This window comes from Planktothrix tepida PCC 9214 (genome assembly GCF_900009145.1).
Classification (GTDB): Bacteria; Cyanobacteriota; Cyanobacteriia; order Cyanobacteriales; family Microcoleaceae; genus Planktothrix; species Planktothrix tepida.
Window position 1 is genome coordinate 649,154 of record NZ_LN889782.1, and the last position, 57,671, is coordinate 706,824.

At 38.7% G+C, this 57,671-nt stretch carries 47 protein-coding genes and 2 pseudogenes (1 of these 49 cut by a window edge); 23 read left to right on the top strand and 26 right to left on the bottom strand.

The annotated features are described in order from the left end of the window. Nucleotides 1-204: 204 nt before the first annotated feature. Nucleotides 205-249: pseudogene (locus PL9214_RS33015) on the top strand (hypothetical protein); the annotation flags it as partial. Next, complete coding sequence (locus PL9214_RS05805; protein ID WP_072717867.1) at nt 238-462, top strand: WD40 repeat domain-containing protein; 225 nt, start codon at nt 238-240, stop codon at nt 460-462. The pseudogene PL9214_RS33015 and the gene PL9214_RS05805, both read left to right, overlap by 12 nt. 84 nt (nt 463-546) lie before the next feature. Here the strand turns inward: PL9214_RS05805 and ureE are convergent, their stop codons facing one another. Beyond that, nucleotides 547-990, bottom strand: a complete 444-nt coding sequence (ureE, locus tag PL9214_RS05810) for an urease accessory protein UreE (RefSeq protein WP_072717868.1) — start codon at nt 988-990, stop codon at nt 547-549. Nucleotides 991-1,272: 282 nt separating this feature from the next. Between ureE and PL9214_RS05815 the strand changes: the two genes are divergently transcribed. The 6 genes from PL9214_RS05815 to PL9214_RS05840 all read left to right on the top strand — a co-directional run bounded on the left by PL9214_RS05815 (nt 1,273) and on the right by PL9214_RS05840 (nt 7,419). Further along, nucleotides 1,273-1,962 carry a response regulator transcription factor gene (locus PL9214_RS05815; RefSeq protein ID WP_369325777.1) on the top strand — a complete coding sequence of 230 codons (690 nt, stop codon included), beginning with the start codon at nt 1,273-1,275 and terminating at the stop codon, nt 1,960-1,962. Next, entirely contained in the window at nt 1,928-3,292 is a 1,365-nt protein-coding gene (locus PL9214_RS05820; RefSeq protein WP_139294972.1) for a sensor histidine kinase, read from the top strand. Before PL9214_RS05815 ends, PL9214_RS05820 begins: the two co-directional genes overlap by 35 nt. Nucleotides 3,293-3,529: 237 nt before the next feature. Next, nucleotides 3,530-3,973, top strand: a complete 444-nt coding sequence (locus tag PL9214_RS05825) for a hypothetical protein (RefSeq protein ID WP_072717870.1) — start codon at nt 3,530-3,532, stop codon at nt 3,971-3,973. 481 nt (nt 3,974-4,454) lie between these two features. Next, nucleotides 4,455-5,156: a hypothetical protein gene (locus tag PL9214_RS05830; RefSeq protein WP_072717871.1), complete on the top strand. Its 702-nt coding sequence runs from the start codon at nt 4,455-4,457 to the stop codon at nt 5,154-5,156. A 244-nt stretch (nt 5,157-5,400) separates the two neighbouring features. Next, a complete protein-coding gene (bioU, locus tag PL9214_RS05835) occupies nt 5,401-6,414 on the top strand; it encodes a (S)-8-amino-7-oxononanoate synthase BioU (RefSeq protein WP_072717872.1) in 1,014 nt (337 codons plus the stop codon). A 489-nt stretch (nt 6,415-6,903) separates the two neighbouring features. Further along, the gene (locus tag PL9214_RS05840; protein ID WP_083579898.1) at nt 6,904-7,419 is read left to right on the top strand and encodes a DUF3122 domain-containing protein; all 516 of its coding nucleotides are present in this window, start codon (nt 6,904-6,906) and stop codon (nt 7,417-7,419) included. Between the two features lie 10 nt (nt 7,420-7,429). On the opposite strand, the gene PL9214_RS05845 is transcribed toward PL9214_RS05840, so the two are convergent. The 6 genes from PL9214_RS05845 to PL9214_RS05870 all read right to left on the bottom strand — a co-directional run bounded on the left by PL9214_RS05845 (nt 7,430) and on the right by PL9214_RS05870 (nt 11,771). Then, nucleotides 7,430-7,762, bottom strand: coding sequence for a hypothetical protein (locus PL9214_RS05845; protein WP_072717873.1), 333 nt, complete (start codon nt 7,760-7,762; stop codon nt 7,430-7,432). Nucleotides 7,763-7,954: 192 nt separating this feature from the next. Then, complete coding sequence (locus PL9214_RS05850) at nt 7,955-9,031, bottom strand: coiled-coil domain-containing protein (protein ID WP_072717874.1); 1,077 nt, start codon at nt 9,029-9,031, stop codon at nt 7,955-7,957. Between the two features lie 79 nt (nt 9,032-9,110). Continuing rightward, entirely contained in the window at nt 9,111-10,112 is a 1,002-nt protein-coding gene (locus PL9214_RS05855; RefSeq protein ID WP_072717875.1) for a coiled-coil domain-containing protein, read from the bottom strand. A 66-nt stretch (nt 10,113-10,178) separates the two neighbouring features. Continuing rightward, nucleotides 10,179-10,544, bottom strand: a complete 366-nt coding sequence (locus PL9214_RS05860; protein ID WP_072717876.1) for a hypothetical protein — start codon at nt 10,542-10,544, stop codon at nt 10,179-10,181. A gap of 163 nt (nt 10,545-10,707) precedes the next feature. Then, nucleotides 10,708-11,403, bottom strand: a complete 696-nt coding sequence (locus PL9214_RS05865) for a hypothetical protein (RefSeq protein ID WP_072717877.1) — start codon at nt 11,401-11,403, stop codon at nt 10,708-10,710. Nucleotides 11,404-11,510: 107 nt separating this feature from the next. Then, a complete protein-coding gene (locus PL9214_RS05870; protein ID WP_072717878.1) occupies nt 11,511-11,771 on the bottom strand; it encodes a hypothetical protein in 261 nt (86 codons plus the stop codon). Nucleotides 11,772-12,090: 319 nt separating this feature from the next. On the opposite strand from PL9214_RS05870, the gene PL9214_RS05875 reads away from it, so the two are divergent. From PL9214_RS05875 to PL9214_RS05890, 4 genes are all read left to right on the top strand, one after another. Beyond that, nucleotides 12,091-12,429 (top strand): helix-turn-helix domain-containing protein, encoded by a 339-nt coding sequence (locus tag PL9214_RS05875; RefSeq protein ID WP_072717879.1) that lies wholly within the window; start codon nt 12,091-12,093, stop codon nt 12,427-12,429. Further along, nucleotides 12,430-13,065 (top strand): ImmA/IrrE family metallo-endopeptidase, encoded by a 636-nt coding sequence (locus PL9214_RS05880; RefSeq protein WP_072717880.1) that lies wholly within the window; start codon nt 12,430-12,432, stop codon nt 13,063-13,065. A gap of 134 nt (nt 13,066-13,199) precedes the next feature. Then, nucleotides 13,200-13,460, top strand: coding sequence for a hypothetical protein (locus tag PL9214_RS05885; protein ID WP_072717881.1), 261 nt, complete (start codon nt 13,200-13,202; stop codon nt 13,458-13,460). Between the two features lie 4 nt (nt 13,461-13,464). Beyond that, the gene (locus tag PL9214_RS05890) at nt 13,465-13,911 is read left to right on the top strand and encodes a type II toxin-antitoxin system VapC family toxin (RefSeq protein ID WP_072717882.1); all 447 of its coding nucleotides are present in this window, start codon (nt 13,465-13,467) and stop codon (nt 13,909-13,911) included. Nucleotides 13,912-13,993: 82 nt separating this feature from the next. On the opposite strand, the gene PL9214_RS05895 is transcribed toward PL9214_RS05890, so the two are convergent. Together PL9214_RS05895 and PL9214_RS05900 are read right to left on the bottom strand one after the other, a co-directional pair. After that, nucleotides 13,994-14,419, bottom strand: a complete 426-nt coding sequence (locus tag PL9214_RS05895) for a DUF29 family protein (protein ID WP_072717883.1) — start codon at nt 14,417-14,419, stop codon at nt 13,994-13,996. 20 nt (nt 14,420-14,439) lie between these two features. Beyond that, nucleotides 14,440-14,979 carry a peptidoglycan-binding protein gene (locus PL9214_RS05900; protein WP_072717884.1) on the bottom strand — a complete coding sequence of 180 codons (540 nt, stop codon included), beginning with the start codon at nt 14,977-14,979 and terminating at the stop codon, nt 14,440-14,442. A 151-nt stretch (nt 14,980-15,130) separates the two neighbouring features. Here PL9214_RS05900 and PL9214_RS05905 point away from each other — a divergent pair, with 151 nt between their 5' ends. Both PL9214_RS05905 and PL9214_RS05910 read left to right on the top strand, forming a co-directional pair. After that, nucleotides 15,131-16,354 (top strand): DUF1501 domain-containing protein, encoded by a 1,224-nt coding sequence (locus PL9214_RS05905; RefSeq protein ID WP_072717885.1) that lies wholly within the window; start codon nt 15,131-15,133, stop codon nt 16,352-16,354. A 111-nt stretch (nt 16,355-16,465) separates the two neighbouring features. Further along, nucleotides 16,466-17,671: a glycoside hydrolase family 10-like protein gene (locus PL9214_RS05910; RefSeq protein ID WP_072717886.1), complete on the top strand. Its 1,206-nt coding sequence runs from the start codon at nt 16,466-16,468 to the stop codon at nt 17,669-17,671. Nucleotides 17,672-17,863: 192 nt separating this feature from the next. Here the strand turns inward: PL9214_RS05910 and PL9214_RS05915 are convergent, their stop codons facing one another. Together PL9214_RS05915 and PL9214_RS05920 are read right to left on the bottom strand one after the other, a co-directional pair. Further along, nucleotides 17,864-18,991, bottom strand: coding sequence for an adenylate/guanylate cyclase domain-containing protein (locus tag PL9214_RS05915; protein WP_072717887.1), 1,128 nt, complete (start codon nt 18,989-18,991; stop codon nt 17,864-17,866). A 305-nt stretch (nt 18,992-19,296) separates the two neighbouring features. Further along, nucleotides 19,297-19,815, bottom strand: a complete 519-nt coding sequence (locus PL9214_RS05920) for a DUF4330 domain-containing protein (protein ID WP_072718680.1) — start codon at nt 19,813-19,815, stop codon at nt 19,297-19,299. A 494-nt stretch (nt 19,816-20,309) separates the two neighbouring features. On the opposite strand from PL9214_RS05920, the gene PL9214_RS05925 reads away from it, so the two are divergent. Then, the gene (locus PL9214_RS05925) at nt 20,310-25,517 is read left to right on the top strand and encodes a response regulator (protein WP_072717888.1); all 5,208 of its coding nucleotides are present in this window, start codon (nt 20,310-20,312) and stop codon (nt 25,515-25,517) included. A gap of 188 nt (nt 25,518-25,705) precedes the next feature. After that, complete coding sequence (locus tag PL9214_RS05930; protein WP_072717889.1) at nt 25,706-26,755, top strand: mannose-1-phosphate guanylyltransferase; 1,050 nt, start codon at nt 25,706-25,708, stop codon at nt 26,753-26,755. 283 nt (nt 26,756-27,038) lie between these two features. On the opposite strand, the gene PL9214_RS05935 is transcribed toward PL9214_RS05930, so the two are convergent. From PL9214_RS05935 to PL9214_RS05965, 7 genes and pseudogenes are all read right to left on the bottom strand, one after another. After that, nucleotides 27,039-27,560 carry a hypothetical protein gene (locus PL9214_RS05935; protein ID WP_072717890.1) on the bottom strand — a complete coding sequence of 174 codons (522 nt, stop codon included), beginning with the start codon at nt 27,558-27,560 and terminating at the stop codon, nt 27,039-27,041. A gap of 223 nt (nt 27,561-27,783) precedes the next feature. Beyond that, nucleotides 27,784-29,588 (bottom strand): annotated as a pseudogene (ltrA, locus tag PL9214_RS05940) (group II intron reverse transcriptase/maturase). A 594-nt stretch (nt 29,589-30,182) separates the two neighbouring features. Beyond that, the gene (locus PL9214_RS05945) at nt 30,183-30,482 is read right to left on the bottom strand and encodes a hypothetical protein (RefSeq protein ID WP_072717892.1); all 300 of its coding nucleotides are present in this window, start codon (nt 30,480-30,482) and stop codon (nt 30,183-30,185) included. A gap of 69 nt (nt 30,483-30,551) precedes the next feature. Further along, nucleotides 30,552-31,313, bottom strand: coding sequence for a leucine-rich repeat domain-containing protein (locus PL9214_RS05950; RefSeq protein ID WP_072717893.1), 762 nt, complete (start codon nt 31,311-31,313; stop codon nt 30,552-30,554). Nucleotides 31,314-31,490: 177 nt separating this feature from the next. Next, on the bottom strand, nt 31,491-32,609 hold the full coding sequence (locus PL9214_RS05955; protein WP_072717894.1) for a patatin-like phospholipase family protein: 1,119 nt from the start codon (nt 32,607-32,609) through the stop codon (nt 31,491-31,493). Between the two features lie 123 nt (nt 32,610-32,732). Then, on the bottom strand, nt 32,733-33,260 hold the full coding sequence (locus tag PL9214_RS05960; RefSeq protein ID WP_072717895.1) for a hypothetical protein: 528 nt from the start codon (nt 33,258-33,260) through the stop codon (nt 32,733-32,735). A gap of 118 nt (nt 33,261-33,378) precedes the next feature. Beyond that, entirely contained in the window at nt 33,379-33,951 is a 573-nt protein-coding gene (locus tag PL9214_RS05965; RefSeq protein WP_072717896.1) for a hypothetical protein, read from the bottom strand. A 171-nt stretch (nt 33,952-34,122) separates the two neighbouring features. On the opposite strand from PL9214_RS05965, the gene PL9214_RS05970 reads away from it, so the two are divergent. Continuing rightward, nucleotides 34,123-35,925, top strand: coding sequence for a helix-turn-helix domain-containing protein (locus PL9214_RS05970; RefSeq protein WP_072717897.1), 1,803 nt, complete (start codon nt 34,123-34,125; stop codon nt 35,923-35,925). Between the two features lie 46 nt (nt 35,926-35,971). Here PL9214_RS05970 and PL9214_RS05975 read toward each other — a convergent pair whose 3' ends face one another. The 3 genes from PL9214_RS05975 to PL9214_RS05985 all read right to left on the bottom strand — a co-directional run bounded on the left by PL9214_RS05975 (nt 35,972) and on the right by PL9214_RS05985 (nt 41,928). Beyond that, nucleotides 35,972-38,206: a CHASE2 domain-containing protein gene (locus tag PL9214_RS05975; protein ID WP_072717898.1), complete on the bottom strand. Its 2,235-nt coding sequence runs from the start codon at nt 38,204-38,206 to the stop codon at nt 35,972-35,974. A gap of 31 nt (nt 38,207-38,237) precedes the next feature. Continuing rightward, nucleotides 38,238-39,020, bottom strand: a complete 783-nt coding sequence (locus tag PL9214_RS05980; protein WP_072717899.1) for a DUF928 domain-containing protein — start codon at nt 39,018-39,020, stop codon at nt 38,238-38,240. A gap of 172 nt (nt 39,021-39,192) precedes the next feature. After that, nucleotides 39,193-41,928 carry a CHAT domain-containing tetratricopeptide repeat protein gene (locus tag PL9214_RS05985; protein WP_083579900.1) on the bottom strand — a complete coding sequence of 912 codons (2,736 nt, stop codon included), beginning with the start codon at nt 41,926-41,928 and terminating at the stop codon, nt 39,193-39,195. A gap of 114 nt (nt 41,929-42,042) precedes the next feature. On the opposite strand from PL9214_RS05985, the gene PL9214_RS05990 reads away from it, so the two are divergent. Beyond that, entirely contained in the window at nt 42,043-42,816 is a 774-nt protein-coding gene (locus PL9214_RS05990; RefSeq protein WP_139294973.1) for a FecR family protein, read from the top strand. Between the two features lie 63 nt (nt 42,817-42,879). Here the strand turns inward: PL9214_RS05990 and PL9214_RS05995 are convergent, their stop codons facing one another. Further along, a complete protein-coding gene (locus tag PL9214_RS05995; protein WP_139294974.1) occupies nt 42,880-44,976 on the bottom strand; it encodes a M3 family metallopeptidase in 2,097 nt (698 codons plus the stop codon). Between the two features lie 127 nt (nt 44,977-45,103). Further along, entirely contained in the window at nt 45,104-46,771 is a 1,668-nt protein-coding gene (locus PL9214_RS06000; protein ID WP_072717901.1) for a serine/threonine-protein kinase, read from the bottom strand. A 415-nt stretch (nt 46,772-47,186) separates the two neighbouring features. Here PL9214_RS06000 and pheT point away from each other — a divergent pair, with 415 nt between their 5' ends. After that, nucleotides 47,187-49,640, top strand: coding sequence for a phenylalanine--tRNA ligase subunit beta (gene pheT / locus PL9214_RS06005; protein ID WP_072717902.1), 2,454 nt, complete (start codon nt 47,187-47,189; stop codon nt 49,638-49,640). Nucleotides 49,641-49,731: 91 nt separating this feature from the next. Beyond that, nucleotides 49,732-50,001, top strand: coding sequence for a YciI family protein (locus tag PL9214_RS06010; protein WP_072717903.1), 270 nt, complete (start codon nt 49,732-49,734; stop codon nt 49,999-50,001). Between the two features lie 147 nt (nt 50,002-50,148). Here the strand turns inward: PL9214_RS06010 and PL9214_RS06015 are convergent, their stop codons facing one another. Next, nucleotides 50,149-50,910, bottom strand: a complete 762-nt coding sequence (locus PL9214_RS06015) for an exosortase-dependent surface protein XDP2 (RefSeq protein ID WP_072717904.1) — start codon at nt 50,908-50,910, stop codon at nt 50,149-50,151. A gap of 501 nt (nt 50,911-51,411) precedes the next feature. Here PL9214_RS06015 and PL9214_RS06020 point away from each other — a divergent pair. Then, the gene (locus tag PL9214_RS06020) at nt 51,412-52,059 is read left to right on the top strand and encodes an HAD hydrolase-like protein (RefSeq protein WP_072717905.1); all 648 of its coding nucleotides are present in this window, start codon (nt 51,412-51,414) and stop codon (nt 52,057-52,059) included. Nucleotides 52,060-52,115: 56 nt separating this feature from the next. On the opposite strand, the gene PL9214_RS06025 is transcribed toward PL9214_RS06020, so the two are convergent. After that, nucleotides 52,116-53,051, bottom strand: coding sequence for a ribonuclease Z (locus PL9214_RS06025; protein WP_072717906.1), 936 nt, complete (start codon nt 53,049-53,051; stop codon nt 52,116-52,118). Between the two features lie 95 nt (nt 53,052-53,146). Here PL9214_RS06025 and PL9214_RS06030 point away from each other — a divergent pair, with 95 nt between their 5' ends. Together PL9214_RS06030 and PL9214_RS06035 are read left to right on the top strand one after the other, a co-directional pair. Next, nucleotides 53,147-54,307 (top strand): SpoIID/LytB domain-containing protein, encoded by a 1,161-nt coding sequence (locus tag PL9214_RS06030; RefSeq protein WP_072717907.1) that lies wholly within the window; start codon nt 53,147-53,149, stop codon nt 54,305-54,307. Between the two features lie 145 nt (nt 54,308-54,452). After that, entirely contained in the window at nt 54,453-55,013 is a 561-nt protein-coding gene (locus PL9214_RS06035) for a DUF697 domain-containing protein (RefSeq protein ID WP_072717908.1), read from the top strand. A 13-nt stretch (nt 55,014-55,026) separates the two neighbouring features. Here the strand turns inward: PL9214_RS06035 and PL9214_RS06040 are convergent, their stop codons facing one another. Further along, nucleotides 55,027-57,671: the 3' portion of a GAF domain-containing hybrid sensor histidine kinase/response regulator gene (locus tag PL9214_RS06040; RefSeq protein WP_072717909.1), read on the bottom strand. 1,246 nt of this gene lie beyond the right edge of the window; only the last 2,645 of its 3,891 coding nucleotides appear in the window; the start codon falls outside the window, past its right edge — the gene reads right to left on this strand; the stop codon is at nt 55,027-55,029.

Below are 57,671 nucleotides of genomic sequence, written 5' to 3' on the forward strand. Positions count from 1 at the left end.
AGCCGAGGTTTAGGTAAGCAGGAACAAAAAAAGTAGATAACATCATCCTACGGGCGAAAGTTTTGCTCAAGGAAAGTGTAATTTGAAACCCATTCTTAGAAGAGATCGCTTAAATATTATCTTGACCTAACAGCTTAAATTCAATTCCCATAGTTGTTTCAGAACAATTCGTTTTTGTCAAGTGCTTAAAGTTAACTTCTTTTCAGGTTCCTGGCATCGGGAAGTGTAGATAATACGGTGAAGTTATGGACGTTGGAAGGAAAGGAACTCACAACTTTGCGAGGATATAGTGGGGCTATTCGGGGATTAACTTATAGTCCCGATGGTCGTTTTGTGGCATCAGTTGGAGAGGATGATAACTTGATTCTCTGGAATGTGGAAAGCGTTTTAAATGTAGATTTATTGAGTTATGGCTGTAATTTTGTTCGAGATTATTTAACTGATCACCGACTTAAGATGTAAGAGATGATGCTTATCGATTTAACTCAATTGATGAGTGCTTTCCGGGAGCTAATCGTTCTTGAATTTTTCTAGGAAGGCAGGATATCAAGATGAATGATGATGTCCATAAGCACCTCGTTCAGGATAAAAAGCAGCAGTTTCTTCTTGAAGGGTTAATCCCATTTGCACTAACATTGAAGATAATACAGGATCGGGTGAAAATCGTAAATAGTTTGAGGTAATTTCTAAAGGAACATGACGATTTCCCAAATGATACGCCGCTTTTAATAAATCAAGGGAACAGTTCGCCGTCACGGTGATAATGGGTTCTGGTTTAGCAATGACTTTAGCCCAATAATCTTGAGTATCCGAGGTTAATAAATCCCCTTCCTTTAAAACTATTCCTCTAGGTAGACGAATATAATAGGTTTTACCCTCTAAAGTTTCAATATACTGACGAGCTTTGGTTCGTTGTTCAGCCGTTAAAGGTAGATAAACGTTAACGCATTGATTGTCATGGGCTAGATGGGATTGGGTAAAAACAATCATAATAAAATTTAATAGGAGCTTGTTCTCAATTCAGAATCAATGTCATTATAAAGGATAGATGAGGATGCTAGAGAAATAATTTTTTTATTGCTTTCCATTTTGAGTATTATTTACCGGGTCGCTCTATTCAATCCTTGATTCTATTTTATCGAGGGTTTGAGTTATAATGGAAGTGAAACTTCCTAAATCTTTTGCAAATTCAACAATACCAACCCTTAGCTTTATATTATCAAGTCCAATTGTTTTATTAAAATTGTAAAATTAAAGTATACCCTTTGGATTATGAGTCAATCCATGAAGTTATTGCTGGTTGAGGATGATGAGCGAGTCACGGAAGCACTGGTTGAATATTTGACGGATCAACATTACTTAATTGATATTGCACACGATGGAGAAATCGGTTTACAAATGGCAGAGAGTTCTAATTATAATCTAATTATACTGGATGTCATGTTACCGAAACTCGACGGAATTACAATTTGTAAACGTTTACGAGAAAAAGGTTATAATACGCCGCTCTTAATTTTAACAGCGAAAGATACAAGAACGGATAAAATTCTAGGCTTAGATGCAGGGGCGGATGATTATGTGGTTAAACCTTTTGATTTAGAGGTTCTCTCAGCAAGAATTCGAGCATTACTTCGTCGATGGGGAGAAAGTTTACCTCCAGTTCTACGATGGGAACATTTACAACTTGATCCGACTTCTTGTGAAGTGACTTATCAAGGTAAACTTCTCTCTTTAACCCCGAAAGAATATCGATTACTTGAACTTTTTCTTAGAAATGGTCGTCGTGTATTTAGTCGCAGTGCAATTTTAGATTTACTTTGGTCATGGGAAGAAATTCCGACAGAAGCAACGGTTAAAACTCATATTAAAAGTTTACGATCTAAACTCAAAGCGGTTGGTGCTCCGGGTAATTTAATTGAAACAGTCTATGGTTTGGGATACCGGCTTAAAGAAAACTCGTGATTTTAATTTTAGATATTTAAGATGGCATTTATTATTGTCTTATTTGACGGTAATGGCAGCCATTTTATTCTTGTTTGTTATCGGTGTTTATCTATTTTTTAGTTATAGTTTTTATCAGCAATTAGATGAAAAACTTCGAGCTTTAGCCCAATCTGCTGCCCCTTCCTTGAGTGAAGTAGAAAAACGAGGGAATGAATATTTAGATCAAATGTCTGTTTTTCCTTGGCGAGATTTATTTAACCGTGATCAACAAAGTTTAGAATGGTTTAATGCCAAGGGAGAATTATTAGCTAAAAGAGGAGAATTAGTCTTGTATTTTCCTCCTAAACCCGGTGTTTCTAAGATTCGCTTATCCAATCATCCCTTTGCCATTCATACCTATACCATTTCTGTCTTTACAAATTCATCCAATAAAAAAACCATTTTAAAAGGGTTTATTCGCGCTAGTCAATCAACTGAATCTATTAAAGTTTCTCAAAAACAATTATTATTATGGTTAGGAATTGGGGGATCTCTAGCGTTAGGATTAGCAGGAATTGGCGGGTTATGGTTAACCCAAAAAGCCTTAAAACCCATTGAACAAAGTTATAAACAACTCAAACAATTTACTGCCGATGCTTCCCATGAATTACGCAGTCCTTTAACCGCCATTAAAACCTCTGTGGATGTGATGTTAACTCATTTAGAACGCATTCATCCCAAAGATCTCAAAAAACTCTCCGCCATTAGTAGTGCTACCGTTCAAATGAATCATCTCGTCGATGATTTATTGTTTTTAGCCAGAACAGATGTTTCAGCCTCTAAACTTTCTCATGAATGGCTACCCATTAAACTCCATGAACTTTTGCAAGATGTGATTGATTTAATTGCACCTTCTGCTCAAGCAAAACAAATTCGCTTCATTTCCCATGTTTCTATCCCTTTAATGATTCACGGAGACCGCAATTGCCTCTGCCGTTTACTTTCTAATTTATTAGAAAATGCCATCCAATATACCTCAACCGGGGGTAAAATTACCGTATTTTTAAAGAAGCAAAATCGCTTTGCTGTTATTACCATTAAAGATACAGGAATTGGAATTGCAGAGGAACATCTACCCTTCATTTTTGACCGTTTTTGGCGGGCAGATAAAGCGCGTTCTCATCGGGAAGGCGGCACCGGGCTAGGGTTGTCCATTGCTCAAGCGGTGGCCCTCCAACATGGAGGTAAAATTACTGTTGCCTCTAAATTAGGGGTCGGGAGTTGCTTTTTTGTCCATTTACCCCGTATTTCTTCAACCATAACAGGGGCAAATTTCCCGAAGAACTCTGACTTCAACTCTTTAACTTAAGTCATCTTTCCCAGATCTTCACTTTTTAGGTTTAAGTTAAAACTAAGTATCAACAATCGATGAATCATTGTTAAAAAAGTTTATGAAAATTAAATTTTTTTTACATCACCTCTGAAGTTTGGGTAAGCGCCCCTACTGGGACTTACCCCCCACTCTCCTCTTTTCTACGGAGAAAAGTTTGCAAGTTGCCTTTCCTGTATCGGTTATCCGTCCCCCTATCTGGCTTTTAGTTATCCTATGAATACTGTCGTTTCCGTCAATTGTAACTGTCAATTTCATCAAGAAATTTATGTTTTAATCAGCCAAATCGAACACAAAATTAATACTATCAACTCTGGGAATGAATTACCGATTTCTTGGCGAAATCAACAGGATAGAATCACCACAGAATTAGCAAAAGTTGGACGATTATTGGATTTATACAAACTTCAATGCGTCGATAAAAATTCCAAAACCAATGAACAGTTTATTCAAGGCTACCAAATGGGAAAACAATGTAATCAAGTTTTGTATGATGCCTCTCAAATTCCCATTCAAGAAGTCAAAATGGCATTAGCTTTAGATCTCAATCAAAATCCGATTCCGCCTTATCTAATGGGAATTCAAGTGGGGTGGAGATTGGGAGTTGTCGAACAAAGTTTAACTCGATTTTTACCAGATGAGAAAACGAATATTGCTTGACTTCGCTTATCATCAACCGAAGGAACGGGTGTGAAGACTTGATTTCAATTAGAGTGTTATGGGATATCTAATCATGAGCTTGATTTTTGCCAAAAGCCTTGATATATTTAGGGTTTCAACGATTTTAAAGTTTATTTTTAATTTAAGAAAAGATTTCTGGATTTTATTAAAAATTAAACCCTTTCTAAAGATAGATAGGATCTTATTTCTCCCGACAGATTAATTGTTAAAAGTATTTTGGATATCTTTAAAAAGATCGGGATCAGGGTTTATAACCTTTAGGCTTCAAAAACAGGGTCAGCAAAGGAAATCAATACTTATTATTGTTTTCTTTGGCTTTTAGTATCCTTATTTTTTTGCATTTTAAGAGCAGTGTTTATTCCTTTAACCTTTAGAGCAAACCCAAGCAATAACCCATCTATTCCCGATCAGTTCATCTAAATCATTCATTTTCTATTAAAATGAACCTGGGGAGAAATGTATGAATAATCAAACTCGAAATAATTCCTATTCTAATCGGAATACTCCTTCTCAACACGGATATACTCCTGACTCAGTACGGGATGAATATATTCGTCAAACCGAAAGAACAAAAGCCAACAATGAAGCGGCGTGGGGTACTTTAATTGGAATTGGAATTGCTACCTTATTAGCATTAGGAATTGGTTCTCTGGTTTGGCCGAGTTTATTTAAACCCAATGGCCCTCAAGCTCCCACCGTTGGGCCAGAACAAACCGAATCCAATACCCCTAAGACTGAACCGAGAACCCAAGAACCTCAGCGCGATACGGTGATTATTGAGAGAAATAGGACTCAAGTGGTTCCGGTTCCCGTGGAAACCCCCCAACCTCCGAGCCCCGCGCCGACACCGAATGTTAACGTTACGGTTCCCCCAGCCCCTCAACCTGCGCCTAATGTTGATGTGACCGTTCCCCCAACTGCACCGAATACCGCACCGAATACCGACGGAACGTTATTGGATACCAATCCTAGACCCACTTCTGACCCATCGGTTCAACCGCCCAGAGCTTCGAGCACCGAGGGGTCTGGGGAAACGGAAACGACTACCCCCACTGAACAACCCCAAAGTCGTCTCGACTCCACGACCCCTGATGAGTTAGTGAGTACAACCCAAACTCAAACCGGAAATTCACCAGCATTATTCCAGGGTCGCCGTGATTAACCGTTGTTTTCTCCTGCGGGTAGAATAACCTAACCCCCCAGCCACCTTTGCGACAAGGACATGGGGGGTAATTTATTGTTATTTTCCATTCCCTATGGAAAGGGGTTATAGTGCTAGGCATGACAGTTAGGACACTTTTTAATCTAGCAAACCCTTTCACTGCCTACTGTTCCCTGTTCCCTGTTCCCTGTTCCCTGAGTGCGTAGCACTATAATAAAAGATTGTCTAAATTTAATCAGATGTCATGAGTCCAGTAATGGTTAATTCAGGTTTGTCTCCGATTCGGGTTGGAATTTTGGGGTTTGGCGGTTTAGGACAGGCAGCAACACGGGTTTTAGCCGGAAAACAGCAAATGCAGTGGGTGGCTGTAGCCGATCAAAAAGGATATGCTTATGATGCCCAGGGGCTGAACCCGAATCGCTGTATCGAGGTTTACCAATCTCAAGGGTCGGTGGGGTATTTAGAGCCAAATGGTGTTCTCAGTCATCAAAGTATTGAAGAGTTAGTAAAAACAGCCCCAGACGTTGATGGCTATTTTCTAGCTTTGCCAAATTTACCGAATGATTTTATGGCGAGTGTGGCTAAAACCTTTATCCGCTTGGGGTGGAAAGGGGTGTTAGTCGATGCGATTAAACGTACCAGTGCTGTTGAATTATTATTAGATTTAAAAGAAGAGTTACAAGCGGCTGGAATTACTTACATGAGCGGTTGTGGTGCGACACCAGGGTTATTAACCGCCGCCGCCGCTTTAGCCGCCCAAAGTTATACGGAAATTCACAGCGTTAAAATTACCTTTGGAGTCGGAATTGCTAATTGGGAAGCTTATCGCGCCACCATTCGAGAAGATATTGGTCATTTACCCGGTTATACCCTTGAACAAGCGAGAGCCATGAGTGATGCGGAAGTGGAAGCTTTATTAGATGAAACCAATGGGTTATTAACGTTAGAAAATATGGAACACGCCGATGATATTATGTTAGAATTGGCGGGGATTTGTTCACGCGATCGCGTTACAGTGGGGGGTATTGTTGATACTCGCAACCCGAAAAAACCTCTAAGTACAAATGTTCAAGTTACAGGTCGGACGTTTGAAGGAAAAATTTCTACCCATACTTTTACGTTAGGGGATGAAACCAGCATGGCGGCTAACGTTTGTGGGCCGGCTTTTGGATATTTGAAAGCCGGAATTCAACTGCATCATCGCGGAATTCACGGTTTATTTACGGCGGCTGAAATTATGCCTCAATTTGTTCGTTAAAACTGAATTATTGTCCCAGAAACCGGGTTTTTGAAGTGATCTTAATATATGATAATTAACCTCAAAGAGAAACCCGGTTTCTAAGATTCTACCATCCCTTCTTTAACCTTCATGCTAACGCTCAACTATGCCTCTATATGAACGAGTTTTATTACTGATTATTTATACTTGTTTGACATCTTTAATTGTGGTGTTTTCTCTCTGTTTAGGTTACGCTATGATACATTTTACCTTGTTTGGTTCCTTTCGCTGAAGAATTTTAGGGTTGTGGGCGATCGCAATGTTTTTAGGATACTAAAGCGCGTATGAATCTTTAAGTTTATCGGCGGTATAAAAACAATGTTGCAAATATATTAGCAAGCAAAACTAAAGTGATGAATTACTTGCAGATTCATTTGATGTCAACCCAACTTGACAAATATAACTCAAAAGATATATAATTTATAAACATACAATAATTGCCTAATTTTCTTAACTAAAAATAATAAAATGATGTTTAGATTATTAACCCGAACTCTAGTGATTGGGATAACTTTATTTTTTTTAATATTAGGAAGTAATTTTTTCATCCCAGAACCTGCCAATGCTGCTATTCTAAAACAACAAGAATCCCCCGGACAAATGTTGTATCAATCCCGTCATAGCTTCCGCGATGAAACTGGAAAATCTTGGCAAGTTGTTCTATTTAAACGAGTGAAGAATGAGCAGGTTAACACTATAGATTTACGCCTAGTAGGATTTCCTGATCAAGCTGTATTTATTCATCCTAAAGGATTAGAAATTATCACGGCTCAAGGCAGACTTTTTCAAGCTGAAGATCAATTTGCTAACAATGCACCTGCTCCTAATGTGGGTGAATATAACCTCAAGAAAATTTTACCCCAACTCTCCTCAACGGAACAGGTTAAATTAAATTTACCGTTAAAAGATAAACAACACAGTTTAACTCTTCCTGCTCCTATCATTTTAGAGTGGAAAGAATTGATCAACGAGGAGAACTCATAAAAATTAATCTTCAAATGTTAGGGGGGTTTAAAAAATGTAAATCCAAAACTTTTTTAATCGAATCACTTAACAGTTGAACTTGATTTTCGCCCAAGGTTTCACTTGAATTTAATTCTGGTTCTGACACCATTTCTGTTAGTTGAGAATGAATTTCAGGATTAACATCACAAAACTCGATAATCGCTTCTGTAACCGATTCAATCCGTTCGGGTTCGGGTTCTGTTTCTGAATCATCCAAAACCGTTTCTAATCGAGTTAAATCTTTTAAAATTTCTCCTTGAAATAGTTCGGGTTTATGAGTAATAATATCGGAAAAAAAGGTAATAACCTGTTCGGATTTCATGGGAGTGAGTATCCTTACTAAAATTTACAAACATTTATTGATACTAGATTAGCAAGATTTAGCTATAAATGGCAATAAAAAATGATTTTGTTTCAAAAATCCATATCCTCGGTAGAGACGCGCCCTGTAGAGACGTGCCTGAGCGTAGCGATGCCCAAGACTATTGGCACGCCTCTATAGGTGAATTAAATCTTATTTCCCTTTATTAGGGTTTTTAGCTTGTTCTAAGGCAATTTCTTTAACGGCTTGGAAGGAACTGACGTTAGAAGCACCTTCAATGGCTTTGACTGCTAAATCTTGAACCTGTTTCAGTGCAGAATCTAATTGTTTCGATAAAGTTTGTAGACGAGTATCTTGACTTTGAATGGTTTCCATTAAGGACTTAACGCGCAATTCATAATATTGTTTCTGACCCTCCACTTCTTTTGCAAATAAATCGGCTTTAATTTTAGCTTGATAATTCCCAATATTGCGTCCTTGATCTTTTCCGCTTTTAATACTATCTTCTAATTTTTGAGGAAATTCTTCTACTTTAGCTTTAACCTCTGCATAAATTTTTTCTCGTTCAGCAATTATTTTTTCCCGTTCTGTCCATTGTTTTTCCTGTTCTTCTTGCAAATCTTCAAGCTGTTTATATAGGTTTTTCTTTGTTTGTGAATAGGTATCGTTATCGACATCTCGTTGCACTTGCAAATTATAATCATAGGTTTCTTGATCTCGAAATCGAGATTTTTTATAGGTTTCATTCCGCTCTTTAACAATGCGTTGATGTTCTTCCTGTTCTTTTTGCCATGCTTTTTGTTGTTCTTGAATTTCCTGTTCCAAGGTTTCTCGTCTTAAACTTAATTCCTCATCAAAGGTTTTAGCACTTTCTTCATAACGTTGAACTAAATCATCTAATGTATCATCGTCAACGTTTTCTAAATCATGTAATTCTTCTAATTGTTGCAATTCATGATTAACAGTTTGTCGCAATTCTCCTAATTTCACGGCTTCTGAAGTTAACGCTTCTGATAATTCACTCACCGCACTTCCAAACCCGGTTTGTAATAACAATAAATTCTCAATAGTTTGCTGCATTTTTGGCTTTTTCACAGCAGATGTAGTGGTCATCGGTTTAATTTCTTCCTTACGGGTTTGTTGAACTTGATTTTGAGTAGAACTCAGCTTTTTAATCTGCGCTTCTAACGCATTTTTTTCTTCATTTAATTCTTTATAAGCTTCCAAAATTTCCGCTTTTGTATTGCGGTCATTCATTTTTTTTGTCATAGTTTATGCTTCCTTTTTTTGTTTATATTTGTAGAAAAATCGTGCTTTTGCAAAATACCAGAATATTGATTTTCAATCTCTATTTATTGCCAGTATTAGCAGTAGTTGAACTAGAAAAAGCTCGCATAGCTAGATCTTGAGCTTGTTTTAATGTTTCTTGTAACTGAGTTGAAATTTGGGTAATTTGTTCATTTTGTCGTTGAATAGTTTGTTCTAAAGATAGAACTTGTAACTCATAACCTTGTTTTGTAGATTCCCATTCTTTTGTCAATAAATCAGCTTTAACCTTGGCTTCTCGTGTTGCTTCTTGAATCGCTTCTTCTTTAGCCGTATTAAAGGCTTGTTTCAGTTCTTCTTCATATCCTGCCACTTGCTGTTGATGTGCTTCAAATTCTGCTTGATTTGCCCTTAGAACTCGTTCCCGTTCTGTCCAATTTTTCTCTTTATCTTGATTTAATTCTTGTAACTCTCGTTCTAACTTCCGTTTCATGTCTTCATATTCATCAGTTTCAATGCGTCGAGTTCGTTCCAATTCATAGTTATAATCTGCTTCTGCTTGTTCACGACTGCGCGTTAAACGTTCTGTTTCCTCTTCAAGTAATATGTCAAATTCCTGTTGTTCTTTTTCCCAAATTTTGTGCTTTGTTGTTATATCTTTCTGCAAACTTTCTTGCTGAAGCGTGACATTATGTTGTAATAAACTTAACTTTTCCTGATGTTCTTGCGTTAAAATATGAAGCGAATCAGCAACAATGCGAATTTTATGAATTTCTTTTAACTGTTGAGTCTCAATTTCAATTCCTCGTTTTAACTCCTCTAACTTTGTAGATTCCGTTCGTAATTTTTCGGTTAATTCTGTTATAATAGAACCAAAATCAAGTTGTAAGTCCGCTAACCCTTTAACAATACTATCAACAGTATAGGTTGCTGCGGTTTCTAAGATTTGCTTGCCTTTTTCTTGTTCTGCTTCCTGTTCCTTCGTGGCAACTTTCGATTCAATTCGTTTTTGTTCTGCTAAAATTTGTTGAAAGGCAGCTAACAGTTGTGTTTTGTTGCTAGGGACAAAAGAGGAATGGGTCATAAAAATTTTCTCCGATTACGAAATAACTAATTAGATTAATTACAATTCGGGCTATCCAGTGGGGAGTTAATTGCGTTTTCGCAGTTGAGTAACAATATCTTGATATTTTTCAGTGGATTCTGAATCAAGATTTGTCGGGTTTTTAGCAAGGGCTTGCAAAATTTTCTGACAATTTTGACAACGATTTCCTTGCCAACAATAGCAATCTTTAACCAAGTTTAGCAATAAATTTTGCAATTGTTGATTTTGATCTAACAACGCTTGATAATTCCGTTGAACCGATTGAATGACTAAGAATAAATGCTTAAAGTCTTCCCCGATGTTTTCCAAATCCTGCATCGTATCTTGACGCACTTGATTCGTTAATTCACAGGTTTTCATTAATTGATGCTCAATGGAATTAGGAGGGTTTAATTTGATCGTTTTTTTCATGTTTTCCTAGAACGAAAAAATCGCAGTGATGATACCCAGCTTTTAAACATCGGTAAAGTTCTATAACACCTGTTATAAAAACCGATATTGTAAGGACGGGAAAAATACCTAGATTGATAGAACCCGTCCTCACCTAATGTTGGGGTAAATTCCCCTACAATACTTACGCAGAAACTTGAGTTAAAGCCGGAGGTAATGCGGTATCTTGTCCTGAATTTAACATCAATTCAGAATGTTCTTCTCCTTTGGCATAAGCCACCATTAAACAGGCAATTTCATGGGGAGGTAAGTTATCTAAACACACCATTTTTCGGGTTCCTTCCAAGTCAATCATCCGCGATAAATTACTGGGATCTGATAAAACTGCCGCCGCTTGTTCCACCACAGACCAATCAGTCCGTTCCTGCCAAGACCATTTTAAACTATAATAATTAATGGGTTTTACGACTCCATTCTCATCGGGTTTTTGACCGGAATGCTTGGTAAATTCAGGAACAAAAATTCCCGTTGCAGGTTCAACACCTCGCGCTTGAACAGAAGCCACTAAACGGTTAAAATCACTTAATCCCCGTGATTTTAAATACGTCACCATCACAACCCCTTTTGGCAGTTCTCCTGATTCCGCGACAAACCAAATTTGACCCCATAAAGTATGTTCTGTTTGTCCTAAACTGCCAAAAAATTTGCTAAACTTAAGAATGGTCATGGAACATTTAGAACCATAATCTGTATCCCCGATTGTCCACTGTCCCGCCTGACAATTATTGCGAACTGAAATGGGGATTTCAGGAACTAATAAAGCTTCTTTGGGTTTGGCTCCAAAAACGGTAAAAGTTGCTTTTTCTAATGTTTTTGTCATTTTATTTCCCTTTATTTTCTGAAATTTAGACGCAATTTTTCTGGATTAGGGCGAGTAATTTGAGTTTAAATTTCCTCGCCCTAATTTTGTTTTAATTCGGTAATATTCTATCGAATTAAATGGGATTGTTTTTCCGGTTCAGGATAGGAATACAATGCCTCTTGTTGAGCTTTAAGAATGCGTAAAGCTGCTAACAAATGCTCTAATAAATGGGTATGAGCGGTGGTAAAATGAATACTAAATCCTTCCCCATCCCGTGCATAACCCGGACATATTAACGATGCTGAACCTTGTTCTTCATGGGTAGTAATATAAAGCCAATCATCGTCTTCTAATTTGTAGTGTGTATCTGTCCAAGTTCTGAGCATGGCAGTTTTCCTCCTGTATGGATTTTGGGTTTTTGATCAAAACCTCAATCCCAAATTGATGGGGTTAGTACACTACCTGATCAAGGTTGAATGATCTCGATGGCTGCAACAAACGCTATGGGAGACGTTTGGGTATTGAACTTTTGTTCAACTAACCCTATCTTAGTCAATGTTGACTCAATCGTCAAGTCTGAGATCAAAATTTTTTACCTTGATTTCCCAATCTCTACCTTCTTCCGGCGTGTAAGCAGTAGACTGGTTGTAGCGGGTTGAAATTTTCTTCAAACCAGCGTATTATGGGAGTCAGGAGGAATGTATTGTGGAACAAACCTTTGGAAAGCTAATTCGTCAGGCTCGTAAAGACAAAGCCTACTCACAGCGTCAGTTAGCGGCGTTGTTGCAAGTGGATTTCACCTATTTATCGAAGCTAGAGAATGATCGCGCGGACTACCCGCCTAAAGAAGATGTGATTCGGGGGTTGGCGCGGAATCTGGGTTTAGATGAGGAGGAGTTAATCTTCTTGGCGGGGCGAATCCCTCAGCATTATGAGACATTTCTCAAAGAAAATAATAAGAGCATGACGGCATTATTCCGCCGAATGCAGGAAAATCCCAACTTTGCCCAACAAATTTTTGAGGCTGTCCGGGAGGTTGAATAAGTGAGTATCCTAAAGCCGTACCGCTTTTATCGTCGAGAGTCGATTGAGCGTCGGGCAAATGAGATTTTGCGACGGATGCAAACCACGCCAAATTTTGCCCCAGAGTGGCCGTTTGAGGCTTCTTTCGTGGCAGATTTCCTCGATTTAGGAGTGGTGTGGGATTGCATTCCCCCCGATGAACAGGGGGCGATCGCGGCTCGAATCTTGCCAACGGAACGACTCATCGAAATTAATGAGGAAATTCAAGAAAAACCCAAGGGCTTTATTGAGTCTACTATTGCCCATGAAATCGGTCATTGGGTATTACATATTAATCATGATCAATTAGAGTTGGGAGTATCAGAATCTTCGGACAATCAATCGGATGAACCCTTTGTTTGTCGAGGTGCTACGGTGGAATCTCATCTCGCTTCGATTGAATGGCAAGCACAATATTTTGCCAGTTGTTTATTAATGCCTCGCCATGTCTTAGATGAAAAACGCCAAGGTCGAGATTTAACGCAATGGCGACACCTTTATAAAATTAAAGATGAGTTGGGGGTGAGTATTTCTAATTTAACGAATCGTTTACAAGAATTGGGTTGGATTTCTATTCCCAAAGGGGAACGCACAATCTACCCCGGAAAAGCCGCTTAACCCCTCGTTCCAAGGCTCCCGCCTTGGAATGTTATTAAGGAGGCTCCGCCTCTTTTTCGTGGGTGGTAAAGTTATTAATAGTTATGTATAGGCGATCGTACAAATTTAAGATAATATAATTGAAATCCCGAACTATGAATACAGTTCAATTACGCCAAAAAATCGAAAGCCAACTCAATCAACTTTCACCCGAAAGACTTACTCTAGTGAGTGAGTTTCTCGATTCTATTCAGTTAGCAGAAACTATTGAGTCCTCTTCATTGCGTAAACTATCCCCTATTAAAAGAGGTAAAACAGCTAAAGATTTACTAAAATTTGCCCAAACTTGGCAGGGTGATGATCTGGAAGACTGCCTAAATTTTGTACAGGAGACTCGCTCAGAAACGCAATTTTAAGCCCATGCCTTATCTACTGGATACAAACCACTGTAGCTATATTATTAATGGAAACTCTCAAGTAATTAATGCCTTAAATGATCATGTAAATGACGTTATTGGTATTAGTATTATTACTTATGCTGAACTGCTTTACATGACTAATAAATCGCTGAAAGCTGTGCAGAATCGGATCGCCGTTGAAGCCTTTTTAACTAATGTTGACCTGTATTTTATAGATGAAGAAACTGCTATCATTTATAGTGGTATTAAAGCATCAGTATTTAATCAATTTGCTCCAAAAGATAAAAATAAACGTCGCCACACCAGCATGAGTCACTTGGGATTTACCGACCATGACCTTTGGATTGTCGCCACAGCGATTCAACACGAACTAACCTTAGTTTCCACCGACAGTGACTTTAAACGAATTAACCAAGTTCAGCCGTTTTCTTGGGAATCATGGATGTAATATTCCAAAAACTGAGTTTCTAGGATAACTTTTGCATCCTCACTAAGATTTTGTTCAGGAACCCAGTTTTATTCCCCCTATTTTAACCCTTTAATATTAACCCTAACGCTCGATTAATAATCTCTTGTTTATTAACAATTTTTTCTAATTCTTCCGGTTGATAACGTCCTTCTTCAACTTCTAAAGAAGCTTGATCAATCGCATCAGGATAAGCTGCTTCTAACGCTTCGGCTAAATCTTCAGAATTCAGGTAATAGCCTCCTGCTTTCCGACGTTTATTTTTTCGTTGAATTTGTCGAATAGAATTGCGGATAGAGATATCCCAAGAGCGAGTTGTTCTATTTTCCGCTTGTTGTTTAATTAAATGCAACAATAAAATAATACTATAACTAATAATATTATTAATCTTGTCATCTCGGCTCATTTCTTCCAATTCTTCAACAACAGCTAATGATCCAGCAATATCCCCCTTGAGGAGAAGATCTTTTAAGGTTAACAGTTCTTCCATAATTCTCAATTTAATCTGAATTAAACAACAGGTTCAATAAATCGTTGATTAGCTCGAATAAAAAACGCTCCCCCTTGATAAGAAACGACTAACCAAGGTTTACCGACTGAATCAAATTTAATCGGATAACGATATTCAGGATGGAGCATTAACATCGTACCTGAGGGAAAAGTCATATCGATAGAATAATTAAATCCGGGGCCACTCCGAGCATTTAAGGTTTTAGAACAAGTGACGCGCCATTGTTCCCAATTACCCTGAATAAAATCTCCTAATTCATTAGGGACGGGAGGAAGTTTATTTTCAGCAGAATAGCCAGAATTTTGATTAACATCCGTAGAATTTTCAATTGCAGCTACGGCTTCTTGAAGTTTGAGACGAGTTGCCTCTCCAATCATCCCATCAATGGCTAATTCCATTTCCTCTTGAAAGGCTTTAATCGTAGCTTCTAATTGTTCATCAAAGGGCATTCCAAACCGCCCAATATTATAACCTAACCGTTCTAACTGATATTGAATTTCTCGAACCTTAGCCCCTAATGCACCGCGCTTTAAAATCATGCTTAAATTCTCCTCTCTATGTTCCGGTTTTGTGTTAGGCTATGGGAATACTAAACAACAGTTAACACTATCTTCTCTATCTTAAATCATTAGTTTAACCGAGTTAATAAAAATTATCTTAATTTCTGCGATGATCAATGAGGTTAACAGAATGGAAAGACGACAATTTTTAAAATTTGTAGGTCTTGTTGGAACATCAGCGATCGCAACCTTGGGAACTCAAGGATGGGTTGCAAAAAGCTTTGCGACTTCCCCCTCCCCAAAACGGTTAATTGTGATTTTTCTTCGGGGTGGAATTGATGGGTTAAACGTGGTGGTTCCCTATGCTGAACCGGAATATTATGCCGCCCGTCCTGTGATTGCCATTCCCAAACCTGGAACCGAAAAAGGGGTCTTGGATTTAGATGGTTTTTTTGGGATTCATCCGGCTTTATCCCCCCTGATGCCTCTCTGGAAACAAGGCAATTTAGCTTTTATTCATGCGGTAGGTTCTCCGATTTCTAATCGTTCTCACTTTGAAGCCCAGGATCAGTTAGAAACGGGAACCCCCAACAGTCAAAAAACCCCCGATGGATGGATGAATCGTTTATTAGGGGTGTTACCCGGACACACTCCTGTTGAAGCCGTCAGTGTGGGAACTGTGATTCCGCGAATCTTATCGGGTTCTCAATCCGTTGCCAATATTACCCTCAATTCTAATAGTACCCGCGAACTCCCCATTGACGGAGAGCAAGTGAAGGCTGCCTTTGATCAACTTTACGCGAGTAACGATGCTCTGAGTCTAGCTTATCGAGAAGGCAGAAGCGCCCGTGAACAACTGCTTAAGGAATTAGACGCGGAAATGGAAGCCGCTAACCAAGGAGCCCCCTTACCCAAGGGATTTGCGGGGGAAGCCCGACAACTGGCGAGTTTGTTAGTTCGAGATCCCAGTATTCAACTGGCGTTTATGGCTTTGGGAGGATGGGACACCCACATTAATCAGGGGGCAGCTACCGGAGTCTTAGCGAATCGTTTAAATCCTTTAGCTGAAGGGTTAGCGGTGTTAGTGGAACGGTTGGGAGAGGTTTATCGGGATACAACCGTAGTGGTCATGTCAGAATTTGGGCGCACGGTTCACGAAAATGGCAATGGGGGGACGGATCATGGCTATGGGAACGTGATGTGGCTGTTAGGAGGGGCAGTTCAAGGGGGAAAAGTTTATGGTAAATGGCCCGGCTTAGCGAAATCTGAGTTATTTGAACAACGGGATTTAAAGGTAACAACCGACTTTAGAGAGGTAATTGCTCAGATTTTATTGAGTAATTTTAAACTGAATTCCGAGCAACTGCTTCGAGTGTTTCCGAACTTTACCCCGTCTCAAACTCTAAAATCCTAATTCCATGTTAGAAGATCAGCAAAATTTGGTAAATTATTAAAATATTCTAAAAAACACAGGGTTCTCTGCTGAATTGCTGATTCCTTCTATACACTTATACAATTGGGTTTCATGGCGAAAAGTTCGTGGCGATATCATTTTTCTAAACACACAGTACGAATCCTGAAATCAATTTATTTAATGGTTTTGGGCATAGGGTTAACAATTTTATTATCCGCCTATCCAGGTATTGCGATTCCCCCTCAACTGTCCCCAGAAATTCGGGGTGTTTGGATGACAACAAATGATAGTGATATTGTGCGAGATCATGCGAAATTACAGGAAGCGGTGAATCAATTAGCCCGGTTAAATTTTAATACAATTTATCCCGTAGTTTGGAATTCAGGTTATGTGTTTTATCCGAGTGGAATAGCTCAAGCAAAGGGGTTTCAACCCTTTATTCGTCGAGGGTTACAGGGACAGGATGTTTTAGCGGATTTAATTACCCAAAGTCATCAAAAAGGGTTATTAGTAATACCTTGGTTTGAATTTGGATTTATGGCACCCCCCTCATCCGAATTAGCTTTAAATCATCCCCAGTGGTTAACCAGTCGCCAAGATGGAAGTTTAACTTGGGAAGGTGTGGCGGGGGAAGTGGTTTGGTTAAATCCATTTCATCCCCAGGTACAACAATTAATCATCGATTTAGTTGTGGAAGTGATGACTTTATATCCAGTGGATGGAATTCAATTTGATGATCACTTGAGTTTACCCATTGAATTTGGTTATGATCCCTATACGATTAAGTTGTATCAACAAGAAATGAAAGCATCCCCTCCCAGCAACCCGAAAGATGAAGCTTGGGTGCGTTGGCGGGCGAATAAAATTACAGAATTTGTTGAAAAATTGCGTAAAGCGGTAAAAGCTAAAAATCCTAAAGCAATTTTTTCTATTGCTCCCAATCCCTATCATACTGCTTATAATAGTCATCTCCAAGATTGGGTGGGTTGGGTGAAAAAAAATCTAGTTGATGAGTTAATTGTTCAGATTTATCGTCCAGATTTACCGAGTTTTGTTAGAGAAATAACGAAAGCAGAAATTAAAGAAGCCCAGAGTAAAATTCCAACGGGAGTAGGGATTTTAACCGGGTTAAGAAATCGACCCATTGGGATGAATCAAATTCAAGCGAAGGTACAAGCCGCCCGTCAAAATGGCTTAGGATTTTCGTTCTTTTTCTATGAAAGTTTATGGGATGAAGCCCCGGAACCCATACAGGAACGACAATCAAAATTTCAAACCCTATTCTATTATCCGGCTTCAAGGGCTTTTTTGAGATAAAAATTAATCGTCAGTATCTCTTGTTTAATTTGTAGCAAACATTTCAGGATTTTATATTATCCCTCTTTTATCACTTTGAGGAAAAAGCCGGATTTGACTTAGGTTGAAAGGGCGTAACTTCGTTCAAATTCCCCTTGGTCATAAAAGAGGGATTATTTTAATCAAAATTTTCGGGTTTGAATTGAACTAAAATTACTTTTCTGTTAAATTTTCTACCCCATCCCAGTTAGCAGGTAAGGGGGTTTTTAACCAATGTTGACAGCGTTGAATATGTAGGGTTGCGGCTGAATCTTCGGGAGTCAGAGATAATACGGCTGCAAACTTGCCTAATGCAGTGGTAAAATCTCGATTCAAATAGGCTTTGCGTCCTGCTTCATAAAGGGCGATCGCTTCCAATCTTTGATCAGAAATAACAGCCGATTTTTCCCCAACTAATTCATAGAGAGAAACAGGTTGGGTTTTGCCTTTAACCCGAACAATATCTAACTCTCGAACGATTAATTGCTCTGCACAAAGCTGATAGGTATTCCCACTAATAATAATATCACAATTATAGCGTTTGGTTGTTCCTTCTAACCGCGACCCTAAATTAACATCATCCCCAATCACTGTAAATTCCATCCGTCGAGAATGACCAATATTTCCACTAATAGCATTTCCTGAATGAATCCCAATTCCAATGCGAATAGGAGGTTGTTTTTGAGCCAGTCTTTGCTGATTAAATTGGATTAAAGCTGACCGCATATCTAAAGCTGTTTGTACCGCTTTCCAGGCATGATCTTCTAAGGGAATCGGTGAACCAAAAACCCCCATAATGGCATCCCCCATATATTTATCTAGGGTTCCTTTATGATTAAAAATCGGTTCAACCATCACATTAAAATATTCATTCAGCATCCCAACAACGGCTTCTGCGTATTCATAAAAATCAAAGGGAATATTAACCTTTTCCTTAGAACGGGCAACTTGACCAGCAATGCCTTGATTCAGAGGAATTCTAATTTCTAAAGAGCCTTTTCCTTCATCTTTAGCAATTAATGACCAGAGTTCATTTTGGTCTTCATCCAGCAAGAAAACCGTTGTCCGATCTGCGCCTAAAAGTTCTCCAATTTTTAGGGTAATTGCATTTAGCATTTCATTGAGAAAGGCTTCAAAACTATGATTGCTCACCCGCAACATTGCTAAAGTTTGGTACACCGTTTTAAGCTGTTGCTCAACGGACTTCATTTCCGTGCGAAAATTGCTGGGTGTCAGAGGTGCAATAAACTCTGAAATCCTCAAGGTTTGTGGAGATAAAGCAACTTGAGTGGAAAGGTTCATCGTTTTGCCCTGATTAATAAAAAATAAAGAGGTAAATGGGAACTATAGCTCATCTCTCTAAATCTAGTATATTGACATTTTCCAAAAATAAAAGCCTAATCCTTCATCAAAAAAAATCATAAAATTCAAGATTTTTATTACCAGAACCCCCTGATTATTCATAAAGTTCATAAAATTCATAAAATTCATGGTATTTTAAAAGGGCATGGGGCGTGGGGAGAGAGAAGGGAGATGATTAACGTCAACAAAAACGCACCCGAGTGAATCTAACCCCTGATAACTGATAACTGATAACTGATTACTGATTACTGAACGCGAACTTCGATGACTGTCCCGTTGAAGTTGTATTCTTTGCCGTCGAGTTCAACAGTGGTGCCGACTTTGATTTTGATATTCCCTAAAACCGGGCCATTTTCGGTGATTTGACCTTTTCCTTCTAAGGTTAAAAGCAGATTATTGTTAAACAGAACATCAGCAGTGGGGTCAGGAAGGGGCTTCAATGTTCCATTGGGTTGGGTAACGGGGATAATTCTAGGTAAAAATTCTATATTTTTCAGCGTTACTTGACCATAGGGTTGATTCCGAATAATTAAGTTAGTTTTTTCTCCTGTTTTAAATAATTCTTTGGCGTTACGGCTTTTAAGTCCAACAACCAGAACATCTACTTCCACAGGACGGGTGGTGACACCAACTTGAGCGACAGAGCCCGATGTACCCGGGTAAAAGAAAATACCAAAAATTACCAGTAAAATAACGAAAGCAGCACCAAAATCGAGAATGCTAATTTTACCGAAAAGACGGCCTTGAGAATCTAAAATTTTCATAGGATAATTATTGTGATTTTTAGGTAATTGCCCGGAAAAACTCAAGGGAGCAGTAACCCGGAACATGACTTTGGGTGAAAATGACCCTCAAAAATTTTAAATCTAAAGGCGATAAGAAGCCAAAATGGAAGTAAAGATTCTGTTTCAATCCCCCCAGATATCTTTTGACTGTTGAGGGTAAAATCCTCTGCTCCCTGCCCCCTACTCTCCCTGCTGAGACTTGCTATATGTGGTTACACTCTCCTAACAGGCCTTGCTGGTTTCCGAGCAAAACTTTTACACTTTTCACCAAGGGCCTTAATTCCGGTCTGACTCAGAGGTCGTTGCAAAATTGGGTAAGACATCCAGTGAAAATGCCAATATGCTGGTAGTAAGAGAGGGTATTACCCCCCAGGTATCTTAACCCTTATCTTGCCCTAGATGATTTGCGGAGCCTCCACAAGACCCCAGCGCCCAACCTGATTCCAGCTAGCCCTAACCCAAATAAGCCCTCTATGTTTATTCCCTCAGTTCGTCAAGCTATCAACCGCCATCCCTTAACCACGACACCGGAAACCCCTGTGGAAGAGGTTATTTTGTTGATGAGCCGTACCGGTTCCCCCTCGGTTTTGATCATTGAACCAGCCGATACTCCCCAGCAGAAACCGACGATTGTAGGGATTTTTACAGAACGAGATATTATTCAGTTAAATTCTATTGGAGATTCTCTCAAGGGATTTCCCATTTCTCGAATTATGATTCGGTCATTTCTAACCGTTCGAGAATCGGAAATCAACGATATTTTTACAATGATGGGGTTATTAGAAAAACATCAAGTTCAACAAATTCCTATTGTGGATGATCAAGGAGGATTAGTCGGGATCATCAGTCCCCAAAATTGTTTACAACTTTCTTTCCGAGAACGAAGCAAAACACCACGACGTTTACCCGATATTCCTGTAGGAGTTTCTTCCCACCTTCTCGACCATCTTTTTCTGCCCGATCATTTAATTAAATTAAATCAACTGGCTCCCCTACGAACCTCTAAAATTGTTCAGGTGCCTGGAACAGCAACAGTACGGCAATTAACCGAATTAATGTTGCAATATGGTGTGGATGAAGTGGTGATTACTGAACCCATTTCTTCTAATTCTCCATTAAAACCCGATCAGACTTCTAAACCCAAATCTGAATCTAAATCGGTGGGAATTGTCACCCGTCATGACATCATTTCTATTCAAGCTTTAGGACTGAATCTCAAAACCCTTAAAGCTAGTAGTATTTGTAATACCCCGCCTCTAGTTTTGCGATCGCACGTTTCCCTAAAAACGGCATTAATCTTAATGCGGAAATATTATTATCAGCTTCCTATTATTTTAGTAGATGATAAAAATAATCCGACTACTGTAATTTCTCCTCAAACCATTTTGCTGCAAGTGCTTCAACCGAAGTCTATGCACAATATGCTTTTAAGTTGGCAGCATCAAATTCAGGAGACTTCAAAAGTAACTCCTTCTGACTCTGGGTCTGTATGTTGTGAAAACTCATCCTTAAGTAATGAAGCCATTGAAGCTTTAAAATCTCATCAAGAAGGGATTTATAATTGGAATTTAAAAACTAATGAAGTTTTCTATTCTTCTCAATGGAAAGCAATGTTAGGATATCAAGAACATGAAGTTAAAAATATTTTAGAGGAATGGTTAAGTCGGATTCATCCTGAAGATTTGAATCGAGTTAAAGTTGCTTTAAAGGATTATTTTTCTCAAAAAAATCATGAATATCTGACAGAATATCGCATCCGGTGTAAAGACGGTGAATATAAATCGGTACTCAATCGAGGTCAAGGATTTTGGAGTGAACAAGGAGAACCCCTGCGCTTAATTGGAACTCAAATTGATTTAACCTCTTCCCTGTTAGAAAAGACTTCATCTCCTCCACCCCCACCCAATCGAACTCTTGATGATAATACCATTGATCGCTTAAAATCCGTAGTTTTTAAAACGGATATTCACGGAAATTGGACGTTTTTAAATTCCGCTTGGACACCGTTAACGGGTTTAACCGTAGAAAATAGTTTAGGGACATCATTTTTAAACTATATTTATTCTCAAGATCGGACAAAAGCGAGTCAATGGTTTGAATCTTTAATGTTAGGTCGCTCCCAATCGAGTCAACAGGAAGTCCGGCTTTTAGCATTTAATATTAAAGAACAACAACGTACCGGACAGCGTTCTCAACCGACCACGCGACGGATTTTAATTTCAGCGCAATTGCTCCTAGATACACAGCAACAGATTACAGGACTTATCGGAACGTTACATGATATTACAGAACAGTTTCAAGAATTAGATCAATTAAGAGAACGAGAAGTTTTAATTCGTCAATTTTATGAAATCACCCTGGGAAGTAATCGTGATTTTGAAACCCGAATTAATGCCATTTTAAGCATGGGTTGTCATCGATTTGGGATGGATATTGGGTTACTAGGACGAGTTTTTGCAGATCGGTATGAAGTCATTTCTTCCTATTTGAGTGATGATTTTCCCTTTGGATTTGCCAAGGGAGATACCTTAGCCATTGAACAAACCTTTGAATGGGAAGCGTTAAAAACCGAAGAAGTGGTTTGTTTAGAATCCATTAAACAATCAACCTGGAAAGATCATCCTGCTTATCAAACGCGACGGTTAGAAGCTTATATTGGCATCCGAGTGATGTTGGGAGGACGAATTTATGGAACGTTGAGTTTTATGAGTCGTCACTCACGAGCACCGTTTCAAAGCTTAGATTTAGAGATTATTAAATTAATGGCAAATTATATTGGAAATGAGATTGGACGAGAAAAATCTCAAGAAATTCTTCAACAACAAAATCAACATTTATTATTACTGAAACAAATCACCCATAAAGTTCGTTCTAAATTAGAAACTCAAGAAATTTTTCAAACCACAGCGACTCAAATTGGTCGGGTTTTCGGAGTCAATCGGTGTTCCATTTATACTTATCGATCTGATCCCTATTCTCACTTATCTTGTGTCGCAGAATATCTGGAATCTGGCTATGATTCAACCTTGAATTTTGAAATTTCTGTCACCTATAATCCGTACATTGAAAAACTCTTAGCGGAAGATGCTGCGATCGCTTCTGTCGATGTTTTTACCGAACCTTTATTAGAATCTTCTGCTCCCATGTGTCGGCGCATGGGATTAAAATCCATGTTAGCAGTTCGTACCTCCTATCAAGGAGATGCCAATGGCATTATTATGCTGCATCAATGCGATAAAATGCGCCAATGGATACCCGAAGAAATTGAATTTTTAGAAGATGTTGCGAATCAAGTGGGATTAACCTTAGCCCAAGCTAAACTGTTAGAAGTAGAAGTCCAAAATCGTCAACAATTAGCGGAACAAAATAAAGCCTTAGAAGAAGCGAGATTAGCGGCGGAAGTCGCCAGTCGGGCTAAAAGTGACTTTCTAGCCACCATGAGTCATGAAATTCGCACGCCGATGAATGCGGTGATTGGGATGACGGGCTTATTATTGGATATGAATTTAACGCCTGAACAACAAGATTTTGTGGAAACCATTCGTACCAGTGGGGATGCGTTACTCACGATTATTAATGATATTTTAGATTTTTCTAAGATTGAATCGGGTAAATTAGATTTAGAAAAAAATCCCTTTAAACTTCGAGATTGTTTGGAAGAATCTCTAGAATTACTTTCAGCAAAAGCTGCCGAAAAAGGAATTGAAATTGCCTATTTAATTGACCCTTCTACGCCGCAGATGATTTTAGGAGATGTCACAAGACTACGCCAAGTTTTAGTCAATTTACTCAGTAATGCAGTTAAATTTACCGCCGAAGGAGAGGTTGTCGTGATGGTGAAAGCTACGGAAGTGAAAAATATTCCGATTAACCTCACGTCTACCCCAACAATTGCTCACAAAATTTATGATATTCAGTTTGCGGTTAAGGATACGGGTATTGGAATTCCGGCTGATCGTATGGATCGTTTATTTAAAGCTTTTTCGCAAGTGGATGCGTCCACTACTCGTCAGTATGGAGGTACGGGTTTAGGATTAGCAATTAGTCAACGGTTATGTGAATTAATGGGCGGACAAATGTGGGTGGTCAGCCGATCTTTATCCAATTCTAACACTGAAACTCAACCCTTAATGTCTACAATCAGTGGGAATCCTCCAGAGGATTTTGTTGAGGCGTTAGAGTTAGATTCGGGTTCAACATTTTACTTTACCATTCGGGCTGAAGCTATCCCCAATGTTGAAACAGATGAACTCTCTAATTTCCTGGCTGGAAAGCGTTTATTAATTGTTGAAAATCATGGCATTAATCAAACGGTTTTAATTCGACAAGCGAAATCTTGGGGAATGATTCCTGTTTCTGTTAAAACCGGACAGGAAGCCCTGAATGTATTAAAAAAGAATCCTGATTTTAATTTAGTCATTTTAGGGATGAATTTACCGGATGTTGATGGAATTACCCTAGCTAAAAAAATTCGAGATTGGGAACGGGACAATGCCGAAATTTTCCAAGAACAAAAACCTCTGAATATTACGTTCTTTAATTATGTTGTGAATACCGATCTCGTTAAACAAGTCGAAAATACTCAAATTAATTGTGCTGGCTTTATTAATAAACCTCTGAAACAATCGCAATTTTATAATACATTAATTCAAATTTTCAGCCAACCCCTTGAAAGCGTTCTTAAATCTTCTGCTAAATCCTTTGGGGTGGGATCATCCAATTTATTATCGGTTCCAGCGTCCAATAATTTACGAATTCTCCTGGCTGAAGATCATGTCGTTAACCAAAAAGTTGCTATTCAAATGTTACAACGATTAGGTTATCGCGCTGATATTGCTGGGAACGGATTAGAGGTTTTAGAAGCTTTAAATCGTCAATATTATGATGTCATTTTGATGGATGTTCAAATGCCCTTAATGGATGGATTAGAAACGGCTCGTCGGATTTGTCAAGACTATGTACAAAGTCCCGAAAATCGCCCCCCTAAACCTTGGATTATTGCCATGACAGCCAATGCAATGCAAGGCGATCGAGAAATGTGTTTAGCAGCAGGAATGAATGATTATATTACTAAACCCGTGCGGCGGGAAGAACTGGCAAAAGCTTTATCTCAATGTCAACCCTTCTCTCCTGAAAATAGTCATGAATCTCCCATCAATTCATCAGACTTTTCTCTCAATGGATCTTCTAATTCTTCAAAAGAAAAAGAAAGTTACACGAATGGAAATCAACCCTTAGAAAAATCTCTTATCCCTCCAGAGTTTGTCGCTTTGGACTCTTCCGCCATCGATCAACAAGTGTTGAAAAATCTCCGAGAATATGATGATGAAGATGATCCCTTTGTTAATACATTAATTCAGGATTATTTAGCGGATGCGCCTGAAAAAATTGCCCAAATTCAAACCGCGATCAGAACTCAAGATATACAAGGATTAAAAGAAGCTGCTCATACCTTAAAATCCAGTAGTGCTCAATTAGGTGCCATCACATTTTCTGAGTTATGCAAAGAGTTAGAATATATGGGACGGGTTGGTATGGCCGCAGAAAATGGCTCTAGGACTGAATGTTTTACATCAGGAAGTGCGGCGGCTGGCTTCTTAAAGATGGAAACAGAATGGTTACGAGTCAAAGCGGCTTTAGAACAAGAATTAGCCAGGGAAGCCATCGGAATCCAAAATTAAGAAGGATTGATTGGGGTAAAATAACTATTGACGGTTTTCCCTTCATTCTTTAGGATTAAATGATGAGGAAAAAATGAGCTTGACCGTTGGCAAGAGGTTTAGCTGTCGTGATACCATTAGGGAAAAAAATATCGAAAAATTTCCTCAATCTTTGATCATTTAATTGGATTACCTATTTAATTCTAAGTATGATTCCTGTGATTCTGGCTGGTGGAAAAGGTGAACGGTTTTGGCCCCTGAGTCGGAAACATCGACCCAAACAATTTTTGAGTTTAGATGGGAGTGGCGTTAGTTTATTACAAGCAACCGCAGAACGGTTATTACCCTTAACCGATAGTTGGGATGGGTTATGGGTTGTTACCTCGGCTTTATTAGAGGCGGGGGTTCAAACTCAATTACCTCAATTACCTCACGCGAATATTTTAGCAGAACCCGAAGGACGAGACACCGCCCCCGCCTTGGTTTGGACAACTTTAGAAGTGGCAAAACGCTATGGAGAAGAGGCTGTTGTGGGGTTCTTTCCGGCGGATCATTGGATCGCGGAACCGGAAAAATTTCGCCAAACTTTAAAAGCCGCAGAAGAATTAGCAAAAACCCAAGATGCGATCGTGACATTAGGGGTAAAACCCACCTATCCTTCAACGGGATATGGTTATATTGAACAGGGAGAAAATATTGGAAATTTTGCTGGATTTCCGGCTTATAAAGTAGCCCGATTTACAGAAAAACCGAATCGAGAAACCGCAGAAGAATTTTTAGAAACGGGACGATTTAGTTGGAATGGAGGGATTTTTGTTTTCCGTGTGGGTGTCGTTTTAAAAGAACTCAAAACTTATGTTCCTGAATTAGTGAGTGCGTTAGAAGCAAAAGGGAAAGAGGCTTATCCCGAATTGAAAAAAATTAGTATTGATTACGCCTTAATGGAAAAAACACAAAAAGCTTGTGTTTTACCCGTTGAATTTGGATGGGATGATTTAGGAGATTGGAATGGATTAGAACGGTTATTGGGAGGAGATAAACCCAATGTAGAAATTGTTAAACACGTTGGGTTAGATACGAAAGGGGCAATTTTATTTAGCTCTAGTGATGAAGATGTGGTGGTAACGTTAGGGATCGAGGATTTAGTGATTGTTCGGGATGGAAATGTTACCCTAATTGCGAAAAAAGACCGGACTCAAGATATTAAACAGGTGTTAAAAATCTTAGGGGATGAATCAGAATATCAGAATTTGCTGTAATGATTCCAAAGCCATGAAGTAAGCACTGACGGGGTTATTACCCCGTTAAGGCAATGGATGTCTATAATCATTCTCATCCCTTATTTCTGTTTAAGTAATATGAAATCCACTTATGAACGCTACATCAGTAGTACCGTTAACGAGGCTCAAATCCTTAAAGGACATTGGGGGATTTAGAATCAATACCATTGGGTAAAAGGGGAACTGTTTCCCCTAAAATCTTGAAAATCATCGGGTTTTAGAGCGGTAGAAATCTAATAATGTGAAAGAAAAAGTTAATAGACTAATCGCCACTAGAACAACTATCCCCAGAATCCCCAGAATCCCCCCAGGAACAACTATCCCCAGAATCCCCAGAATCACTATCACCGTAGTAACTATCGCCATAATAGTCACTACTATAATAACTACTCCTTCTTCTTCTAGGTCGTGGAATACATTTTTTCGTTAATTCTTTCAATATCTGATCAGCAGCTTGTTCTTGACCAAGAGGAACAAAAATAGAGCGAGTAATCTCCCCAGTGGGTTCATCTGCAAATAAACGAGTTGTCAAAACAAAATCTTGATCGGGTTCGGAGTTCGGTAATTGATAAAATAATTCCAACTTTAAGACTCGTTTTAATAAATTGATGCCATATAAATGATAGGGTGTTCCTTCCCAGCACCAATATTCACCATCTGCATAAAACCCATTTTCACCAATATAAACATCACAAATATTTTTGCTTCGTTTGGCTGATTGAAAAATTCCGGCTATAAAAAAGGCTAATCCGGTTCCGAAGCCAATACAGATCTCTACTCCCAATAAGTTAATCAGATCTTGAAACCCATTTCCCGTCGGATGATAATGAAATTTTCTCCCGTTTAAAATTTCAATGATTAGAATAAAAATTATTATAAACGGAGACCATAATAATAATATCCCCAGTCCTTCTAAAAAGATATGAGATGCAATCCATTTTCTATCTCGTTCAGTGTATTCCCAGCGATACCAATAGTTGTTAGAGTCGATAGGAGCGTTACCACTCCTACCTCTCCTTCAGAACCGTGCGTGAGATTTTCACCTCACACGGCTCCTTGATAATTTCACCTTTGTTATAGGTACGATTCAAAACGGTTGGTGGTCATAATTCTCAACTGTTGTTTTAGTTAAAGAACCATCACTAGCCGTTTTTGTGTCGTGACAATGTTTGTGTAAAAGTTGAAGGTTATCATAGGTATCTTTTCCACCTAATGATATTGGTTGAATATGATCAACTTCTACCATGTCTGTACTTGTGAAATACAGACCACAGTGAGGACAAATACCCTTTTGTTTCTTGATTAGTTTGGAAACTCTGTTAGGGGTTTCAGGATATTCGCCTCGGCGTTTGCTCCAATAAGTCCAGTCTCCATTAAATGGACTAGCCTCGCCTTTAACCTTTGTATGCCTTACGATTGGCGTACTGCTATGGGTGAGTAATTCTAATCCATCTTCTGTACTGAAACACCAGTTTCTGTCTCCTACTGTTCTCCAGTATTTGTCTTTATTGATGTTCCCTTTTCCCCTCGTTTTTGCCCATGCTCTCAACTTGTTGTATGTTAGAGAGTCAACCTTCTTAAAGATTTCTTTACTAACAACTGTTGAGTAATAGTTTGACCAGCCTTTAATGATCGGATTTAGCTTACTAATTAGAGCAGCTTGTAGGGCGGTTTTATGATTGTCTATTACTTCAGTTATTTTGACAAGATGAGTTTTGATTTTGGCTTTTGAGGGTGTGATTAGTGTTGTAAAACCTAGCGGTATTCCATTTCTACTGCTTGCACTTCGATAGTTTCCTACTTTGTGTTGTTGTATATGGAATCCTAAAAACTCAAATCCAACATTTCCATCAATTTCATTGAGGGTATGAGTTATTTTTGTTTTGCTTGGTTTTAATTCCAATCCCAAATCACTTAACCAGTTAGCAATTATCTCTTGACAATTTTTGACAATGTTCAAGTCCTCATGGATTATCACAAAGTCATCCGCGTAACGGATTAGGCTAAGGGCGCAACGGTTATCCCGTTTACTCCCTTTCAGAGTTTCTGCATATTGCTTAACTCTTTCTTCCATACCATGTAGGGCAATGTTCGCAAGTAAGGGTGAAATTACTCCCCCTTGTGGTGTACCATCATGGGTAGGAAAGAGTTCTTTTCCGTCCATATACCCTGCTTTGAGCCATGCTTTAATTAAACGGCTTAGAGTGGGGTATGTGTGTATTTTGGAGAGTAACGCTTTATGGTTGATGCGGTCGAAGCATTTTGAGATATCAGCATCGAATACGAATTTGGGTTTGCTTCTAATGCTGAGGAATATTGCTCCGATTGCATCATGACAGGAACGTCCTGGTCTAAAACCGTAACTGTTTGGCTCGAAGAGTGCCTCCCATTCTGGTTCTAACGCTAGTTTGACTAACGCTTGTAATGCACGGTCGTCTATTGTGGGTATTCCTAATGGACGGGTTTCAGTTGTTCCGGGTTTGGGAATCATTACTCTACGAGTAGGTTTTACCTTACCTGTTAACTTTAATCGTCCTACAAGTCTCCTCCGTTGTTTTGGGGTTAGAGATTTAATTCCATCCACCCCTGCGGTATTTTTACCTTGATTATCTTGTGTTACCCGACGAACCGCAATACATTTTGCTGACCAAGACCTAATCAGGGTCTTCTGAAGTTTACGAACTGCTTTAACATCGCCTCGTTCACTCGCTCGAAATATTCTCTTTTGCAACTTAAAAGTCACCCGTTCTAGCTTGCGCCAGTTGATGTCTTTCCATTCCACCGTCTGATTTTTATTCAGCGTTTTAGACATTTACATTGCTACTTGTTCTATTTCTTTGGAATTACCGAGTATCTGTCTGCATATCCTTGTCATTACAACAAGGCATTCGCTTTTGATACCATCCCTCCCCTAGCTATCATTCGTTAGCTACTTACTGGTTATCTATCTTTTACCAGAGATAATTAGGGGTTACTTCGTTCCGATTACACATTTGTTTGAAGTCTTTAGCGTGATGCTATCCACCGGGTTTATTGGGCGGTGCTAATGAGTCGGCTAGAAAACCGCTTATGCCCTATCCTTGCCTTTTGGCTTGGTGTTAATCAGGTTTTTACTCTGATTTAGCCATTGCACCATTTAGAATTACGATGGTTTGGACACATCTTTGCTTTCGCTACACATGGACTTCTTGCTCGATAGTTACCAGATTTGGCTACCAGTAGTTCTACCTTTTAACCCCGCTTTAATCTGTTGGTTGCTACCCAAGCAAATTAGGGGTTATGCTTTCACCTCAGCACTTAAGGGGTAGGACTTGACGTACAGCGTCTCACCTACAAATGTAATCAGTTATCACCAGTTTCATCAACTGAGTTAGCTGTCCCATAAGCTTTTCAGCCTATTTTTTAGCTAAACGAATCGCACTTCAGGGTTACTAATAAAATCTCCGGCTAGTTGGCGATTAATCTGATCAGTGATCTGAGTTTTTCTGAGATTAAGAATAGCCGCCCAAGCGATATAAATGATCATCATTATAATTGAAACCGCAAGAAGATCAAAGATGCCTATCACTAATAGTAAGTCCTTTGTTATTAAGGGATAAATAAAACTCATTGAGATCAGAAATAAAGCGGTTCCTAACCCTAATATTATCCACAGGTTGGGGGAGCCGATTTGGGTTAATTCTGCTTTGTCAGTGTAAACTTTCATGATGTTTTCCTTGTGTTAGGTAAGATTTACAGGTGTTTGAGAGAATGCGAGCGATCGCATTTTTTAATTTTAAAAGTTACAAATTGATTGATTGGGTAGAGGGCATATTTTCTGTTCTATTGGGTTTTCACTCAGGAAAAGCTGAGTCAATTGAGTTAAACTTGATAAAGAACTAAGATCATTGATTTGATTGCCCATAACGCTAAGGCTAGTCAATTGAGTTAAAGAGGACAAAGGGCTAATATCACTAATTTGATTAGCCTCAAGGTTAAGCCAGGTCAATTGAGTTGAAGAGGATAAGGGACTAATATCTCTAATTTGATTAGTTTCAATGTAAAACTCTTTCAATTGAGTTAAAGAGGATAAGGGGCTAATCTCACTAATTGTATTGCCGACGAGGTAAAGCTCAGTCAATTGATTTAAACTCGATAAGGGACTAATATCACTAATTCTATTGAGGCTGAGGTAAAGCACTTTCAATTGAGTTAAACTCGATAAAGGGCTAATGTCGCTGATTTGATTGCCGATGAGAAAAAGCTCAGTTAATTGAGTTAAAGAGGATAACGGTCTAATATCACTAATTTCACCGTAGTTTAAATCAAGTGTAGTGATTTGAGATAAAGCTTGATTAGCTTGATTACAATCGGTTGTTTCTGCTACTTTTAACAACACTTCAATTGTATGTTTGGTTTCCTCTCCTAATTGGTTTTGATTCTTACACCACTCGCCAAAATTTTTAAATTCTACTGAGGGTTGAGCTAATAACGAACCGTTAGAGATTCCTAGAGTTAATGCAAACCCAATTAATAATGATGATGTTAATCTTTTCATGATGGGTTATCCTCTGGCTGAATTGACCCCAACTATCAACGAATAAAACCCTTTTAACTTATTCCCTACTCTAGTTGATAACTCTGGCTCAGAAGTCGGATCATTAAAAGGGAATTATGTTGATAGTTGAGGTGGCATGGTTGGGTTAGATTAGGGTTATTAAAAACCCCCAATTTATTACGTCAGTTCTTCAACGACTTTTTGCACTTTATCTCGATATTCTTTGGTTGTAATATAATTATCAGCAAATTCTTCTAAATCCATCATGTTTTTTGCATCAGCACTAAATGTAATTACATCTTTCTCAACGAGAATAGGCTGAAATCTTACATAGTCAGTTTCTTGTTTCAGGAGTTGTTTGGTAATGTAATCCGTTGCATCACTGGAGCCGTCTGTAAATACATCCATCAAAGGTATACTTCTGGTTAAATTAGCCCAATTAAAAGCACCCCATCCTTGGGCTTGTTGAACACTAATTCGCTTGAATCCTGTACCTGCTCCAAAAGATACAACTAAATCGGGAAGTGTCTTAAAGTTTTTCTGACATTCAGCCATAGCACAAAGTACAGGATTATTAGCCACGAAACCACCATCAACAAATGGAAGACCTTCGTTGGGAATGTCAAGATTGGAACTTTTATCTAAAATTTTAGCTTCTTTTGCATCTTTTTTAAGTTCATAAAAAAACTGATCATTGTTAATAATATGAGCCGGAAAAACAGTGGGAGCAGAACAAGAAGCTTTGCATACTTGCCAAATCGCTAAATTTTTATAACGGTCGTCTCGATTTTTAAACACTGTTGCTTGACGGTTATAAACATCATAACTAGGAACAATGACTAAAGGTTTTAGCTCTCCAAATAACTGATCAGAAAACTTTTCTTTGAGTACCTCCTCCAACCCTTGATCATCATAAAAAGGCTGGCTCATGATTTTATCAATTTCTTTATTATCTTTGTCAAAAATATTGCAAAGATTAAATAAATTAAAATCAAAATCTTGCTCCGTAAACCTTTTAATTAGATCGATTAAACTTGATTTAAAATCAGGAAAAATTCTATCACCGTCCCCTTTAAAAAAATTTCTAATTTCTCGTGCAGATTTTCCCTGAGCAACAGCCAGTGCAATAATACTCCCTGAAGATGTACCAGCAATAATATCGAAATAATCTTTTAACGGTTTATCAGGATTGATTGCTTTCAGCTTATCTTCAACTTCTTCTAACATTGTGGCAGTTAAAAGTCCGCGAATACCGCCACCATCAAATGAAAGAATTCGGCGAGGTTTGTTAAACATTTGGGTTGCTCCTTGATATGTATTTATTTGAGGCTACCCATAAAAAATGTAAAGCGAAATTTATTGAATAGCCTCTAAAAATTTTGCTCTTTTGTTAACAGAGATTGATGGGTGTTGTAACAATCAATAATTAAAACTATAATTAAAGTTTGTATATATGTCACCCATATCTACTTGATCCTCTTTCCAGACGATTGTTCCATCTAAAGATCGTGCAGAAAAAACAGCTTGGCGACTGGTAGCATCATCAACAACAAAAGCTTTTTGTCCTGGTTGTAATATCCAGTCGCCTGATGTCCATCCACCACTACCACAGTTTCCTCCACCACTACCACTAACAGTAGAACAATCATTTAAACCAGGCTTAACGTACCATTCAACGTGAACTTGAATAGGTTGGTTACTATTATTTTTGACGTGGATATTGAAAGAGCGGAAAGTAGGATTTCTTAAGGTTTGTCCTGCTGCTGAATTGGGATTACTCACATCTGCATCTCGGAGTGTTTCTCTGAGTCTACCATTTTTATTAAAAGGATCTAGATCAGGCAAACCCCAACCCGCTTGAGCAGGACGTACATAACTTAAGCTGCTTATAGACAAAGTGACTAAAGTTCCGGCTAATAAAAGAGAACTAATATTCAGAGTTTTCATGTTGCCTCCAGATTAAGACAATTTAAGTTTCTTTGGCTTGAATTGAGTTAGCATGACTTTTCAAAACTTTTGTGAAAGTCATTTCAAAATTTGAGTTCGGACTTATCCAAAATCCGGCTTAGTGAACATAACTTTTTCCACAAAATTCCAATGCTCCACCGTTGTCCCCAAGTGCTTTATCAGCATCATTAATTCTCACATGAATCCCTCGTGAGTGTTTTAAATTTGGAGGTACACGATTATTTACAAAAGATGAACTAAAGGGAACATTATTCCCATTCTGATCAAGAAAAAGCAAAGCACCAAATGGATACTTTTGGTCGTACTTATAGACGTTATAAGGTGCTAATGCTCTTGCTGCATCACCTGTATGTCCTCCTGGCCCCACCATAGGATAGTTTGCTGCATCTACAGACCAACCACCACCAATACTGTCTATTTCTTCAAAATTTGGTAATGTTTGCCATCCTTTCCTTGCATCAATCTTAAGGCAATTTTTATATTCTCTTGTACCAGTATCTGACTCTGCTGGTTTTCCTGGGTTCAAGATCCGACCAGGACAGGTAGGATCTAAAATACCCCAACCAGTATTACAAGCAGAAGCTTTAGGAGTAGGTAATAAAAAAAAGCTAAAGCTACTGACTATAGTTGCTGCAAGTATGCAAACAGAAATCAACTTCGGTGATTTCATGCGTTTGTTCTCAACTCTATAATTCAACAATAATCTTTGACTTGTTGATTGAAAGTAAGAAAAGGTGATCACTTTAATGTAAAGAAACCTGAAGATAAACGAAGAACAGTAAAAAAAGTAAGAAAAGGTGATAAAATACAAATCAAGTGAGAGTGAGGGGGGTAACAAACCATGCCAGAAATGACACCTGATGAAGTTTTGGTGCTATTAACTCCTCTGTTTCCATCAAATGGGTTGAGTGATACTCAAGAACTGGTGTTGCGGGAGTCTTGGCAAGGAAAATCCTATCAACAAATTGCCCAAGCCTTTGAGTATGATACAGATTATATTAAAGGGGTGGGTTCTCAGTTATGGAAATTGCTCTCTCAAAGCTTAGGAAAACCTGTTACTAAAACTAACTTACATTCTGCAATTAACTGCTACGTCTATCAATCCAAACAGGGATCTACTCAGTCTGAGATTGTATCAAAACCCTTAACGGTTCCTGATTGTTCTTCCTGTGAAAAGAAAAGAATAGCGGAAAGAGTAGAATTACAAAAAATCAGAGATTATCCTAACGCCTATCATTTAACCGCAGCGATAGATGTCTCCTTTTTTTATGGTAGAAGCACTGAACTTTCGACCCTGAAACACTGGATTTTAGAAGAGCATTGTCGCTTAATTGCAATGGTTGGGATGGTAGGAATTGGCAAAACGGCATTATCTGTTAAACTGACCCATGAAATTAAGCAACAGTTTGAATTTGTTTTCTATTATAACCTTAATACTGGTTTATCTTGTTCTGAATTACTAACAGAAATATTTAATTATTGTTTGATTAATCTTCCCTTAGCACCTCCAAAATTTTCTGAAAGAATTGAAGTCAAAATTTTACAGTTTATTGAATATTTACAACACCATAAATGTTTAATTATTCTTGATGGTTTTGAAGCTGTTTTTCAAGATGGAATGTTAACGGGACACTACCGAAATGGATATGAAGACTATCGGAAACTTCTGCAACAACTGGGAGAAATTAACCATCAAAGTTGTATTGTGATTACCAGTCGAGAAACTCCTCAAGAAATTGCTGTTTTAGCCGGGAATACTTTACCTGTTCGAGTCTTAAAGTTAAAAGGTTTAGATTTTGAAGCTGGAGAAATAATTTTAAAACTTAAAGAGATTAAAGGAACTTCATTAGATTATAAAAAATTGGTTACTTATTATTCAGGTAATCCGCTTTTATTAAAAATTGCTGCGACATCAATTCAAGATTTATTTAACTATAGTATAGCAAAATTTATACAGGAAAACAAGATTATTTTTAATGGAATAAGAGCAATATTAGATCAGCAATTCAATCAGTTATCAGAATTAGAAAAAAAGATTATGTACTGGTTAACGATTGAAAGCAAACCTGTTTCTAGTACACAACTTGTAGAGGATTTATTTCCTCCTGTCTCTGAACCTGCATTACTGGAAAGCTTAGAGTCTTTGCAACGGCGATCGCTGATTGAAAAAAAGAGTTTAGGATTTACTCAAGATTATTTAATTAGAGCTTATATTAGGGAAAGAATCATTGAACATTTTTATCAAGATTTAACCGGGGAAAATCACAAAAATACTCCTCGTTGTTGCCCGTTATTTTTCATCTTGCAAAATTACCCAATTTTCAAGGTAACTGCCAGCGATGCTGTTAAAAATTATCAAATTTCGGCTTTTGTTAAACCTTTAATTCAAAAACTTTTAGTCCGATATAAAAGTTCAGAAGATGTTGCTGAAAAGTTGAATCTGATTTTAATCAAACTTCGAGAAATCAAAATCCCTTATGGTTATGCGGTTGGGAATTTAATTAATTTATTGTGTTTTCTCAACACGGATTTATCAGGAGCAGATTTTTCAGGATTATCCCTATGGGAAGCGGATCTGAGATCCCTAAATTTAGAACAGATGAACCTAAAATATTGTGATCTCAGTAAGTCAGTGTTAGTATAATGTTTCCTTAAAAAGGGGGGAGATGTGTAGCATACATTTAAGGATTTCATATAACGATAGTTTTATACAGTTGACTGAGATATTTTTCAACCTCTGGAGGTTTCATCGTAAACTGAATATAAAATGATCCAAATTCAGCCGATTTTTCTAGGACTTTTGCATAAATATCATCACTCCATTGTTCGGGTTCTAATTTTATATTAATCTTTAAATTTGTTAAGGCTTCTGGAATAATATCATTATTGGCTTCCGTAACAATTAAAGCACTTTTTTCGGATAATTCAACTAAACTCCCCATTAATAAACTTTCACCAATATGTTTTCCTTCTAAAATCGAATATTGTAAAACAATTGGTGTCGGAAGCGGATAGAAATGTTCTTCTTCCTTAGAAATAAATAAATTATAGGGTATGCCAATTCCTCCGACTTCATAAATGGTAATCGGTTTTTTGACCCCTTTGGGTTGAACTAATTTTTGATTGTCAATTTTAACTAAATCTTCCCCTGCTTCCTTTAAGGTCATTTCAGAAATTAGAATTTGTCCTCCCGTTGTATAAGATTCAACCCGATAGGCTAAATTCACTTGATTCCCGACAACGCCGTATTTTGTACGTTTTTCTGACCCAATATTCCCAACGACAACTTCGCCCGTATTAATTCCAATTCCCATATCTAAAGAAGACAAATCCCACTGTTTTAATTTTTGATTTACTTTCTCCATTGCTAATTGCATCGCCACCGCACAAGCAATCGCCCGTTGAGCATCATCTTCTCGTAAGGTGGGAGCACCAAATAACACTAAAATTCCATCCCCCATAAACTCATCAATGGTTCCTTGATAAGTGGTAATAACATCCGCCATTGAAGATAAATAGAAATTTAAAATTTTGACCACTTCTTCCGGTTGTAAACGTTCAGACAAAGCCGTAAATCCCCGTAAATCCGACGTTAAAATGGTAATTTTTCGTCGTTCTCCTCCTAGTTTTAACCCTTCGGGTTTCTCCAGTAAATTAGAAACTATTTCAGCACTTAAATAACGTCCAAAAATATTGCGAATATCCGCCGCAGAACGGGCAATATAAGCGGTAATGGCAATGGCTGAACCTGCTAATGCTAAAAAGGGAGGAACAACGGGAATCCACCATCCGTGAATAAAGAAAAGATAGGTACTTCCGAGTAAAACACCCGTTGCTAAGATCGAAATCAAAACCTGTCGTGCAATTAATAATTTAACTTTAGCCGTCGCTCTAAATTTCCAAGTTAAAATTGCCCCAGTTCCTGACCAGAGAAATATCCAAATCCATTCTAAGGGATCGGGAAGGGTTTGAATTAAAGGACGATGATCTAAGGCTGTACTAATAATTTGGCTTGCTATATTGGCATGAATTTCTACCCCAGACATTCTTTCGTTAGCAGATAATGTGTAGGGCGTTGACATTAAATCTTTGAAGCTTTCCCCTATAGATCCAATTAAAATAATGCGATTTTTTCCCCAATCTTTAGGAAGTTTATCGGTTAAAATATCTTTAAAGGAAACCGTTTCAAAACTTTGATTAGATCCTCGATAATTTAAAAACACTTGATACCCTCCAGCATCGGCTCGGATATAACCGCCATCGTTTTTGGCAAAGGGTTTAAATACAGTGTCGTTGAATTTCCACCAATTATTGGTTCCTGGTACAATTTCGGGTGCAATTCCTTGAGAATCTAAATAAAACATCGCCAAAAACAATCCTAAACTGTAAACCGGTTGTTTTTGATCATTTTTAACAACTAACAAAGCCCGCCGGATAATATTATCTTCATCTAAAATTAAATCATTCGCAGCGACTCGATTTTTTCCTTTTAAAATTGGTGGAGCAGCCACAGATTCTAAGGATTCATCTCCGACAACTTTTTCAATTCCAATTAAATTAGGAGTCTCTGCAAAAAGTTGAAGTAACCGAGCATGACCGGGTTCAAACGGTAAATCTCGATAAATATCTAACCCGATTGCTGTGGGTTTCATGGCGACTAATTTTTCGATTAAGTCAGCATAAATTTCATCAGGAACGTAACCTTGACCAATATATTTCATATCCGCTTCATCTAACCCCACAATTGCAATCCGTTGATCACGGGGTTCCGGGGGACGCAAGCGCATATATTGGTCATAAACTGACCATTCCCAGGATTGTAAAATCCCTGAAAAACGCAGCAGAATTACAAGACCCGCCATGACTGGGGTTGTAATCCAAATGCCACGCCACTCCCACATCAATTGTTGAATTTTTGCTCTCATAGAGCGTATTTTAGCGTGTATATTGTAGGGTTTATTGGGCAGATTGCTCTTCAGAATTGCTTACTGTTGATTCAGGTGCAAAAGGAGCGTCTATAATCGATTCTTCAATTTTAATAGAAGTCAGTAAACTTTTCCATTCTTCTTGTTGAGAATCTCGTAACTGAGCTAGGCTCATTAATGTATCTTGCCAGATGTTTTCACGGGCATAAATTTCTGCTTTTTTTAATTGATTTTGGGTTTGTTCTAATTCCTGTTTTAGGGTTGGTGTAAGCTCATTTCGCTGAATATAAACCCCTACAAAATCTTCTGTCGGATCTGAAAAATTAGAAGTATTACAAGTAATGGCAAATGTCCATTGATATTTAATTCCGGGTTCTAAGGTTACAGTCTTAGGTAATGGGATTTTCACAATACTGGGTTCTAAAGGGAGTTTAACGTTTGTCTTGTAAAGAGTAACATATTTATTTTTATTAGGGTTATAGATTAACTCAAATTCACCCTTTAAGATCTGGGACTGATTAAGTTTAGGAATATAAACAAAGAACGTTGGGTTAGCAGAAACCGTTAAGGTATTCTGACTGGGGACTAAAGCTGTCAGTTTGGTATTATCTAACCCACAGCTTGTTCCTCGTGTCCCTCCTCCGGCGGTACTCACTGGCCCATCACCCTTGGGGGCATCAGGAAATTTTAAACTGATTTCCATGGGGGAATTGACCCCGTTTTTAACTGGAGCAGGAATGATAGCTAGACTCGCTGTAACAGGCAACATCATGCCTAAAATCAAACTCAAATAACCGACAGACTTGATAACCATGAGATTATGCCTCCTTATGCCCATGACGATGATCATAAGATGCACCATCCAAAATAGAAAACTTGCATCCGATCAAAATTTGCTTGAGTACGCAATTCGCAAATGATGGGGACTTATGCCTCTGAGACTGTCTTAGGGACTTAGAAGTTGCCAAGAGACTGATTTTCTTGATTTAATTGGGAAGTTTTTGCCATTCTCCCTGCAAAGTAAATCCTGACCAATAATAAGGGGGTATCCATTCTGAGGTTTCATTCTGCTGCATTTTAATTTGTGCTTGTCGTAAAGCGGCAACTGGAGATAATCCTTCTTCTAATATTCCTTGATAAAATTTCGCCATTAATTGGGAGGTGGCTTGATCATCAACTCTCCATAAACTCACCACCACTCGACTCGCACCTGCATACATAAATCCTCGTGTTAAACCTACTAATCCTTCGCCTTTTATTTCCTGACCTAATCCGGTTTCACAGGCACTTAATACCACTAATTCTACAGGTAAATTTAAGTTGAAAATATCATAGAGTCGTAAAAATCCATTTTGAGATTGTCCACTTTGATCCACTAGAGAAAATACTAAACCTGATAATTCAGGATTTTCACTATTGAGTAAACCATGAGTGGCAAAATGAATAAAACGATATTGACTCAGTTGAGAACTTGTTGCGGTTTCTCTATTTGCGTTAAAGCCGATTTCTTGCAAACTTTCCTGCTCAGGAACTAAGGCTAAAATCTGTTTAGCTTCTTCTTGGGTAAAGGGTAAACGATCAAATAAAACACCGGATTCTCTGGCTGAACGTTCTAAGTCGGGTGAAAGGGATTTAATCGCTTTAGAAACGACAGCTTTTAATCGTTCATCCGTTGAACTAAATACTGGATCAGCTAATACCGCTAACAGTTTTTCAGCCGGTTTTCGAGTTTGGGTTTCTTGTCGTATAATTCCTAAAACTGAAGCGGAGGGTAACGTTAATAATTCATGATTATTAATTAAAGGGATCGGATCGCCTTTGCTGTTTGTTTCTGCTAAAGGAAGGGCAGCAAAGGGAATATATTGTAATGCCCCATCAGCTACAATCAGCAATCTTTTATTGGCTAAGAGTGGAAGGGGAGGAAATACCATTTCTCTTAAGGTTTTCCCTGTTTCTTCATAGAGCGATTGCCGCATTCTCTTACTGGGTAAAATTAAATTTTCCCGAAAGGTTTTAACGCTTGTTTTAATTGCTTCTTCTCCGGGTAAATCATAACTTTGAATACGATTAGGGGTAACAGCCCATAAATAACTCCGGTCTTTTCCCAGGGAATATTCTAATAAAACGGTATTTTCATCTAATAGTTTTTGAATCTCTGATAAATTTAATGGCTGAGGTTGAGTTAAAGCAGCATAATGGGGATTATTTTCCCGAATTTCCCCTAAAATTTGATTATACTGTTGCAGTAACGTTTCAATTTCTTGGTTAATTTCATCTTTTTGAATAATCGTATGGGGTTGGCTTAAAAGTTTAATGCGTTGTGCTTCTAAAGCGGATAATTTTTGTCTTAAGGTTTGTTTTTTCTCTAAAAGTTTAGAATCAACACCAGAGGTAATTTCTCCTTGAGCTTCTGCTAAAATATCTAATAGAGAACGGGCTTTGGCTCGTTCACTGATTTGTAACGCTTTTCCATCCCAACCTTGGTTGGGTTGTTGTTGATTGAGTTCCATTAATAAATCAATATAAAATAGATAATAATCCTGTTTAGAAGCTAAGAAAGAAGCTCTTAAATCTTGATTGGCAATTTGTGTCCGCAAGTCTTCAATAATGGTTAAAGCGGTTTCAATTTGAGCGATCGCTTCCTCAAACTTTCCCTGTTTTCGTTTAACTGTTGCGACTCGATATCGAGATAATGCTTCTTTAGGGCGATCGCCAACTTCCTGACGAATCTGTAAGGCTTTATTATAAAATTCTAAGGATTGCTCTAACTTCCCTTGTTGGAAATAAACAAACCCAATATTATTAAAGGTACTCGCTTCTCCCGTGCGATCGCCAATTTTTTGCCACAGCGTTAAGGCTTGATTATAATTTTCTAAAGCGGGTTCTAATTGATTCAAATTAGCATAAACAAATCCAATATTATTTAATGTTGCTCCTTTTCCTCGCTGAATATGAATGGCAGAATGATCGCCCAATTTTTGAATCACCTCTTCCCATAAACTTAAAGCTTGTTTATAATTATCAAGGGCGGTATCAAACTGGTTTAACGTGGATTTGACTTGACCAATATTATTTAAAATAGCTGCGATATTCGCCGGATTTCCTAAAGGCTTTACTAGAGCTAAAGCTTGATTATAATAATTCAGAGCTTGTTGAAATTCCCCTAAATTAAAATAAACAAAAGCCATTTCATTCAAAGTCGCCAACCCCCCTGTTTTAAAATTAAGAGTTTCCCAGAAAGGAAAAGTTTGATTGAGAGTATCTAAGGCTTGTTGGTATTCCCCTAATTGAGCATAAATTTTAGCAATAGAAATTAAAGTTGTAGCTTGAGTTTGTTTGTCTTGGAGGGTTTGAGTTAAAATCAGTAATTGATTATAACAGTTAAGAGCCTGGGGATATTCCCCTAAATTTCCATAAACAGAACATAAAAAATTGCGAGTCACGGATTCTTGCTGAGGATTATTCGCTTCTCGCCATAAACGTAACGTTTTTTCCCACTCTTGAATCGCCTTCCGAAATCCGGCTACTGTTCCTTCTCGATATCCTTTCAATCCTTGATTAAAACTATTTTCTGCGCCAGAATTAGAATTAAGAATTTCTGCGGATTGCCATTGTTGTGCGATCACAGGTAAAACTATTCCTGAAGCCAAAAAAGATGCCAGAATCAGGATACAAAACCAAACTCTGAAAAATTTATTTTTGCTTCTGAGTTTAGGTATCATTACTTAATTCCTACTTTAATCCCAGTGCTTAGGATTCAGCTTTAGTGATAATTTTAGCTGACTCAGTATCCCGAATTACTAAAATTTAAAATTTTCTCATTCTTCTCTTAACCTATGTTCATTCTTCCAATTGTGTCTCGGTTGTTTAATTTTCTTCAATCTTCTCGTGATTGGAGACGAATTTTTATCAGTTTAATCACCGGATTTTGTGTATTTTTAACGGTGGGATTTTTCCAACAATATACCGTTGCTCAAGTTAATCTTGCCATCATTCAAGAAATTTTAGATGGGGATCAAGTTTTTATTCAAGATAATCAAGCAAAAGTAGAAGATAAAGCAGAATTTGGGCAAATTGTTCTGACTAAAGTATCTCGCGCCGGAGTTTTATTTAATAATGGTGCTGCGGGACGCATGGATTCTAATTCTGTTGTTACCGTCGGTCAATGTGTGGAAATAAAACAAGGAAAAATTCTCGTCAGTGGCCCTATTAATGGATGTATTGCTGGGTTTACGGTTGGGGTTGAAGGAACAATTTATGTCCTAGAAACGATGGATGGAAATACAGGGGATATTAAAGTTTTGGAAGGAACTGTAGAGGTGAGTTCCAGCACAGGAAGTGGAAAACCTGTACAAGTCAAGGAAGGGGAAAAAGTATCCGTTTTACAAGGAATTTTAAGCGAAGTCATTCCCATGACCCCTGAAGAAATTGCCTCTATTTTATCCGGTCGATTATTCTCAGGATTTACGATTCCTGTAACCCCAGAAGGAGCATTATATTCTCTGTGTTCTCGTCTTTTACCTGGATTTAGTTGTTCTACAACCGGAATTCCCACACCTTCATTTCCGACTCCTCCAGTTCCCGTTCCAATTCCCCGTTTACCCTTCTAATGATCTAAAAAATCAACCCCAACACTGATAACTGATAACTGATAACTGATAACTGATAACTGATTAAGCTGCAACTAAACCACTATGAATTAATAAAGGTTTTGTGCTGGGTTCCCGCCCTCGGAAGGCTTTAAAGACTTCCATCGGATGTAAACTTCCCCCTAATGCTAACACCGTATCTCGGAAGCGTTTTCCCGTTTCCGAAATAGCTTTTTCATCTTCTAATCCGGCTTCTTCAAAAGCAGCAAAAGCATCAGCGCTCAATACTTCTGCCCATTTATAACTGTAATATCCGGCAGAATAACCGCCTGCAAAAATATGACCAAAAGCACATAAAAAGGCATCTTCAGCCAGAGGTTTAATAATCATCGTTTTCTCTGCAATACGGTTGCGAACGTCATTAATTGTTTCACTTCCTCCCGGTTGATAACGATGATGTAATTCAATATCCACAAACCCAAAATGTAGTTGTCTTAGCATTCCCATTCCACTCATATAGGTTTTAGCCGCTAACAACTTTTGATAATAATGTTCGGGCAAGGTTTCTCCGGTTTGATAATGTTTTGCCATGCCAAATAATGTCGATTGATCATAACACCAATTTTCCATAAATTGGCTGGGTAATTCCACCGCATCCCATTCCACATTATTAATTCCAGCCGCTCCCGCATAGTCAACTATTGTTAACATATGTTGTAACCCATGACCAAATTCATGAAATAGGGTTTCTACTTCCATAAATGTCATTAAACTCGGTTTATCCTCAACGGGAGGAGTTTGATTACATTGTAAATAAGCTACGGGTAATCGCACTTTTGTTTCGTTATTTTCCACGAATTTAGCGCGAGTAATACATTCATCCATCCAAGCTCCGCCGCGTTTTTCGGCGGGGCGACTATAGGGATCTAAATAGAAATAAGCGATGGGATTTCCGCTTTCATTGGCAACTTGAAAATAGCGGACATTTTCATGCCAAATTGGAGCTTGACCATCGGCGGGAGTAATCACAATTCCAAAAATCCGATGAACTAATCCAAATAATCCATCTAAGACTTGGGGTAAGGCAAAATAAGGGCGTAATTCTTCATCCGTAAAGGCAAATTTTTCTTCCCGTTGTCGTTCTGACCAAAAGGCAATATCCCAATGTTGTAAATTCTCGGCTTCTTCGGCTCCTTTTGAGGCTGCAAAAGCCTTTAAATCCTCGAATTCCTGTTGCGCCGAATCATAACTGACAATGCGTAATTCTTCTAATAACGCTTCCACTGCTGCCACATTCGGAGCCATTTTACTGGCTAAACTAAGTTCAGCATAGCTTTTGAAACCTAGAATACTAGCTTTCTGTTTTTTAAGTTCTAAAATCCGTTCAATTAAAGGGAAGTTATCTAAATCTCCACTAGAAGCCCGACTAATATAACCTCGATAAACTTTTTCGCGTAAATCTCTCCTCTGGCTATATTTTAAGAAGGGGCCAAAACTGGGAGCATCTAACGTAATTCGCCAGGGGCCATTTTCCGAGGTAGCAGTTTCTGAGCCTTCTGCACGGGCAGCTTGAGCCGCTAAACTGAGTAAACTGGGGGGTAAACCTGCAATTTCTTCCGGCGTTGTTAAGGTTAAACTAAAGGCTTTTGTCGCATCTAAAACATGATTAGAAAATTGAGTGGAAAGGTCAGCTAATTCTAATTGAATGGCATTAAAATGATCCCGTTCTTCTCCTTCTAATCCCACCCCTGATAATTCAGCATCTCGCAGGGCTGTATTAATAATCCGTTGTTGAGCCGAATCTAATTGATCCCATTCATCGCTGTTTTTTAACTGTTTAAAAGCATGATAAATGGCTTGACTTTGATTCAATTTATTGATAAATTTTACAACATTCGGTTGAACGGTTGCATGGGCAGTTCTCAATTCCGGGCTATTTTTTACACCCATTAAATGCCCAACAATTCCCCAACTCCACGTTAACCGTTCTTGTAATTTTTGCAGGGGTTCAACTAATTCTGTCCAGGTTGGTTTTACCTGAGTTTCTAAGGTAATAAGCTCTTCTTCGAGTTCCGTTAACAGTTGCGTTATTCCCGGAACAACGTGCTCCGGTGTAATTTGTTCAAAAGGGGGTAATCCCTGCCCAATCAGTAGGGGGTTTTCTGTCGTTGTTAGACTCATACTTCTGTTTTCTTTCATTTAGGGGGTCAAATACCTTATATGGTAAACAGAAACCTGATTTCTAGCTAGTACCCCAAGGATTTTTTTATTCCCAAACACCGATTTTTGCCAGAATCTCTACAGTCTGTTAAAACCACCAGCACCACAATTTCCGTTTTCCATTGGGTCGAATTGTACGCCAATTCAATTTAGCCATGGCTAATTGTTCATCACTCACAATGGCATGGGTTAGATTAGCACCACAGAGATTAACACCCCGCAAATTTGCTCGATTTAAGCAGGACTCTCTGAGATTAGCACCGCGTAAATCAGCCCGTTCTAAATTAGCATTACTTAAATAAGCTTTAACTAATTGAGCATTCCGAAAATTCACGTCTGTTAATCGGGCGCGACCAAAATTTGCCTCTGTTAAATCGGCTCCTTGAAAATTGCTATTACTTAAACGGGATTCGTAAAAATTAGTCCCCGAAAAATCAAAATTTTCTAAATTTAAACCGCTTAATTCACAGTCTGCAAAATCACGTCTTCCTTTAACATAGGCAGTTTTTAATGTGTTTTCATTCCATTTGGGCGTTGTCGGGGGAAGACTGCTTTTAGTATTATTAGAAACCGTGTCATAAATCATGGTTCTGGGAGAACCTTCCGTCGCACTCATGCCACTAACAAAAGAGTTATCATCATAAATATCCGTATCCCCACCCAAATTGCCCTGTTTTTTCTTCGCGACTCGCTGATTTCTGGCTCGAATTTGGGCAGCCATACGCTGTGAAGGTAACATCAACGAGGTGTTGGGTTCATTTAAAAAAGTAGATTCATTTGTAGAGTTTGTTAATTTGGGGTTAGGAGTCGAGGTAGATTTTTGCTGCGTTACCATCCCTTCTGCCAACATTCCATAACTCGATTCAGAATCTAATGCCCGCAGAACATCCTGCGCCGATTGATAGCGATATTGTACAGAAAATTCTAACATCCGTTGCAATATATTGGCAAAGAAATCACTAACATCTAAATGGGGAAGCCACATAATTTCCCCCGTCACTGAATTGCTTTCAAACGAATTAGGAGACTTTCCAGTCATTAAATAAACACAAGTCATCCCCACTGCATAAATATCACTGGCATAAACTGGACGTAAGGCCATTTGTTCAGGAGGAGCAAACCCCGATGTGCCAATGGCAAAATTAGTAAAAGCAGTTTGTCCAGTTCCCATCATGGTTGCTTGATTGACTTGATCTTTTACCGCTCCAAAGTCAATTAAAACCAAATTTTGATCAATTCTCCGTCGCAAAATATTAGCAGGTTTAATATCTCGGTGAATAACTTCTTGACTATGAATATAATTCAACAATGGTAAAATTTCGCGCAGGAATTTTTTGGCTTGTGCCTCGTTAAAAACTCCTTTTTCTTTGACTTCTTGTTTTAAGGTATAACCATCAATATATTCTTGTACTAGATAAAATTGTTTTCCCCCAACAAAATAATCGATGAGGCGAGGAACTTGAGGATGATCACCAATTTTACCGAGGGTTTTTGCTTCCCGTTGAAATAACTCTCGCGCCATTTCTAAAATCCGGGCTGATGTAGCAGTAGGACGCAGTTGTTTAACAACACAACTCGGACGTCCGGGTAACGACATATCCTGAGCCAGAAAGGTTGCTCCAAACCCCCCTTTTCCCAAGGGTTGAATCACTTTATAGCGATTTCTCAACAACAATTTTGAACCACAAGCCTTGCACTTGAGGGCATCATCTACATTTTCTGGTTGAGGGCAGGCTGGATTGACACAGTAGCTCATGGTGTTTGAGATTGCTTTGTACCAGTGGACGGAGGACTTGCAAAACCCATACTAATCGAATTAAGCCACATCAAAGAACAACATAGGAGGTTCCTGGGAACTTTGACCTGAATGTAGGCTTTGGCATCACGATTTCAATCGATCTAACTCCCGTATCAAAAAAAGTTTCTCTCTACTTCTATTATCACTCCAGAATTGTTAACTTCCGTATCAGCTTTTCCAACCTATGTAAAGATTGAGTAAAGTCTAGCCATTTTTACCGGAATACATACTTGACACCAGGATAGCAGTTAGATCGATTAAATGGGTAGTTTGTTGGCTGTTGGCTGCTGACGGTTAGCAGTTGACGGGTTAGCTGACTCGGTAACTCCGATCTTCTGTAACAATAAACTAGGAACATTGAAAGCAAACAACGATGCGTATCTCTTTAAATTGGTTGCGAGAACTGGTGGATATCCAGATGACCCCCCAAGAGTTGGCAGAAACCCTCACGGTGGCGGGATTTGAAGTTGAAGATATAGAAGATTGGCGTTCCTGGGCTGATGGGGTTGTCCTGGGAAAAATTCTACAAGCCGAACAACATCCTAATGCGGATAAATTAAGAGTTTGTCAAGTGGATATTAGCGCTTCAGAACCCCTGAATATTGTTTGTGGCGCTCCTAATGCAGCCGCAGGAATGGTGGTGGCTGTAGCAACTTTGGGAACTTATTTACCTAAAATTGATTTAACGCTGAAAAAAACAAAATTGCGGGGGGTTCCTTCAGAAGGAATGATTTGTTCCTTAGCGGAATTAGGACTAGAAAAAGATTCTTCAGGAATTCACAGTTTTGACCTTGAAAACCCGATTTTAGGCAGTGATGTTAGACCGTTATTAGGGTTAGATGATGTAATTTTAGATGTCACTGCAACGGCTAACCGAGCGGATGGCTTAAGTATGGTGGGAATTGCCCGTGAAATTGCAGCTTTAACCGGGGCTAGTTTAAGAATTCCTGAAGCGGCTGGAGTATTAATTGAACAGTCGGAACAATCTCAATCGTTATCGATTAAAATTGCTGATAAACAAGCTTGTCCGATCTATATTGGGACAATAATTGAAGGAGTCAAGATTGCCCCTTCTCCTGATTGGTTACAACGACGATTACAAGCGGCGGGTGTTCGTCCCATTAATAATGTTGTTGATGTCACGAATTATATTTTATTGGAATGGGGACAACCGCTTCATGCCTTTGATTTAGATCGTCTCAAACAAGTGACTTCCTCTCCAGATTTAACTATTGGTGTGCGCTTTGCTAAACTTGATGAATCGATTAAAACTTTAGATGGTCAAACCCGGAAATTACAAGAGCAAAATCTGTTAATTACGGCTAATGATTATCCCGTAGCTTTAGCCGGAGTTATGGGAGGGGAAGAAACAGAAGTTTTTGAAGGAACCCAAAATTTACTGTTAGAAGCTGCTATTTTTGCACCCATTGCAATTCGTCGTTCTGCACGGTCGCAAGGTTTACGCAGTGAGTCGTCTACCCGTTATGAGCGAGGGGTTAATCAAGCTGAATTAGCATTAGCTTGTCGGCGGGCTATTGTATTATTAAAAGAGTTAGCTTCTGGCACTTCAACTCGTCAAGAAACTGATAGCAGTGGCATAGAATTACAGATTCCAGAAATCTCCTTAAGATTAGATCGAATTAATCAGGTTTTAGGACAACTTAAACGGGGACAAGGAACAGCAGCCGAATTCTATTTATTACCGGAAAAAGTGGAAGGAATTCTGACTGCTTTGGGTTGTGGATTAGTCAGAGATCCAAATAGTGATTCTGTAGCTTGGAAAGTCACCGTTCCCCCCTATCGTTATCGAGATTTGGAACGGGAAATTGATTTAATTGAAGAAGTTGCTCGTCTCTACGGATACGATAATTTCTGTGAAACTTTACCCAGTCAAGGGGTATGTGGTTATCTGCCCTTAGAACAGTTAGCAATGCGACAAATTCGGGCGACTTTCCGAGGGCAAGGATTAACGGAATTAATGCACTATTCCTTAGTGAAAACAGAAGGGAAAAATCAAGTTGTTTTAGATAACCCTTTGTTTGTGGAATATTCGGCATTACGCACGGAAATGTTAACGGGGTTAATTGATGCTTTTGTTTATAATTTACAAAATGGTAATGGGCCGTTAAATGGCTTTGAAATCGGTCGAATTTTCTGGAAAGAAGGGGATAAATATAAAGAACAAGATGCTTTAGCGGGTATTATGGGAGGCGATCGCAGTTTTGGGCGTTGGGTTCGCAGTGCTCAAGAACAACCGATGACTTGGTTTGAAGCGAAAGGTATTTTAGAAGCGGTATTTCAGCGCTTAAATTTAACCGTTGAATATAAACCGGAATCTACAATAGAACAGTTACACCCTGGACGCACCGCTTCTTTATGGTTACAAGGAAAACGCTTAGGCATTTTCGGACAATTGCATCCTCAATTGTGTCAAAAACAGGATCTCCCGAATCAAGTTTATGCCTTTGAATTTCAGTTATCAATATTATTAGAGGCGATGAACCGTCCTTCTAATTTAGTTCGGAAATTCAAACCTTTTTCAACATTCCCAGCATCGGATCGAGATATTGCCTTTTTCGTCCCCGTTGAAGTTCCCGTGTCCGACCTGGAACGCTGTATTACCAAAGCCGCAGGAAATCTATTAGAATCGGTGGAAGTTTTTGATGAATATCGGGGTAAAAATGTCCCGGAAGGTCAACGCAGTTTGGCATTTCGTTTAGTTTACCGGGTGAGCGATCGCACGTTAACTGATACGGATATTGACCCCGTGCAACAAAAAGTCCGAGATGCTTTAGTTCAGCAATTTAACGTTAATCTCAGAAGTTAGGTGTTTGTCCTGGGGGCGGGGGGACTTGCGGGCGGGAAAACCCCGCCCCTACAAATAACAGATAACAGTCAACTATCAACCATCAACAACTATGCCAAAATATGTCATGTTTGGAACCTATTGCGAGGATGTTCTGGAAAAGCGGGAACCCTATCGGGCGGCGCATTTGGAAGGATTAAAACAACAAAAAGAATCGGGTGTTTTATTAACCATTGGCCCGACTCAGGATGTCACAAAGGTATTTGGCATTTATGAAGCCGAAGATGAAGCAACGGTGCGTCAGTTAGTGGAGTCTGACCCCTATTGGCAAAATGGGATTTGGACAGAATATGAGGTCAAAGCCTGGATACAAGTTTATTAAGGAAAAAAATTGCGATCGCACACTCCTCTATATTTATAGATGAGCGATCGCAACTCTATATAATCAAACCACCCCAGAATACTTTTACGTTTCATGGGGTGGAGGCGAATTTAGAGTTTTTTATTCAATCTATCCGAGGAATATAGCTTAATGAGCTTTTTTGCGACGAGACATTGCTAAAGCAGCACCGACTACACCTAAACCTAAAACGGTTGTGGGTTCAGGAACAGCCGTAGCTACTACTTTAAAGTCTGGGCCGTTGTAGCTTGCTAGGCTGGTCAACCGCAGACCTTTGAACGATTTGGCATCGGTTACGCCTAAGTCTAACAAACTGAGACCTAAAGAACCTACTTTTTGGATCTCCGTAATTTCTTTGGTATCGAGTTTATAGCCAGCGTTTTGCCATGTTTTTGAATCTAAGTTAACGACCGACCCAAATGAGCCATCAGTAAGCACAGCTTGAACATCCAGTTTGCTGTTTTTACCCCGTTCAAAGAACAGGAAATTATCTGCTGGTTTTGCAAAGAACAAGTCCAGGGTGAAACTGCCTGTGTCTTCTGTATCGACAATATTGCTTAAGTTCAGATTGCCCAATGAGGTGACTAAATTGCTTGCTGTGGGCTTTTCTACTCTAATTCCTGAAGCATTATCCCCTTTATCGCTACTGGCAGCCCCAGTATTACCCCCTGTCCATATATCATTTTGAATAATTTTAACATCATTAACCAGGGAGAAATTACTATAGGTTTTACTGTTAAATTCAACTGATTTTAAGGTAATGTCCTTTGTCCAAGTTGTCGTGTCGGTTGTGGAATAGTTGGTTGTGAAGGTAAAGGCTTGAGCAGATGTAGCGTAAACACCTGTTAAAGCCAAGGTTGAGATGAAAGTGGTGAAGAATCTAGTTTTCATTTGGAACTCCTGTGTGTGAATATCCTACTGGTTACTGTTACCCTGAACTCTTGACCTGGTTGTTCTGGTTGTCTCCCTAGATGGGGGACATCTCAGCAACCAGAGTGATTCATACAAGCTGTTATTACCACAATAGCAAACCCTATTGCTTTGTCACCCCATTCCCGAAAAATTCTTGTAAGTTTTACAGAACTTTTATAGTTCTAAGCTTTTATTTAAAGAATTAACCCCATTATTTTTTTTCACCAGGACAAGCCCTATCTATATTATAGGAAATGGGGGGAGGTTCTATCAAATTCAAATCTTCCGAATCTGCACCCGATCTTGAGACTCCTCATCTCCTTAGAACCACGGAGGTTCAATCCGGGATTAAATCCAACTTTTAGAGGTAATGAGGTAAATATTAATATCTGAATGTATATATTTGTTAATCTTATATAAACTGCAATATTGATTCTATCTTGAGTGCTAATCTCAAACCCAGGCTGAACCTTTGAATCTATGAATCAGATTATTATTTTTGACTTTGATGGAACTTTAGCGGATACCCTACATACGGTGGTTACAATTACCAATCGTTTATCAGGGGAATTTGGTTATTCCCCGACTAACCCTGAAACCCTCGCTCAAATTCAAAATTTAAGCTCTTGGCAGATTATTCAACAATCGGGGATTTCCCGATTTAAACTGCCTTTTTTACTGAAGCGAGTAATTTCTGAATTAAATCAGGATTTACAACAGATTCATTTATTCCCTACAATTCCTGAGATTCTCCGACAATTGCAGAAGCAGAATTATACTCTTTATATTATTACCTCTAACTCTAAAATTAATGTAATTACAATTTTATCTCGTTATAATTTAGTTAATTATTTCAAGAATATCTATTCAGGAATTAATTTATTTGGAAAACATAAAATCATTAATCAATTATTAAAACAAGAAAAAATAGAACCTCAGCAAGCTATTTATATTGGGGATGAAACGAGAGATATTAATGCAGCTAGAAAATCTAAAATTAAAAGTATTGCTGTGAGTTGGGGATATAATTCCGCCGAGGTTTTAGCCCGCCATCACCCCAATGCTTTAATTTCCCATCCTTCTGAACTGATTGCTGCTATTGAGAATATACAGGACTTACACAACTAGCATAATCGTTAAGGGGATTAATCAGGAAATAAATAAAGACAGCCCTGAAGGGCTTACTACAAGGGACGGCGGGGAATTTCATGGGTCAGGAAATCATAAGCCATATCTGTATTGGGAAAAATGGCTCTGGCTTCTGTTAATAAATCGTCTAAAATAATTGAATTTCCGGGAGCGTAACGGGGGCTAAAATGGGTCATCATTAACTGTTTAGCTCCGGCAGCTAACGCAACCTGTGCCGCCATTGTTGAGGTGGAATGTAATCGTTGAAAAGCCATTTCTGCATCTTGATGGGAGAACGTCGCTTCATGAACTAAAACATCCGCATCCTGCGCTAATTCCACCGCTCCTTCACAAAAAACGGTATCTGTACAATAAACAAATTTACGACCGATTTGAGGAACTCCACAAAGTTCTGTCCCTCGAATAGTACGACCATCAGCCAAAGTAACCGTTTGTCCTTGTTTGAGTTGAGCATAAATTGGCCCCGGTGGAATGCCTAATTTTTTGGCTTTTTCTACATCAAATCGTCCCGGTTTATCCTTTTCAATAATTCGATATCCAAAGGCTGTTACCCGATGTTTCAAATACCCACAAACCACTTGATATTCTTCGTCTTCAAAAATCATTCCCGGTTGAATAGTATGAACTTTAACCGGGTAAGAAAAATGGGTTTGAGAATAACGCACACAGGCTTGTAAATAATCTGATAATCCTGCTGGCCCATAAATATCAATGCGTTTGGCATTTCCCGCTAACCCACAACTGGCTAATAATCCCGTTAACCCAAAAATATGATCCCCGTGTAAATGGGTAATAAAAATTCGACTAATTTGGCTAACTTTTAAATCACTGCGAAGGAATTGATGTTGCGTTCCTTCCCCACAGTCAAACAACCAAATTTCAGCCCGTTGCGGTAAACGCAGAGCTAGACTGGAAACATTGCGCGATCGCGTCGGAACCCCGGAGCTAGTGCCTAAAAAAGTAATCTGCATTGACTCGCTCCTTCCATCTTCAAATACCAAAAAAATGTGCTATATAACCAAGGTGCAGTTCTAATCTATCCATCTTACCGGATCTGATCGCAACAATGATTTGTTCTGTTCCTCAATCCTGCAATCCTTTTGCCTCCTTCTCCACCTCCCTGCAACGGTTTAAGCGTTATTGGTGGACAACGCTGCTAATTTGGTTGTGTTGGGTAGCCCCAGCCCAAGCTCAATTATTATTACGAGTCGCCATTGAAGATGGGGCCAATCAAGTGAAAGTTGGTAGTACAACGAAAGCCATTGTCCGAGATGGTAACGGCCAAGCCCTAGGGGAATTAGTAGCCATGGGGGGCGGTGTAGCTCAAACAAAATCAGGAAAAGTCGCCTTGGGAAACTGGCAAGGTTCTCAACTTTGGATTGATCCGAGTAATAATGGGAATGTTTGGATTGGTAACGGTTGGTATCGGGGACGAGTGTTATTAGTGCCTCGCAATGGTCGTTTAACGGCAATTAATTATGTTGATTTAGAGGAATATCTCTACAGCGTTCTGGGGGCGGAAATGGATGGCGGATGGCCCCAGGAAGCCCTGAAAGCCCAAGCGGTTGCAGCCCGAACCTACGCCCTCTACAAGCGTCAACGCAGCAATGGTATTTTTGATGTTGGGGATGACCAAGGTTGGCAAGTTTATAAAGGATTAGTTACGGAATCTACCGGAACGGTGGCGGCGGTGAATGCCACAAGAGGACAGGTGTTAACCTATAACGGTCAAGCCATTTTAGCGGCGTTTCATTCTGCTTCTGGGGGACATACGGAAAACGTTGAGGACGTTTGGAATGAACCTTTGCCGTATTTACGGGGAGTCCCTGATTTTGACCAAGGAACCCCAGTGTTTGAGTGGACAAAAACCTTTTCGCAAGCGGATTTAAGTAAACGAATTTCGGGTGTGGGGAATGTTACGACGATGACCCCACAACGGACTTCAGCGTTTGGTAGTATTCTAGCGATGAAAGTCGTCGGCGATAAAGGGGCGCGAGTGATGAGTGGGGAGGATATTGCTTCTGCGTTAGGACTGCGTAGCACTCGGTTTCAAGTCAGCCGTAAAAGTGGAACCACGAGTTTTCAAGTTACAGGTCGCGGGTTTGGTCACGGCGTTGGCTTAAGTCAATGGGGCGCTTATAATTTAGCCCGTGCGGGATACAATTACCAGCAAATTTTAGCCCATTATTACCGCAATACGGCTTTAGCAAAAATTGAAGTTCGTTAACCCAGGTGTGTTCTCTTATTCTTAAAAAAAAAGCGCTGAAGGGCTTACAACGAGGGATTAAACCCATTGCCCGTTTCAACCAAGCTCAAACTCCCTTGTTAAGATGGACTCTAGTTAGCTTTAGCTGAATAAGATAGTCAAAAATATGAGTCAAAGAACAGAAGCGGAAGCGATTATTCGTACCCATGTCCTTTGGGCAATGGGAGGTGGCTTAATTCCTTTACCCCTAGTTGATTTTGCTGCGGTAACGGCGATTCAATTGGAAATGTTACAGCAATTAGCCCGTCTTTATCAAGTTGACTATTCCCAAAGTACAGGAAAAGCATTTGTTTCTGCTTTAACGGGAACCACCATTGCCCGTTTAGGAGCTAGTTTAGTTAAAGCAATTCCAGGGATAGGAACGATTATCGGAGGCGCATCCATGGCTTTGACTTCTGGGGCTTCAACCTATGCAGTGGGACAAGTTGCGATTAATCATTTTTCTAACTCAGGAAGTTTAAATAACTTTGCTGAAGAACAACTGAGAAAAGCCTACGATAGTGCGTTTGAAAAGGGGAAATCCTATGTTTCTGATTTAGAGAATGAAAAAGATCAAGCAGCGAATATCTATCAAGCTTTGGAAAAACTTGGAAAACTCAAAGAAATGGGGGTTTTAACGGAAGAAGAGTTCCAAGCTAAGAAAAAACAATTACTAGAACGGCTTTAAAGAGCTTTGAACCCTACTTCAAAATCAGGGTTTCTGTAACGGCTAAAATTTGATCAAATTGAAATTCATCAGCTAATTTTTTGAGGATTAATGCTAAGGCTGAATAGGATTCAGGAATTTCCTGAATTAACTCAAAAACCCGCTTTTCTTGAGTACATAATACCGCTTCATGAAACTCTTGAATCCAAGCCGGAGGCATTAATACTAAACAATCTAAGGTTAAATCTTCCGACGGTGAGATTCTTTCTAAATGGGAGTTTAAATAGCTTGGGGTTTGAGAGTCTGCATATTCATATTCTAAACCCAAATACTTTGCCATTTTTTCAAAGATAATATGATCTTGGAAGGGTTTACTCACAAAATCATCACATCCGGCTTGCAAAACTTGGGCACGTTCTTCTTTAAAGGCATTTGCTGTTAATGCAATAATAATAGGGGAATTTTCCGAGGTGGAATTTGCCCGAATGCGACGAGTTGCTTCAATTCCATCCATGATCGGCATTCGCATATCCATCCAAATTAAATGGGGTTGCCAACTTAAGCTTAATTCTACGGCTTCTTGACCGTTGAGGGCTTCTCGAACTTCAAACCCCGTTGTTGATAAAAGCTCCACTAAAACTTGGCGATTTTCGACGGCATCTTCAACAATTAAAATCCGATAGGTTGGTTGTCCTGCGACTAAACCCACCACAGATTTTTTAGAAAGTTGGGGTTGAATATCGCAATGGTCTGCCAAACCTGTTTTAATAAAAAATTTAACCCAAGTTCCTGTTCCTAAGAGACTATTAACGGTAATATTTCCTCCCATCATTTGCACAAATTGTTGACTGATGGGTAAACCTAACCCGGTTCCTTCTTTGGATTTTCGTCCTGTTTCTGTTTGTGCAAAGGCTTCAAATAATAAATCAATTTCTTCAGAGGCAATACCTGGGCCAGTATCCTCGACTTCAAAGGTAATTTTAATGGGTTCGGGTAAAACGTCTATAGGTTCTGAATTTTGAGCCTCCGTTGTGATAGATTTGGGAAAAATAGTGTCTTGTTTAACCCGTAAAATTACACAACCGACTTCTGTAAATTTAATCGCATTTCCCAATAAATTAATTAAGACTTGGCGAAGCTTACTTTCATCGGTTTTAATATATTGAGGTACATTTTGATCGCGTTCAAAAATTAAATTTAATCCTTTCATTTCTGCTTTTAATTCTAACATTTCTTGCAAGTTATTTAACAAGCGATAAAGATCAAAACTGGTTTCATTGAGTGTGAGTCGTCCCGCTTCTATTTTAGACATTTCTAAAACATCATTAATTAAATCGAGTAAATGTTCTCCACTGCGTTCAATAATTCGGAGATATTCCTGTTGGACAGAACTTAATCCTGAATGTTTCGCTAAAATTTGAGTAAAGCCTAAAATCGCATTCAGAGGTGTTCTTAATTCATGACTCATATTGGCTAAAAATTCACTTTTAGCATGGTTCGCTGCATCGGCTGTGTCTTTAGCTTCCTTCAATTGAGCTAATAATTTCGCTTGTTGAATGGCTACCCCTAATTGATTCGCAACTTGGGTTAATAAACTCACTTCTCTGGGTTGCCAATGACGGCTACTGGTATGTTGATAAGCTCCTAATAATCCCCATAATATTTCTCCTACAAAAACCGGAACTAAAATATAAGCTCGAATCTGAAATTGTTGTAAAACTTTGAGGGTAGAGGGGGATAAAGGGGCATTAAAAATATCATCAATAATTAAAGGCTGATGGTTTTGATATTGATCAATTTTGGGATATTTAAAATGAGTTTCTAACCATAAATTTTTATGTTCAGCTTGTTCTAAAGGAATGCCGCAGGACAGTTTAGATTCAAAAATAAATTCTCCGCGACGGTCGGATATAAAACGATAGACCACGACGCGATCGCATTGTAAAATTTGTCTGACTTCCTGGGTCGTTGCACTAAAAATTGTATCAATATCTAAAGTTTGACGAATCCGATCAATAACCCGTGCTAAAGCTCGTTCTTGTTCGGCAACTTTTGCCTGTTCTTCTGAACGTTTTTGAGCTTGGGTTAAGAGTTCTGCTTGTTGTAAAGCAACGCCTAATTGAACGGCAATTTTCCGCACAAATTCAATTTCTTTTTTTTGCCATTGACGAGGAGTTGAACATTGATGAATACATAATAACCCCCATAATTCATCCCCTTGAAGTAAGGCAATAACTAAATTGGCTTTAATTTGAAATTGAGCTAACAGTTGCACATAACAATCCGTTAAGTCCCCCTGATAAATATCAGGTAAAACCAAGACATGACCGAGGGGATAATTTTGAGCAAATCTTGCGCCAAAACAATGATCTTCTATCTCAGTTTCTAAAACCGAACAAAAGGGAAATAAAACATTTTCTGAAACAAATTTTCCGTAATTCCAATAGGAATTAGGCTCAAATTGAAATACAGCCACTCGATCAGCATTTAAAAGTTGACGAAGTTCAGAAGTGGCGGTTTGAAAAATCGTATTAATATCTAAAGTGCGACGAATTTTATCAATGACTTGGGCTAAAGCTCGTTCTCGTTCTGCTTCCTCCACTAAACTTTCGGCTTGGCGTCGCAATTCATCAGCTAATATGGTTTCTAAATCTCGTTTTTGCTTTTCCGTTTGGGCGA

Excerpts from the sequence above, each read along its gene's own strand:
- PL9214_RS05830 (WP_072717871.1), top strand. The coding sequence starts at position 4,455 with ATGAATAATCAAACTCGAAATAATTCCTATTCTAATCGGAATACTCCT.
- PL9214_RS05975 (WP_072717898.1), bottom strand. The coding sequence starts at position 38,206 with ATGAGAGCAAAAATTCAACAATTGATGTGGGAGTGGCGTGGCATTTGG.
- PL9214_RS06030 (WP_072717907.1), top strand. The coding sequence starts at position 53,147 with ATGATTTGTTCTGTTCCTCAATCCTGCAATCCTTTTGCCTCCTTCTCC.
- PL9214_RS05820 (WP_139294972.1), top strand. The coding sequence starts at position 1,928 with ATGGTTTGGGATACCGGCTTAAAGAAAACTCGTGATTTTAATTTTAGA.
- PL9214_RS05865 (WP_072717877.1), bottom strand. The coding sequence starts at position 11,403 with ATGACAAAAACATTAGAAAAAGCAACTTTTACCGTTTTTGGAGCCAAA.
- PL9214_RS05815 (WP_369325777.1), top strand. The coding sequence starts at position 1,273 with ATGAGTCAATCCATGAAGTTATTGCTGGTTGAGGATGATGAGCGAGTC.
- PL9214_RS05985 (WP_083579900.1), bottom strand. The coding sequence starts at position 41,928 with ATGATACCTAAACTCAGAAGCAAAAATAAATTTTTCAGAGTTTGGTTT.
- PL9214_RS05990 (WP_139294973.1), top strand. The coding sequence starts at position 42,043 with ATGTTCATTCTTCCAATTGTGTCTCGGTTGTTTAATTTTCTTCAATCT.
- PL9214_RS05950 (WP_072717893.1), bottom strand. The coding sequence starts at position 31,313 with ATGAAAAGATTAACATCATCATTATTAATTGGGTTTGCATTAACTCTA.
- pheT (WP_072717902.1), top strand. The coding sequence starts at position 47,187 with ATGCGTATCTCTTTAAATTGGTTGCGAGAACTGGTGGATATCCAGATG.
- PL9214_RS05930 (WP_072717889.1), top strand. The coding sequence starts at position 25,706 with ATGATTCCTGTGATTCTGGCTGGTGGAAAAGGTGAACGGTTTTGGCCC.
- PL9214_RS05890 (WP_072717882.1), top strand. The coding sequence starts at position 13,465 with ATGCCTTATCTACTGGATACAAACCACTGTAGCTATATTATTAATGGA.
- PL9214_RS06025 (WP_072717906.1), bottom strand. The coding sequence starts at position 53,051 with ATGCAGATTACTTTTTTAGGCACTAGCTCCGGGGTTCCGACGCGATCG.
- PL9214_RS06000 (WP_072717901.1), bottom strand. The coding sequence starts at position 46,771 with ATGAGCTACTGTGTCAATCCAGCCTGCCCTCAACCAGAAAATGTAGAT.
- PL9214_RS05905 (WP_072717885.1), top strand. The coding sequence starts at position 15,131 with ATGGAAAGACGACAATTTTTAAAATTTGTAGGTCTTGTTGGAACATCA.
- PL9214_RS05900 (WP_072717884.1), bottom strand. The coding sequence starts at position 14,979 with ATGATTTTAAAGCGCGGTGCATTAGGGGCTAAGGTTCGAGAAATTCAA.
- PL9214_RS05970 (WP_072717897.1), top strand. The coding sequence starts at position 34,123 with ATGCCAGAAATGACACCTGATGAAGTTTTGGTGCTATTAACTCCTCTG.
- PL9214_RS05945 (WP_072717892.1), bottom strand. The coding sequence starts at position 30,482 with ATGAAAGTTTACACTGACAAAGCAGAATTAACCCAAATCGGCTCCCCC.
- PL9214_RS05955 (WP_072717894.1), bottom strand. The coding sequence starts at position 32,609 with ATGTTTAACAAACCTCGCCGAATTCTTTCATTTGATGGTGGCGGTATT.
- PL9214_RS05845 (WP_072717873.1), bottom strand. The coding sequence starts at position 7,762 with ATGAAATCCGAACAGGTTATTACCTTTTTTTCCGATATTATTACTCAT.
- PL9214_RS05965 (WP_072717896.1), bottom strand. The coding sequence starts at position 33,951 with ATGAAATCACCGAAGTTGATTTCTGTTTGCATACTTGCAGCAACTATA.
- PL9214_RS05895 (WP_072717883.1), bottom strand. The coding sequence starts at position 14,419 with ATGGAAGAACTGTTAACCTTAAAAGATCTTCTCCTCAAGGGGGATATT.
- PL9214_RS05915 (WP_072717887.1), bottom strand. The coding sequence starts at position 18,991 with ATGAACCTTTCCACTCAAGTTGCTTTATCTCCACAAACCTTGAGGATT.
- PL9214_RS05980 (WP_072717899.1), bottom strand. The coding sequence starts at position 39,020 with ATGGTTATCAAGTCTGTCGGTTATTTGAGTTTGATTTTAGGCATGATG.
- PL9214_RS05910 (WP_072717886.1), top strand. The coding sequence starts at position 16,466 with ATGGCGAAAAGTTCGTGGCGATATCATTTTTCTAAACACACAGTACGA.
- PL9214_RS06035 (WP_072717908.1), top strand. The coding sequence starts at position 54,453 with ATGAGTCAAAGAACAGAAGCGGAAGCGATTATTCGTACCCATGTCCTT.
- PL9214_RS06010 (WP_072717903.1), top strand. The coding sequence starts at position 49,732 with ATGCCAAAATATGTCATGTTTGGAACCTATTGCGAGGATGTTCTGGAA.
- PL9214_RS05870 (WP_072717878.1), bottom strand. The coding sequence starts at position 11,771 with ATGCTCAGAACTTGGACAGATACACACTACAAATTAGAAGACGATGAT.
- PL9214_RS05840 (WP_083579898.1), top strand. The coding sequence starts at position 6,904 with ATGATGTTTAGATTATTAACCCGAACTCTAGTGATTGGGATAACTTTA.
- PL9214_RS05860 (WP_072717876.1), bottom strand. The coding sequence starts at position 10,544 with ATGAAAAAAACGATCAAATTAAACCCTCCTAATTCCATTGAGCATCAA.
- PL9214_RS05960 (WP_072717895.1), bottom strand. The coding sequence starts at position 33,260 with ATGAAAACTCTGAATATTAGTTCTCTTTTATTAGCCGGAACTTTAGTC.
- PL9214_RS05885 (WP_072717881.1), top strand. The coding sequence starts at position 13,200 with ATGAATACAGTTCAATTACGCCAAAAAATCGAAAGCCAACTCAATCAA.
- bioU (WP_072717872.1), top strand. The coding sequence starts at position 5,401 with ATGAGTCCAGTAATGGTTAATTCAGGTTTGTCTCCGATTCGGGTTGGA.
- PL9214_RS06015 (WP_072717904.1), bottom strand. The coding sequence starts at position 50,910 with ATGAAAACTAGATTCTTCACCACTTTCATCTCAACCTTGGCTTTAACA.
- PL9214_RS05920 (WP_072718680.1), bottom strand. The coding sequence starts at position 19,815 with ATGAAAATTTTAGATTCTCAAGGCCGTCTTTTCGGTAAAATTAGCATT.
- PL9214_RS05850 (WP_072717874.1), bottom strand. The coding sequence starts at position 9,031 with ATGACAAAAAAAATGAATGACCGCAATACAAAAGCGGAAATTTTGGAA.
- PL9214_RS06020 (WP_072717905.1), top strand. The coding sequence starts at position 51,412 with ATGAATCAGATTATTATTTTTGACTTTGATGGAACTTTAGCGGATACC.
- PL9214_RS05825 (WP_072717870.1), top strand. The coding sequence starts at position 3,530 with ATGAATACTGTCGTTTCCGTCAATTGTAACTGTCAATTTCATCAAGAA.
- ureE (WP_072717868.1), bottom strand. The coding sequence starts at position 990 with ATGATTGTTTTTACCCAATCCCATCTAGCCCATGACAATCAATGCGTT.
- PL9214_RS05855 (WP_072717875.1), bottom strand. The coding sequence starts at position 10,112 with ATGACCCATTCCTCTTTTGTCCCTAGCAACAAAACACAACTGTTAGCT.
- PL9214_RS05925 (WP_072717888.1), top strand. The coding sequence starts at position 20,310 with ATGTTTATTCCCTCAGTTCGTCAAGCTATCAACCGCCATCCCTTAACC.
- PL9214_RS05995 (WP_139294974.1), bottom strand. The coding sequence starts at position 44,976 with ATGAGTCTAACAACGACAGAAAACCCCCTACTGATTGGGCAGGGATTA.